Here is a 56,607-nt window from a genome sequence, read left to right as displayed (position 1 = left end):
TATTAGTTAAAGATTTTTATTTTCCGGACTTGTATTTTCATTTTTATAGAAGTAAAAAACATTTGTAAACTTTTTATTTTTTGTAGTTAACATTTATGGTATAATTTTGCTCATATAAGGAGGAATGAGTATGTCAACGAAATATCTTGTTTATACTGCACTCATGACTGCTATAATTGCAGTAATGGGGGCGATCCCATCAATTCCTTTACCATTTATGCCTGTTCCAATTGTTTTACAAAATATTGGAATCTTTTTAGCTGGTATTATATTAGGGCGTAAATACGGTACGATTAGTGTATTGATTTTATTATTATTAGTTGCTACAGGGTTACCGTTATTATCAGGCGGTAGAGGTGGTATAGGCGTATTTGTCGGACCATCTGCAGGTTTTTTATTTATGTATCCTGTCGTCACATTTTTAATAGGATTACTGCGTGATTTGTATTTTGACAAAATAAATTTTGTCGTACTGTTAATAATTACTTTAGTAGTAGGTGTTTTACTATTAGATATTGTGGGAACTATGATTATGGGTCTTATTACTAATATTCCGGTAACGAAATCATTAACTTTAGCATTAGTGTTTATGCCAGGAGATATTATTAAAGCTATTTTAGCTAGTCTATTAGGTAATATTTTATTAAATCATAGTAGATTTAAACAATTATTGAAACAATAGTATATTTGGCGGGGAGAGAACATAGATGAAGCATATTTCAATGAAGGATATTTATCAAGGTGGACTAGTTTATAGTACAGATATGATGAAAACAATTTATTTAACACCGGAAGATAGTATCATTTTCGATGAAAATAAATGGATGTATCATCGCATGCCTTCATTACAACAATGGCTATCTGATATTGATACGCAATTACAAATGCATCATGTTCAAGGTTCTCATCATTTGTCGTTTACCTTTCCGGAAAATATAGATTTAAATGAACAGTTTAAAGCTGAAATAAACAACAGAGGTTTTGAATTAGGTTGTTTAGAAATGTATGCGATTGATTCCAACCAAGTTCAATATGCTGAACACCCTGATATTACCGTGAAATTTGTATCTCATTCAGAAGTGGAAGACTATCTGAAAGTGTATCAAGTTTTTGCAGAACCTTTTGGCGATACATACGTACAACATAGTAGCCAAATGATTCGTAACACTCATGATTTGGACCATGTAGATCGTGTTATTGCTTATTACAATAACAAACCAGTAGGTATTTTAGATTTGATTATCACTTCAAAATGTGTGGAAATTGACGGTTTTGGCGTCATCCCTGAATTTCAACGACGCGGCATTGGCACAATAATGCAAAGTTTTGTCGCAGATGTTGCTCAAAATAAAATAATAATCTTAGTTGCTGACGGTGAAGATACAGCCAAAGATATGTATGTTAAGCAGGGCTACAGCTATATTGGCTTTTGCCAGCAAGTGTTAAAAGAAGATGTATAATAAATATAAAAGCTATTGAATCTAATGTGATTACTTAATTAGATTCAATAGCTTTTATACGTTCTGGATGACTATAAATATTAAAATTACCATCTCTTATAAACCCAACAGCTGTAATATTTAAATCTTTCGCAAGTTGTACAGCTAATGTAGTTGGAGCAGATTTTGATAATATCACCCCTACACCTATTTTAGTTGCTTTAATTAATATTTCTGATGAAATACGGCCACTAAAAATAAGTACTTTATCTCGAATAGATATATGGTTATAAATACAGTAGCCATAAAGTTTATCAAGTGCATTATGACGCCCGATATCTTGTCTATGTTCAAAGAAGTTGTCACCATCGCTAATAGCAGCATTGTGCAAGCCGCCTGTTTGTTTAAATACAGTGCTGGCGTTTTGTAAACCTTTCATCATTTCTAATACTTGGTGTGGAGAGATTGTAATATTGGACATGGAAGTTTTGGCGATGGCTGCATCATTCTTGAAATAAAATTCTCTACTTTTACCACAACATGAAGCAATCATTCGTTTAGTAGAATACTCGACGCGCTCACCTAAGTCTTTGGTAAGTTCAACGTGTGCAAACCCCTTACTATCGTCAATTTGTATTGATTTTAATTCATCTCTTTTTAGAATAACACCTTCAGATGCGAGAAATCCTACCACGAGCTCTGTTAAATTGTTAGGACTGCAAATAACAGTTGCAAACTCTTGACCATTAACCATAATTGTCAGCGGAAATTCAGTAACATAATGATCATGTGATTCTACTAACTCACCATTTTCATAGCGCACTATAGGTTGATTGTTTAACACATCTTTCGACATAGCTTTCACTCCTTATCCACCAATTATTTCTAGTTTAGCGTATCTAAAGTCTACTATCAAAACAATAACCTTAGAAAAAAATAGTAATGAACTATTATTGCAAGACATCGAGTAAATAGGTAAACTTATAGTAAACAAAGCGAGGTGTTTAAATTGGCAAGTATAAGAGATATTGCACGTGAAGCTGGTGTAAGTCCAGGTACAGTATCACGTGTTTTAAATGATGATAAAACTTTATCAGTGTCACCGAAGACACGTAATAGAATTTTAACGATTACTGAGCAATTAAAATATCATAAAGTAGAAAGAAAAAATAAACGGATACAAATAATTACATACGCTTCAAAGGAACGAGAAATGACAGACCCATACTATCGTGAAATCCGTTTGGCTATTGAAAAAGAAATAAAACGATTGAATCTTTCATTGAAACGAACATTACGAATTGATGGGACGAATAAATTAAAGAACATTTCACAAATCGAGAAAGCTGGAGCAATCATTGTTATCGGCAAGTTTTCGAGTGATACATTACAGACCTTGCATGGTTATAATAATAATATGGTAGTTATTAATAATCCAGAAACCCCTAAAAATATAGATGCCGTTTATAGTGATTTAGGGGATGCAATGTATCAATTATTAGAAAAAGTCAAAGCACAAAATGTGACGCAAGTAACTTATGTAGGTGGTGTTAAAACAACCCGTGATTTAACTGGGACACCTACATTTTGTAATAATGATCCAAGATATATGAGTTATCAACAGTGGTGTAGGCACCATGATATAACTGAAGATGCGTATATAGTTGGTTGGGATAAAGAACATGGTCAACAAGTAATAAAAGACTTAGTAAAACAATCCAACTTACCAGAAGTATTAATCGCGGGTAATGATATGTTAGCAATAGGTATGATGCAACAATTATTTGCTGAAAAAATTTCGGTACCTGAGCAAGTTCAACTTATTAGTTTCAACGATTTAGATATTTTGCAATATGTTAGTCCTAGTGTTAGTAGTGTACATATTGCTATTGATGAATTCGGTAGAAGTGCAGTGAAGATGGCTGAAGAACGTATTCATAATATACGTAGTGTAGCGCATCATATTGTAGTAGAAGCGCAATTAATTGAGCGGGAAACGTTTCATGCTTAAAAGTCATTTAATTGACAAAGTGTAGAGTAAACAAGTAAACTTTATTTATGTTTACTAAGTAGCTATATATAAAGGGGTGTGAAAGATGTTACAACAATTAAACTCTGATTTTGAGACACAATTCCAAACGCAGCCAACAGTTAATGCATTTGCGCCAGGGCGAATTAATTTAATTGGCGAACATACTGATTATAATGGTGGTTATGTTTTTCCTGCTGCTATTGAATTAGGAACATATGGGATGGCGTCGTTACGCACAGATCAAACTATACAATTATATTCAAAGAATTTTCCAGAACAAGGTATTGTTAAAGTTAATTTGAATCAGTTAGATTTTGATGCATCACATGATTGGGCGAATTATCCCAAAGGAGTTATTAAATATTTAAAAGAACAATATCCAGAGATTAATCGTGGTTTTAATTTGATTTTTGAAGGCACTATTCCTAATGGTGCGAGCTTATCATCATCTGCATCAATCGAATTAGTGACAGGTTGGATGATTAATGCATTATTTGAACTCGAACTAGATAAATTGGCACTTATTAAGATAGGACAACAAGTTGAAAATAACTACATGGGTGTAAATTCCGGTATCATGGATCAATTTATTATTGGTTTAGGTAAAGAAGAGCATGCTATTTTGTTAGATACGGCAACTTTAGACTATACATACGTACCGGCAAGGTTTGGGGATTATGTAATATCCATTATGAATACGAATAAACGTCGGTCTTTAACGGAATCTAAATATAACGAACGTCGGGCGCAATGTGAGGAAGCACTGTCTGATTTGCAGCAACAGTTAAATATTACCCAACTATGTGATATTGATTTGAAGACCTTTGACCAATATAGTCATTTAATTAACGATGATATTAATATTAAAAGAGCACGCCATGCTATAGCTGAAAATGAGCGAACGAAATTAGCACATGCAGCTTTAACAGAAAATGACTTACATCGTTTTGGACAATTGTTAAACGCATCACATCAATCATTGAAAAGTGATTATGAAGTTACTGGTATAGAATTAGATACTTTAGCCGAAACTGCACAGCAAGTAGATGGTGTACTTGGAGCACGAATGACAGGGGCTGGTTTTGCAGGGTGTGCAATTGCTTTAGTGCATAAAGATAGCATTAAGCAATTAGAGCAAGAAGTATCTACCATATATCAAGAAAAAATTGGCTATGCGCCAGCTTTTTATCATGTTCGAATTAGCGATGGTATGAAATTAATTACACATAACTCATAAGACGAATTAGGAGAAAGGATGTTTATATGTCTGTATTAGTATTAGGTGGCGCAGGTTATATTGGAAGCCATGCAGTCTATCAATTAATTGAACAAGGATATGATGTAGCTGTTGTAGATAATTTACAAACAGGACATCGTCAAGCCGTACATACGGCGGCGCGTTTTTATGAAGGAGATGTACGAGACAAAGAATTTCTCACTGAAGTTTTTACACATGAAGATGTAGAAGGGGTCTTTCATTTCTGTGCATACTCATTAGTAGGGGAATCAGTAGAGAAACCTTTGGCGTATTTCAATAATAATGTACAAGGATTACAAAGTGTATTAGAAGTAATGTATACATTTAATGTTAAACATATTGTGTTTTCTTCGACTGCTGCTGTCTACGGTGAACCTGACACTATTCCAATTAACGAAACAGATACTACTAATCCAACGAGTCCTTATGGTGAAAGTAAATTAGTGATGGAGAAAATGATGTGTTGGTGTCATGAAGCATATGGCGTTAATTTTGCAGCTTTACGTTATTTCAATGTAGCGGGTGCACATCCGGATGGAGTCATTGGTGAAGATCATAGACCTGAAACACATTTAATTCCAATTGTGTTGGAAGTGGCATTAGAACAACGAGAGCAATTAACAGTCTTTGGTGATGATTATAATACAGCTGATGGTTCATGCATTAGAGATTACCTGCACGTAGTCGATTTAATTGATGCACATATTTTAGCTTTTGATTATTTAAAAAATGGAGGCGCCTCTGGTGCATTTAATTTAGGTAGTAGCAATGGTTATTCAGTATTTGAAATCTTAGAAGCGGCTAGAGCAGTAACAGGCCACTCCATAAATGCGAGTGTAGGCAAGAGACGTGCTGGGGATCCTAGTGTATTAATTGCTGCAAGTGACAAAGCAAAGAATCAACTAGGATGGCAACCGCGCTTTGATGATATTAATGAAATCATTCGTCATGCATGGGAATGGCATCAACATCATCCTCATGGCTATGATAAAGAGGAGGTTTAACATGTTATTAAGCCAACAATTAGTTAAACGATTCATTGATGAAGCGGTACAACATGGAGATTATGAATATGAAGATGCTTACTACATTCAAAATCAATTATTGACTTATTTGAATGCAGAAGGTGTTACAACGACTGAAGAAGAAAGTAATTATGGACAGCTCGATGCTAATGAAATTACACAACTATGGATAACACAAGCCATCGACAATGAATTGCTAGAAGATAGTTTATATCGTAAAGAAATAACTGAAGCTAATATTTTAGATTTAATCACTCCGAAACCTTCACAAATAAATAAAATTTTTTGGGAAAAATATCAAAATGACCACAGTGCAGCGACGGATTATTTTTATGACATATCGAAACGTAACCATTATGTAAAAGAAGATGCAATTGCGAAAAATATTAATTATACGGTGCCAACTGAATATGGCGAACTAGAAATAACAATCAATTTATCAAAGCCAGAAAAAGATGCAAAACAAATAGCACGCGAGAAAGCTCAAAAAACTACTAACTATCCAAAATGTGCGTTATGTATGGAAAATGAAGGTTTTGAAGGTAGTGTGACTCAAGCAGCACGTCGCAATCATCGAATAATTAGATTGCAACTTGGTCAACATCGCTGGGGATTTCAATATTCACCGTACGCATACTTTAAAGAGCATAGTATAGTCTTGTCAGAACGTCATGAACCAATGAACATCAATAGAGAAACTTTTGTTAATTTATTAGATTTTATTGATCAATTTCCACATTATTTTATAGGTTCTAATGCGGATATTCCTATCGTTGGAGGATCTATTTTATCGCATAATCATTATCAAGCAGGTCGTTACACTTTTCCGATGGATTTAGCTGCACAACAAGAAGCTTTTGAGTTAACACCTTACTCAGCTGTTACAAGTTATACATTGCAATGGCCAATGAGTGTTATTAGATTAAAATCAAAGGATAAAGCTGAATTAATTGAAGCGGCTACATATGTGATGGAACAATGGAATAGCTATTCAGACATTCAAGCGGATATTAAAGCAGTAAGTGAAGATGGCCAACGTCATCACACAGTTACACCAATCGCACGTTATCGTGCACAGCAATATGAAGTGGACATCGTGTTGCGAGATAACCAGACCTCTGAGCAATATCCTGAAGGTATTTATCACCCACACCGAGATGTACAACATATTAAACAAGAGAATATAGGTTTAATTGAAGTTATGGGTACTGCTATTTTACCTGGTCGTCTAAAAAAAGAACTACAAGATGTAAAGCGTTATTTGCTAGGTGGTTATGCTATAGATATAGGATCACACAAAACATGGGCAGACCAAATGCTTAAGCAATATAATTTCACAAACTCTAACGTGGATAGCATTGTTGAACAAGAAGTTGGTAAAAAATTTACACGTGTATTAGAAGATGCAGGTGTATTTAAACAAACTGTTGAAGGAAAACAAGCCTTTCATAGATTTACATCAAAACTATAATAAACAACTAGAGATTTATGTACAACGCCTATTAACTTCAACGAAAGAGTGGTGTAGGAATCAAATTAAAAATTTGAATCCTACACCACTCTCTTTAATTTGAATATTAATACGGTTATAATTAATTTGTGGAAGGGGTAATATACATGAAAAGACTAATTACATTTTTACTAATTGGCATAATTATTTTAGCAGGTTGTGGCCAATCAACAGAGAAAAAGTCGAACAAAAGTTCAACACAAAAAGACACGCTAAATATTTCAGCAGCAGCTAGTTTAACTGACGTCACAAAAGAATTAGAACAAGCCTTTAACAAACAACATGACAAGGTAGCTATTAATTTTAATTACGGTGGTTCTGGGTCATTAAGACAACAAATTGAAAAGGGAGCACCTAGCGATGTTTTTATGTCAGCTAACATCAAAGATGTTAAAATATTAGCGGATAAAGACAAAGCGCATAATACATATAATTACGCTCAAAACGAACTGGTTTTAATTGGTAATAGTAAAACGGATAAACAAGATTTATCACAACTTAAAAACGATGAGAAAGTAGCCATTGGTGAGCCTAATTCTGTGCCAGCTGGAAAATATGCACAGCAATTTTTAAAAGACCAAAACTTATATGACAATGTGAAACCGCATCTAGTTTATGCTAAAGATGTACGTCAAGTTCTTAATTATGTAACTAAAGGTAACGCACAATTTGGTTATGTTTATCAAACCGATTTAGCACAGCATAAAAAGAATGGCCAAACCGATGTTAAAGAACTTGGAAAAGCAACTTTAAAAACACCAATTACGTATCAAGCTGCGACAGTGTCTAATAAAAAAGAAGCAAAAGCATGGATGAAATTTTTAAAAACCAAAGAAGCGAAAGAGATTTTAGAAAAGTATGACTTTAAAGTTTAACTATAGGAGGTAATTGAAGTGCCAGATATTACACCATTTTGGATTTCGCTAAAGGTTGCTATCACTAGTACTATAATTGTTACTATACTTGGTATTATCATGGCAAAATGGTTATATCAGCAAAAAGGTTGGTTTTCTAGAATAATGGAAAGTTTGATTATTTTACCAATCGTTTTACCTCCTACTGTGTTGGGATTTATTTTATTAATTATTTTTTCACCAAACAATTATATCGGTGGTTTTATAACTAATGTATTACATATACCTGTTATTTTTACGCTGACAGGCGCAGTTATTGCATCTGTTATTGTCAGTTTTCCATTAATGTATCAACATACAGTACAAGGGTTTCGTAGCATAGATAAAAAAATGTTGAATACCGCTAGAACTATGGGTGCTAGCGAAGGGAGAATTTTCTTTCGCCTCATTTTACCGTTAGCGAAAAGACCTATAATTTCCGGTATTATGATGAGCTTTGCTCGTGCAATTGGTGAATTTGGAGCGACGTTAATGGTTGCCGGATATATACCGAATAAAACCAATACGTTACCTTTAGAAATCTACTTTTTAGTAGAACAAGGCAAAGAAAATCAAGCATGGTTATGGGTACTTGTGCTTATTGCATTTGCAGTCTCAGTTATTGGAGCATTGAATTTAATGAATAGGTCACGTTATTTGGAGGGGGATTAATGTTACATATTGTTTTATCACATCAGTTACAATTAAACAAAATTCAAATTCAAATTAATGATGACGAACCTAAAATTTATGCTATACAAGGGCCATCAGGTATTGGTAAAACTACTATTCTTAACATTATTGCAGGACTAACTCAACCAGATTCAGCATTTATTAAAATCGGCAATAAAACTTTGACGGATACTAAAGTTGAACAGCAAGTGAAAATTCAAAAACGTAATATTGGCTATTTGTTTCAAGATTATCAATTATTTCCACATATGACGGTATTGCAAAATCTCACTTTTATGACTCCAATGTCACAACATATTACGCAGTTAATGCAGAAGTTAAATATTTCTGATTTAGTAAAACAATACCCCGCAACTTTATCTGGTGGTGAGGCGCAAAGGGTGGCATTAGCTAGAGCCCTGAGCACTAAACCTGACTTGATTTTATTGGATGAGCCGTTTTCTAGCCTTGATGACTTAACTAAAGAAAATAGTATGTCCATGGTAAGAACAATATTTGAATTATGGCAAATACCTATGATTTTTGTTACCCATTCAAATTTTGAAGCACAACAATTAGCAGATGAGATTATAACAATAGAAGGGGAAAAAGAGTAGCATATAAGGGTGTTACTCTTAGACTGTCGACAAGTATTGACTTTGTCGGCAGTTTTTTTGCACGCTTTCCGTGGACACTGTCTCATCTTGTAATCTTCGACGCGTGCTATTTCCACAGGAATCAGGTCAAAGCAATGCCAATATTATGTTGCATAAATTAATTGTCAATTGAGATAAATATGAAATAAATCTATGATTTGTTTGAAACTATTGTTACAGGTGACTACAAGTTCTATAATGAAGTTAACGATAAAAAAAGGGGTATTAAGGTGACTAATGGACGTTATTCTAGGCAAATATTATTTCAAAACATAGGTCAGCAAGGTCAAACATTGATTGCTAAAGCACATATCTTAATTATAGGTATGGGTGCATTGGGTACACATGTAGCTGAAGGGCTAGTGCGCGCAGGTATAGGTGAAATAACTATTATAGATCGTGATTATATTGAGTATAGTAACTTGCAAAGACAAACATTATTTACTGAACAAGATGCGCTTGAAGCGCTACCTAAAGCAATAGCTGCCGAACAAGCATTAAAACAAATAAGCAGTGATGTCGATATTCACGCATATGTAGAACATGTGACACCTGCAACGTTAGAACAATATGGGCACAATATAACATTAATTATTGATGCTACAGATAATTTTGATACTAGACGTTTAATTAATGGTTTTGCATATAAGCAGCGTATTCCGTGGATATATGGTGGCGTAGTTCAAAGTACTTATGTTGAAGCTGTTTTTAGTCCCGGTAAGACACCGTGTTTTAATTGCTTGTTACCACAATTACCTGCCATTAATATGACGTGTGATACTGTAGGTGTGATTCAACCTGCAGTTACCATGACAACAAGTCTCCAAATTAAAGATGCACTCAAGTTAATCGTAGGTGCTGAAGTTGACACTAAATATACTTATGGGGACGTGTGGTCAGGAGAACATCATGCCTTTGGTTTTAGCAAAATGCATCGAGCAGATTGTGAGACATGTGGCGATCACCCACAATTTACCGAGTTAACACAAGCGAATAAACAATATGCAACGCTATGTGGAAGAGATACTGTACAGTTTGATAATCCAACTATTTCCCAGGAAATGTTGCATCAATTTTTAATAGCTAAAGCAATTCCATTTAAATCTAATAATTATATGATAATGTTTCAATATGAAGGACATCGTATTATAAGTTTTCAAAATGGTAGATTGCTCATTCATGGTATGACCAAGCCAGCACAAGCCGCCACTTTAGTGAATAAATTATTTGGTTAAAAGGGGGGGATAATAGTGCATACGAATGTGAAGTTGAATAGGCCAATTAATTGTGCCGTATTAACAGTTTCAGATACGAGAGATAAAACTACAGATAAGGGTGGGCAATTAATACAAGAATTACTTACTGAGATGTCGGATGAAGTAGTGATTCAGCAGTACGAAATTGTCAAAGATGATTTAGTGTCGATTCAGCAAGTAATTGAAACATGGAAAAGTTTAGCAATAGATGTGATTATTACCACTGGAGGTACGGGAATAGCTCCAAGAGATGTAACGATTGAAGCCGTGAAACCGATGTTGACCAAAGAAATAGAAGGCTTTGGTGAACTATTTAGATATTTAAGTTATACCGAGGATGTTGGTACCCGTGCGTTGTTGTCAAGAGCGTTGGGTGGAACGATGAATCAACAATTAATCTTTTGCCTACCCGGTTCTACAGGTGCAATCCGATTAGCCATAACCAAATTAATCCGTGTCGAATTGACACATTTAGTACATGAGATGACTAAAAAAAATTAAACGCATATCATTTCGTATATGCGTTTAATCGTATTCAATGCTATTCCAAGTCGTTGGTATTACCATTACGTTGATAGTCTCCGGACTTACCTCCAGATTTTGCTTCCAAATACGTGTTACCAATGATCATACCTTTATCTAGTGCTTTCGTCATATCATAAATAGTTAATGCAACTACAGATGCAGCGGTTAAAGCTTCCATTTCTACGCCAGTTTTACCGGTAGTAGAAACTGTTACTTCAATATTAAGTGTATATTCCGAATCAGTTGTATGCCAACGGTAATTAACATCGATACCTGTTAAAGGTAATGGGTGACACATAGGAATTATTATAGCAGTATTTTTAGCAGCCATAATGCCTGCAATTTGAGCTGTATTAAGTACATTACCTTTGTGATTCGTATGCTCGATAATTTGCTGGTAAATATTAGCATTTACGGTAATACTTGAGTGTGCAGTTGCTGAACGTTTTGTAATATCTTTAGTGGAAACATCTACCATTTTAGCGTTACCTTGTTCATTTATATGTGTAAAATCAGACATAATTTACCTCCTCAACATGACATATTATAACATGAATTATATTTTGAAAGGAGCAATACAATGACTGTAGAAAAGAGAACGCCCATACCAGTTAAAGATGCAATTGAGCGTGTTGTAAAAGAAAGCTTTGTTATGCCTACTACTACAGTAGCATTAGATGAAAGTTTAGGTTACATTTTAGCGCAAGATATTATTGCAACTTATGACATCCCAAGATTTAATAAATCGCCATATGATGGATTTGCTATTAGAAGTGTTGACTCACAAAATGCGAGTGGAGAACATAGAAAAACATTTAGGGTGATTGATCATATCGGAGCAGGGTCGGTATCAGACAAAACATTAGCACAAGGTGAAGCTATAAGAATTATGACTGGTGCAGCTATTCCAGAAGGTGCAGATGCAGTCGTGATGTTAGAACAAACAATAGAAGATGACGACTCATTTTCTATTAGAAAACCTTTTGAACATCATGAAAATGTGTCATTACAAGGTGAAGAAACACAAGAAAATGATGTCGTTTTACAGCGAGGACAACATATTAATGCAGGTGCTATCGCAGTATTAGCTACATATGGCTATACTGAAGTTCCAGTTTATCGAAAACCAAGCGTAGCAATTATTGCTACTGGCAGTGAACTGTTAGATGTTGCTGACCCATTGGAACCTGGAAAAATAAGAAACTCTAATGGTCCAATGATTAATGCACTCATTACTAAACACAAGCTCACGAGTAAAGTGTATAAAATACAACATGATGATTTAGAGAGTAGTATTGCAGTGGTTAAACAAGCTACAGAAGAACATGATATTGTAATTACAACAGGTGGTGTTTCAGTTGGCGACTTCGACTACTTGCCTGCTATTTACGAGGCATTACAAGCAAACGTGTTGTTTAACAAAGTAGCGATGCGTCCCGGTAGTGTGACTACAGTTGCAGTAACAAAGGACACTTATTTATTTGGTCTATCCGGTAACCCATCAGCCTGCTTTACTGGTTTTGAATTATTTGTCAAACCAGCTGTATATGCCATGATGGGGGCAAATGCAATCTATCCTCAAATTGTACAAGCTACATTAATGGAAGCCTTTGCAAAGCCTAATCCTTTTAGTCGCTTTATCCGTGCCACAACAACGTTTAACGGCAAAGAAATGACCGTAGTACCTTCAGGCTTCAATAAATCAGGTGCCGTCATTGCTATTGCACATAGTAATGCGATGATTATGTTACCAGGCGGAACACGAGGGTATCAAAAAGGTTATACGGTTGATGTCATATTAACTGATTCTACAGCATTTGAAACGGAATTATTGTTATGATTTTGCAAATTGTAGGATATAAAAATTCAGGTAAGACGACATTAATGGAACATACAGTTGCGTTGTTGAAAGCACACAATTTGCGTGTTGTGACAATAAAAAATCACGGTCACATAGACGATGAAATCACTTTACAACATAGTAACGTGGATCATATGAAACATTTTAATGCCGGAGCTGATCAAGCTATTGTGCAAGGTAATTATGTTCAACAATCCGTTACACGCCAACCAAAGCAGAACCTTTCAACACTGATTGACTCATCTGTTACAATAGACTGTGATATTACATTGGTAGAAGGTTTTAAACATGAAGATTTTGATAAGGTTGTTATTTATCGAGATCAAGAAGCATTGACTGAACTATTAACGTTGACCAATGTTCAATATAGTTTAACATTGAATGATCAGGAAGCTTTAAACGATTATAATTTATGGTTACGGTCATTTATTACAGCTAAAGGGTTGATAACATGAAGCAGTTTGAAGTAATTGAGCAACCAATCGAACCAGAACAATATAGAGAATTTGTAGTCGATGCGCATAAAGGTGCTGTCGTAGTATTTACAGGACATGTCCGAGAGTGGACTAAAGGTGTGAAGACTCAATATCTAGAATACGAAGCATATATACCAATGGCAGAAAAAAAGTTAGCTCAAATAGGTGATGAAATTTCAAAAGAGTGGCCTGGTACGACTATAGCAATTGTACATAGAATTGGGCCATTGAATATTTCAGATATTGCAGTATTAATTAGTGTGGCTGCACCACATCGAAAAGCTGCATATCAAGCGAATGAGTACGCAATTGAGCGTATTAAAGAGATTGTACCTATTTGGAAAAAAGAAATTTGGGAAGACGGTGCACAATGGCAAGGTCATCAACGTGGTTATTATGATGATGCAGTTGAAAGGAGATAACTATGCAAATTCTGTATTTTGCCGAATTAAAAGAAATTTTGAAGAAAAATACTGAAATTATAGAAATAAATGATAGTATATCAGTTAAACAATTAAAAGAGACAATCAATGCTAAATATCCTGAAGTGTCAGAAAAAACGTATCAAATAGCTGTTAATGAAGAGTTCGTCCAAGACAATGATACGGTGAAAAATATGGATATTGTAGCATTGATTCCACCAGTTAGCGGAGGTTAATAGAGAAATGAAAGCAATTATCCTTGCCGGAGGCCAATCAGAACGTTTCGGCGATCAAAAAGCATTTGCACAAATACAAGGGCAATATTTTTATCAACGCATTATTGAAGTACTCAATGCTACTAATATGTTTAATCAAATTATTATTAGCACCAATGAACAATTAGAGAAAAAATTTGAACATTTAGATGTACTTGTCGACAATCCACTACATCGTGATAAAGGCCCTTTGGCAGGAATCTATACAGTTATGGGGCATTATAAAGAAGAAGAACTGTTTTTTGTAATTTCCGTAGACACACCTATGATAACGCAAAAAGCTATTAGTAACCTTTATCAATTTATGGTGGAACATTTAATTGAAGATCAATTAGATATAGCAGGTTTTATAGCAGATGAGCGACCGATACCAACAATTGCATTCTATAGTCCTAATACATTTAAAGTTATCGAGCGTGCTTTAAATTCCGGTGATTATAGTTTGAAAAATGTGTACACACGAGTGGCACATGATTGGTTAGATGTGAAAAAGATAAATGCACCTGACTATTGGTATAAAAATATTAACTACCAACAAGATTTAGCCTCTTTAGAGCAAACATTAAAGCAGTAAGGGGGGCTTTAAGATGAGCGAACAAATAACGGATAAATTAGGAAGACCAATTCGTGATTTGAGATTATCAGTAACTGATAGATGTAATTTTCGCTGTGACTACTGTATGCCAAAGGAAATATTTGGTGATGATTTTGTATTCTTACCGAAAGATGAATTGCTAACTTTTGATGAAATGACGCGAATAGCTAAGCTTTACACTGACTTAGGTGTGAAAAAGATACGTATAACTGGTGGCGAACCCTTATTACGCCGTGATTTATATAAATTTATTGAGCAGTTATCGCAAATTGAAGCGATAGAAGATATAGGCTTAACAACAAATGGATTGCTGTTAAAAAAACATGGTCAAAATTTATATAATGCGGGCTTACGTCGTATCAATGTCAGTTTAGATGCAATAGATGATGAGGTGTTCCAAGCGATTAACAATCGTAATATTAAAGCTTCAACCATCTTATCGCAAATTGACTATGCCATTGCAATTGGTTTTAAAGTTAAAGTTAATGTAGTTATTCAAAAGGGAGTCAATGATGATCAAATATTACCAATGATACAATATTTTAAAGACAAAAAAATCGAAATTCGGTTTATTGAGTTTATGGATGTTGGTAATGATAATGGTTGGGACTTTAGTAAGGTGGTTACAAAAGATGAGATGCTTAGCACAATCGAAGAAGCTTATGATATTACACCTGTTCCACCGAAATACTACGGAGAAGTAGCTAAATATTATCGTCATAATGATAACGGTGCACAGTTTGGATTGATCACAAGTGTATCACAATCTTTTTGTTCGACATGTACGCGTGCACGCTTGTCATCTGATGGCAAGTTTTATGGCTGTTTATTTAGTGCTGTTGATGGCTTTGATTTGAAAAACTTTATGCGAAATGGTGCCACAGATAGTGAGTTGAAAGCTAAGTTTAAAGCATTATGGGGTGTAAGAGACGATCGTTATTCTGATGAACGTACAGAACAAACTGTAGCTAACCGTAAACGCCAAAAAATTAATATGAACTATATAGGTGGTTAATATTACTTAACTTAAATTTGTAATAACTATCTATTATAATAATTAGCTATTCCCTTTAAAGTTTCGACTTTAAAGGGAATTTTTTATGCAAACAGATGAAATGCGTTTATTTTTTTCGCGGCAATTAAAGCTAAAGTTATTTTTATTAACGTACTACATTATTATCTTAGGTAATGTTCAAATAGTTGAATTTAAAAAATTACTATAATAAAAATTGTAACTTTATCAATGCTTAAGAAGTGAAATACATAATATTAATTTAAATAACATTGCAAAACACCTAGTTAAAACTAAAAACTAAAAATTATAGATTTAAAGATGGAACTGTTATATAATATTTTAAAAGCATATTACTATAAATAAAGCCATTTTAAATTTAAAAACAACTAGAAAATTACTGGAGGCTGGTCTTAATATGGAAAATAAAGTTCAACAATTTATCGCATCTGAAAAGGCTTTAAGTCAATTAAAGCACTGGCTTAAAACGACGCAAGGTTTATCAATGGAAGAATTCGTAGTATTATACAAAGTGTTTGAAGCAGAAAAAATTAGCGGCAAGGTATTGCGTGATACATTGCATTTTGAGATGTTATGGGATACAAGTAAAATTGATGTCATTATTCGTAAGATTTATAAAAAAGAACTTATTTCTAAAGTACGTTCAGAGTCAGATGAACGCCAAGTCTTTTATTATTTTGATGATAAACAATTAACATTGTTACAAGATATAACGTCAGCGATTGAAACGACACAATTAGTGAAATAACAATTTTATCTTGTTTAGTTAGAGTGTAATACCTACATAAAAAACAGATTATAAAAGCAGGTCAATGCGCATAGGCATTGACCTGCTTTTATTTTTATATTAGAGCTGACTGCGTTTGACTTTCCGTCCGTGAACAAAGAAATAGAGGAAGGTCGTAAATATGATCATAATAGCCATTATGCCATACAATTGACCATATGAAAGTGTAGATGTAATAAATCCTAATACATATGGTCCAAAACCAAGACCTAAATCTAAACCTATAAAATAAGTAGATGTGGCGATACCATATTTTGCAGGTGGTGATACTTTGATGGCAATTGCCTGCATACTCGATGATATATTACCGTAACCTGCTCCAAGTAATAACCCGGCAACTATAAGCATCCAACCAGTATCAGTTATACTTAAGACAAAGTAAGTTAGTATTAAGAATATAAATGCGGGATATACCACCACATTTTCATTTTTATCATCCATTAAGCGACCAGCTACTGGTCGTGTAATTAATGACGCAATAGCATAGAATATAAAGAAATAGCTTGATAACGTTACTAAATTAATCTCTTCAGCAAAAAATTGTAAGAACGTTAAAATTGAAGAGTAACTCAAGCCTGCAATCATCATAATAATAGCAACCGGTATAGCTTCTTTTGCTATATAATTATTAATGTCAAAGGCTTTTTTGGGAGTTGTTGATGGTGTTTTCGCAGGTTGTGTAATGTCAAATTGAATATTAATGAAGAAAGATATTAACAAACTAACGATGCCACACAATAAGCAAATAGTGAATAAGAAGCTAATAGGGAAAGCACCAATTAATAATAAACCAAAAAATGGCCCAATTGCGGCACCGATTACTAAACTTAATGAAAATAAACTGATACCTTCACTTTTACGTTCAGCTGGTGTTACATAAGCTGCAATAGTTCCTGTTGCTGTAGTTGTTACTCCGGTAGCAATACCATTAAGAATTCTAGTAATCATTAGAATAGTAATAGAACCTTCAATAAAATAAAATAATTGCGTTATAATTAACAAGATTAAACCAATTAATAAAATGCGTTTTGGTCCTATTTTATTAACATACTTCCCTGTAGCAAATCGACCAATTAATGAACCAATAATAAAAAGGCCAGAAACAAGTCCAGCCACGCTATCAGAAACATTGTAAGTTGATTTAGTATAACTAGCAATTATAACTATTAATAGATACATACATAAATAGACTAAAAAATTAGTTAGAAAATTAATATTAAAACTTTTTGTCCATATGGGCGATTTTAGTGTTGATTGAGCCACACATTATTCCTCCTCAAGTGTTGATAATTGTGAATGAATTGCTGTGACAGTTTTGATAGTTGTTGCTAAATCATCTGCTGTTAATCCTGTGTCTGCAACGATTTGTTCTTGCACAGATTCAATCTGGTTATTGATTTCGTCATATAGGGATTGACCTTGAAGTGATAAAGTCAAAATACGTTCTCTTTTGTCTTTACCTTGTGTTACAGATAACAAATTTTTTTCTGATAGTACTTTTAGTATTTTACGCGTTGTTGGTTTTTCAATTGCACGTCTCTTTGAAATTTGAACGAGTGTCGTCGGTGCATTGAGGCCAATATCTTTTAACACTAACCATTGGGCTGGATATAAATCATATCGCTCAAATATTGGTTGGAATAGTTTGACATAAGGTCTATATACAGCGGTTAAACTATTGAATAAATTTTTGGTATCCATAACAAACTCCTTCAAGAAATAGTTAGCTTTGCTAACCTTATTTTGTGACAAACCCCATTGTAAGGTAAATAGCAATATAAATCAATAGCTGTGTAATATATTTTGAGAATAGATAACTATAGTAAGTTATTACTTTTGTTTTTAACGGTAAAGTCAGCGTTGATTTGTTATGATTAAGGTGAATAAAGCAATAGGGGGAATTAAGTTGAATCTAAAATTAGATCACATGATTCATTATATAAATCAGCTTCAAACATTTAAATATCCGGGAGAATTACTGCGTATTTATGATGGGGGAAAACATGAAAAATTGGGAACTTTTAATCGCTTAGTGTACTTGGATAATGCGTATATTGAGTTATTGGATGTTTATAATGCTGAAATATTACGGAAAATTACTAAGTCAGAAGAAGGTAGAGTATCGTTTCCATCTAAAATAATTCAAGATAACTTTGCTCAAGGTTTAAAAACAGTGGCGTTTCAAACAGATGATTTAGATTTAGTAAAACAGCAATTAATTGCCAAAGATGTAGATGTTGTCGGACCTGTCAATATGCATCGTGTAGATGAAAAGGGGAATAAAATACATTGGCGCTTGTTGTACATAGCCGATCCAGATTATCGAGTAAAACCGCCATTTTTCATACAATGGGAGGAACCACTTGCTGTTAGAAATAAAAAGTTGGCCCCATTTCAGCAACAAGAATTCACTGTAAAGCAAATACGTATCGATAGTACTGAACGCGCAGTGACTGTTCAAAAATGGCAAACTTGGTTCGATATGGAAATTATTGATGATACAGAAACCTACACATCATTAAAATTACCCAATGACACTATAGTGTATGAAATATATGATGGTCAGGTTTCTAAGTACCATACTGTAATTTTAAAGGATGAAAAGGCTACTTCATCATACTCGCTTATTATTAGAGGGATCAGATATCGATTTGATGCAGATTAATAAATATATTCATATGCAGTATGTGCGATATAGATAATGTGTATTAGAGAAAAAATTAATGTTATAATTGATAAGTAGGTTGCAACCTTATTGCTTCTTAATAACAAAAAGAATGTTGACAATACTAACGTCAACGCAACAAGTAAAATACGTAAACTTAAATTATCAATTGATAACGTTTGTGATGCGGATTGTATAAATACAAACAAATTGGCAACTAATAATAACAGAATAATTATAATACGCATAACAAATACCTCATTTTAAGTGTTTCTTTAATTATAACAAAATTGAAGCTACAACGTGAAAGAAAGCGGCAAGCATTGTATAATTAAATCATCGTATAGACAAAGGAGAAAAAGAATAATATGGAAAAGATGAATATCACAAATCAAGACCATGATGCTTTTGTTAAAAATCATCCTAATGGTGATTTGCTCCAATTAACAAAATGGGCTGAAACGAAACAACTAACAGGTTGGTATTCTAAACGTATCGCTGTTGGAGAAAATGGCGAAGTTAAAGGAGTTGGCCAGCTGTTATTTAAAAAAGTACCGAAACTACCTTTCACACTATGTTATGTTTCTCGTGGTTTTGTCACAGATTATAATGATAAATTAGCACTTGAAGCGTTGTTAGAATATGCTATTCAAGTTGCCAAACAAGAAAAGGCCTATGCGATTAAAATTGATCCAGATGTTGAAGTGGAGAATGGCACAACAGCATTAAAACATTTAAAAGAACTAGGCTTTAAACATAAAGGCTTTAAAGAAGGCTTATCTAAAGATTATATTCAACCACGTATGACGATGATTACCCCAATAGATAAAGACGATGAAAGTTTAATTCAAAGCTTTGAACGTCGTAATCGTTCTAAGGTGAGATTAGCATTGAAACGAGGCACTACCGTAGAACGTGCAGGGCGTGATGGTTTAGAAACGTTTGCAAACTTAATGAAAATTACAGGTGAACGTGATGGTTTCTTAACACGAGATATTTCATATTTTCAAAATATATATGATGCATTACATGAAGATGGTGATGCAGAGCTCTTTTTAGTTAAATTAGAACCAAAACCTGTATTAACAGATTTGAGAGCAGAAATGATACAACTAGAACAAGAGCGAGCGAAGTTACTTGAGAAAAAACAAGATAAAAAAACTTTAAATAAAATAAATGATGTAGATAATAAGGTAGAAAAAACACAAGCGTTGATACAAGATATGGAGACTTTAGAGCAAAAGCATCCTGATGGTATGTATTTATCAGGCGCGTTACTCATGTTTGCAGGCGACAAATCTTATTATCTATATGGTGCGTCGTCAAATGAATATCGTGACTTTTTACCGAATCATCATATGCAATTTGCTATGATGCAATACGCAAGACAACAAGGCGCAAAAACTTATGATTTTGGTGGTACTGACAATGACCCTGACAAAGATTCAAGTCATTATGGCTTGTGGACTTTCAAAAAAGTGTGGGGCACATATTTAAGTGAAAAAATTGGTGAATTTGACTACGTACTCAATAAACCACTGTATCAAGTGATTGAAAATGTAAAACCTAAATTAACAAAAGCCAAAATAACAGTTTCTAAAAAAATAAAAAGAAAATAGTCAAACTTAACTTTGTGAAATGAATTATGCTTAGTTACCTTATTGAACAGTAAATAGCATCTCATTGAGTAACCATAGCTTTATATATAAATAAAACCACTGATATAGCTGCATTAACATAAGCTATATCAGTGGTTTTATTTTTTTAGTTCAAGCAAATTAATAAAGTACAAGTGTTAAAATGATATAGATAACGAGTAAAATCGCTGTTAAAATGTTTAAAATTTTAACACCTTTAATATCTTGCTTACCATATTTAAATGCAGTTACTTCTACATTACCTACGAGTAATAGTAATACTACAAATACCCACCAATTAGACAATGGGAAAGATAGTGTAGTGACTGCTACAACGAATAATAACAATAATGCCATTATTATTCGTAGAATGCGAGTGAATATTGTATTCATTTTATATATACTTATATAACTCACAATTAAGTAAAGTATAGGTAACAATACCAAGTAAAGTTGCATATCTAACATCCTTTCAAAGTTCGCCTTTAATCTTAGCATGAAACAAAAGTGCTGACTAGAATGTTATTCACTTTCTTTTTGACGCATTTTTGAACGAATATCAGCAATTTCATTTTCAATTTGAGCTAATTGACGGTGTAAAGGATCGGTATCTTGATTTACTGACTCTCTTTTATCTAAGTCATTTTGTAATCTAATATAATCATCTTTAAGTTCTGCTAATTTAGAATTTAAATCCATTATAATATCTCCTTTAATTTAATTATATATTAGATAAAATTATAACATGGAATTGAATGGTTCTAAAACAAGTACAAAAGTGTTATAGTATGAAAATGTATTGAAAACGAAATGTATGTTGGAAAGAAGGATTAAAGTGACGCAACAATTCATTATAATTATTTTACTTATTGCATTAGGGTATGGTCTAAAAAAGTTAAAATACTTTAAAGCTAATGATAGCCAAATATTTGCTACATTAGTACTTAATATTACGCTTCCTTCTTTAGTCATTGTTAATTTAAATAAAGCAGAATTGGACCTTTCATTATCAATTTTACCTATTATGATGATCATTTTTGGTGTTTTAGCAAAGATTATTGTGATTTGGTGTTTTTTAAATCATGATAACCAAGTTCGTGGGACAGTAGGAATGATGACAGCTTCTTTAAATATAGGTTTATTTGCGTATCCGTTAGTTGAGGCGATATGGCCTGAAAAAGGAATGATTTACTTTGGAATGGCAGACATCGGTGGCGCTATCATAATGTTTGGTGTTACTTATTTCGTTGGTAGCTATTTTAGTGAAGGACCGGATAGCTTTGATTTCAAATATTTAGGTAAAAATATTGTGAAATCTGTGCCTTTAATGACTTATATGATTATGTTTATTTTAAATTTGCTCAATATTCATTTTCCTAAGCCTGTTATTGACTTTTTCTCAGTATTGTCACAGGCTAACATGCCATTATCAATGTTATTACTTGGTTTAATGTTGAGTTTTAATATTGAAAAACGTTACTTACCATTGGTGTTAAAATATTTATCATTACATTATGGTTTAGGATTAATTGCAGGAATACTGGTGTATTTTTTCTTACCTGTAGATGATGCAATGATTAAAACAACATTATTGATAACATGGTTGTTACCAGTAGGTGTGTCTATTATTCCGTACTCTATACAATTTAAATATAAAACTTTACCGATTGTTGGCATGGTTACCAACTTGACGATAGTGATTAGTATAGTAATTATTTATGTTTATCAGGCGCTATTTATATAACAAAATGAGATTGGATATAAATTTCCATGCTCAAAATAAGAGGACCAATCCTTAATATGGATTGGTCCTCCTTATATATAAAACATTTGATTTTGATCGTGCATGTTTGCCTGGGGTATGGTTCGAGCCAATAGTCTCTCACGCATACTATTTCCCCGGACGTCAGCACGATTCAAAATCGGGACAATTTATATTTTTCTATTCAAAAAAGGTCAATTCGTACGAGTTGATTAATATTACGAAAATAAATAAACGATGTACTTTATGTATAAAGATTTTCGCAGTACATAATTTAAATTACCAATGAAAACTTTAATTTTATATTTGAAAACATTTGGTTTTGACCGTGCATGCTTGCTTGGTGTATGGTTCGAGCCTGTAGTCTCTCACGCATACTATTTTATTAGAAGTCAGTAGGTACAATTTACATTTTGTTATTTAAAACATAATAACCGTCGAAAACAAAATGTTAAAGAATAATTTTGAGTGATGATATTTCATAAATCTAAAGAAAACGCCAATTTCTATATCTTTTCAATAGAAATTGACGTTTATTTTTTAGTCAAAGACATGATTGTCTCGAACTTGTTTTTGCAATATTAGATTTATCCTTTTCCACCCATAAAGGCAGGGTAGTTCGTCATTCCACCGTCAACATAAATTGTTGTACCGTGAATGTAATTAGAGAAATCAGAAGCTAAAAATAGCGCGACGTTAGCAACTTGTTGTACTTCGCCTATTTCTTTAGCAGGAATCATCTCTAGAGTTTCAGCACGTGTTTCTGGATCAGAGAATTTTTCACGAGTATGTTCAGTAACAATAGCCCCAGGAGATATATTATTAATACGGATACCATATTGTGCATATTCCATAGACATGGTTTCCATCATTAATTTAAGTCCACCTTTACTTGCTGCGTAGTTAACGTAGTTTGGCCAAGGTATAGTGTCATGTACACTAGAGGTATTGATAATAACACCTTTTTTGTTCTCTTGTAGAAAATGATTCACAGCAGCTTTAGCTCCCATAAATGCTCCAGTTAAGTTAATATCAATTACTTTTTGCCATTCTGCAACAGACATTTCATGCGTAGGGATTGGTTTTTCAAATCCAGCATTGTTCATCATAATGTCTAACGTACCAAAATGTTCAATAGCTGTATTTACCAAACGATTAACATCGTCTTCTATTGAAACGTCCGCTTGAACTTTTATAGCTTGTCCACCAGCTTCTTCGATCAAACGAATTGAAGCATCTACATCTGGAATATGATGGTCAGATAAATAATTTAATACAACTTTTGCTTGAGCTTTACCAAATTCTTCGGCGAATGATTTTCCTAAACCACTACCAGCCCCAGTGATAACTACTACTTTGCCTTCTAAATCTTTAAACATAAAAACTCCTCCTTAAAACTGCAAGTTAACCTTTCAAATTACCTAAAATAAATGCGGCAATAATAATTAATATAATTCCTGCCCATATACCAATCATTTGGCGCTTATCTTTACGCTCTCCTAATAGGAAGATACCACCAAGTGTTGATACAATAACTAGTAATTGTGAAAATGAGAAACTTGTTGCTACTCCAACTCTTGGTTGAGAATAGAACATAAATAAATTACCGATACCCCACACGATACCAGGAATTAAATTTAAAGCTGTACTCTTGATTGATGTTTCGTGTTTCATTGATAAAATAAATCCACCAATGGCCATACCAATAGATTGGAAGAATAAAGCACTTGTACCATCTACACCGAAAATTTGAGCTACAACTACATATACAACATAACCAACAGTTGAAATTAATAAGATAACCATTGCTTTACTAAAGTTATTTGTAGTGTCGGCTGCTTCATTTTTTCCTTTAATAGAAGTTAATGCAATACCGATAACTAATAACAACATTGAAACTAAGCCAAGTGTTACTTGTGTCCCTGTACTCCATTCTCCTAAGAATATGGCACTAAACAATGTTGTACCAACTAATTGTAAACCAGTTGATATAGGCATTGTTTTAGATACACCGATTAAGTTAACTGATTTTAATTGGTAGCCTTGACCTAATGCCCAAAAGGCACCGGAGATCAGACCGACGATAATGACAATTGGTTTGTCAAATTCTGTATTACCAGTTAACAATAAGATAATCCCGATAATTAACGCACCTAAAGTAGTACCTCTGATTTGGTTGAAAGGGCCACCACCGACATATACGTTAATTAAAACAACACTACCCCAAAATAGTGCAGGTAATAGTGCAATTAATAAGTCCATGCTATTACTCACTTCTCTCTCTATGAATTTGTACGTTCAGCCATCCACAATTTGAATAGCTACAAATATATATTTTAAAGGAAAATTATAACTTAGTAAAAAGAAATTTATTTTGAAAGCGTTTTAATTTAGAACGTTTATATTTTTCCTTGAATGAATAGTCTGAAGAATAAACATAAAAGGGCAGAAGACGTGAGGATAAATACCTTATTTTAAGGTGAAAGTATATTTGAGGGAATGATGTTTGTTCTTTTCGTGTAACGGATAATGCTACGCCATAAAAAACGAGGGTAGTACAATATTTGGGTGTCGTTGTAACTACTAAAAATTGTATTTAAAACAATGTAAAAGGTAGGCTAAGACATCATAAGTGTCTCGACCTACCTTTATATAGCAGTTATATAATGTTAAGTTACAAACATTAGTGATTTAGAAATAATAAATATTAAGACAGTATTAAACATTGGCAAGTACAAATTTAAATTTTTTAAATTCATTATTTATGTGAAAACCTAATTCATCAAAACGCTCAACTAGTGTTGCATTCTTGCTGCGTATCTTAAATGAAATTTTTGATAAGTTATAGTGTGCAAATGCATAATGCAAAGTATATTTAAGTAAATCGAAGGCGATTCCCATAAAGCGATAATCTGAATGGGAGGTAAAGTATTTAATTTCAGCAGTTTGAGCATTTTCAAATACTTGTAAATATACATAACCTTTTAACACACCTTCTGACATGAATGTAAATAAGTGGTTGGTTTGTTTTAATGAATTAATGATTTCATCAGTTGTCATGGCATCATGATAAAATGTATGTTCATGTAGTTTGCCAAAAGAACGATAATAAGCAGGATGATATTCGGTAATGTTTTGTTCATGAGTTAATTCACCTACATCAGAAGTTGCCTCTAAATGATAATCTGTAAAGTTGTAGTAGGCATTAATTGTTTTCATCGCTTCAGTGAAATCTTGTTCTGTTTCTTCAAAAGTGAAATTAAAGTTTGCTGTCGCTGGATATGCTTGGTACATTGCTGTGAATAGTGTATTAAATTCATTTATTACATCAGTAAGTCCATGTGCTATGAAAGGACCAATCATCTTAAATTTATTTTCACCATAGGCGACAGCTAACAGTAACATCTGAACTTGATTATTGTCGTTAACGCGTGCATAAACACCTGGTGCCTCGATTGATTGTTCAATTAATGAGAGCAATGCATCTTCTTGTTGTGGCAATTTATATAAATATGAAGCCATATGTCGATCTGCGCTATTAATAAATGATTGAATTTGAGTGATATTATTTAGTTTAATTGTGTCCATGATATATACCTCCTTTATAAAAAGACCTAGCCTAAATATATTACTTTAATTATAGGTATATTTGATGAGAATTGAAAGCTAAGATGTGCTATATACATGTTACAATAATATTATTATAAATTTGAAAGGGCGAAATTATGAAATCTCTTATATTAGCTGAGAAGCCTTCAGTAGGAAAAGATATCGCGAAAGCGTTAAATATAAACGAAGGAAAAAATGGTTATTTTGAAAATAATCGTTATATAGTAACTTGGGCATTAGGTCATTTAGTAACAAATGCAACTCCTGAACAATATGACAAAGCGTATCAAGAATGGAAATTAGCAGATTTACCTATTATTCCGTCGACAATGAAAACAGTAGTAATTGCTAAAACTAAAAAACAATTTCAAACAGTTAAAGCATTAATCAATAAACAAAGTGTAAATGAAATAATTATTGCGACTGATGCTGGTAGAGAAGGGGAACTCGTCGCACGATTAATATTAGATAAGGTGCATAATACTAAACCAATTAAACGATTATGGATTAGTTCTGTAACACCTAAAGCTATTAAAGATGGTTTTAATAAACTTAAAGACGGTAGACAATACAATAATCTTTATCAAGCAGCATTAGCAAGAAGTGAAGCAGACTGGATTGTTGGTATAAATGCGACTCGTGCACTTACGACAAAATATGATGCGCAACTTTCCTTAGGACGTGTCCAAACACCAACGATTCAATTAGTGCAAATGCGTCAAAATGAAATTAATCAATTCCAACCAGAAACATACTATACATTAAATATAGAAGTAGAAGGTTTGAAATTTAACTGTACAACTCCGAAACAACATAAAAATAAAGACGTTTTTGCGGATATAAGTGAGAAAGTTAAACATCAAACTGCAAGTATCCAGTCAATTGAGCGTAAAGCTAAAAAAGCATATCCTCAAAAATTATATAATTTAACGGATTTGCAACAAGATGCCTATAAGCGTTTTCGATTTAATCCTAAAGAAACGTTAAATACATTACAAGTATTGTATGAACGCCACAAATTAGTAACTTATCCACGTACAGATTCTAATTATTTAACGGATGATATGGTTTCTACTTTGAAAGATCGATTAAAGGCAATTGTGGGGACAGATTTAAAAGAGCATGCCAAAGCACAACTGTCACGTTCATTTAACACAAGAGACAAATTTATTAATAATCAAAAAGTCTCAGATCACCATGCAATCATTCCAACTGAAGTACGAGCAGATTTAAACACGCTCTCACCTAAAGAACAAAAAGTTTATATGCTGATTGCTCAAAGTTTTTTAGAAAATATAATGCCACCATATCAATATGAAGCGGTTGATATAGTAATTAATATAGGTGAGTATAGTTTCTCCTTTAATGGGCAAGTACCACAACAATTAGGTTTTAAAGCGTTGTATGATAACGAGCAACATAACTTTGCATTGAACAGCAACTGGCAGCAAGGAACAACATTATCAGTGAGTCGGACACATATCGCTGAACATGAAACTACTGCACCATCGTATTTTAATGAAGGTTCATTACTGAAAGCGATGGAAAATCCACAGAAATTTTTTGATTTTAAGGATAGCAAGCATGCACAATCGTTAAAACAAGCTGGAGGTATAGGTACAGTAGCTACCCGTGCAGACATTATTGATAAACTATTTAATATGAATGCTATTGAGTCTCGCGATGGCAAAATTAAAGTGTCACAAAAAGGTAAACAAATATTAGAATTAGCACCTCAAGCATTAACATCACCAATATTGACAGCAGAGTGGGAAGATAAATTAACAAGAATTGAGAAAGGTCAATATAGTGCGAAACAATTTATGGCTGAAATGCGGGACTTTACACAAACTGTAGTTACAGACATTAAAAATAACGAGCAAAAATATAAACATGATAATTTAACTACTACAGAGTGCCCGACATGTGGGAAATTTATGATTAAAGTAAATACAAAGCAAGGTTCCATGCTCGTATGTCAGGATCCAAAATGTAAAACAAAGAAAAATGTCCAACGAAAAACCAATGCACGTTGCCCTAATTGTCATAAGAAAATGACGCTTTTTGGTAGAGGTAAGGATGCCACTTATCGTTGTGTGTGTGGTCATACGGAAACACAAACCCAAATGGATCAACGTCACAAAAATAAAAAGAATGCAAAAGTATCCAAAAAAGATATGAAAAAATATTTGAATAATAATGAAGGAATAGAAAACAACCCGTTCCAGGATGCATTGAAAGGGCTCAAATTTTAGATAATTCGAACTTAAAAACATTTAAAAAACAAAAAGTTCGGATTTACTATTGTGTTTTAGCAATTTGGGTATTAAAATATTAAGGTATTTTAATTAAAGGAGAATTAACCGTGAGAAAATACTTTAAGTTTGATAAGTATGAAACAAACTATAAAAAAGAAGTCCTGGGTGGTTTAACTACGTTTTTATCCATGGCGTATATTTTAGCCGTCAACCCACAAGTATTAAGTTTAGCAGGCGTCGATGGCGTTTCTGACAATATGAAAATGGATCAAGGTGCGATATTTGTTGCAACTGCGCTTGCTGCATTTGTAGGGTCATTATTTATGGGGCTCATAGCACGTTATCCTATCGCTTTAGCTCCAGGAATGGGACTAAATGCATTTTTTGCCTTTACAGTCGTCTTAACAATGGGGATTCCATGGCAAATAGGATTAACCGGAGTACTATTTTCCGGCATATTCTTCGCCATATTAACACTGACCGGATTACGAGAAACCATAATTAACGCAATACCGCATCAGATGAAAATGGCAGTATCAGCAGGAATTGGACTCTTTATTACATTTGTAGGTTTACAAAGTTCAGGTATTATTACGAATAACGATTCAACATTAGTTACTTTAGGTCAAATTACAGATGGACCAGTATTATTAACAATTTTTGGAATTATTGTTACGGTCATTATGTATGCAAGAAAAGTACCGGGAGCTATTTTTATTGGTATGATTTTAACTTCTATTGCCGGTATGATTACAGGATTAATTGATCCACCAAGTAGTGTGGTAGGTAAAGTTCCAAGTATTGAGCCAACTTTCGGAGCGGCTTTTGAAGCTTTCAAAGATCCAAGCCAGTTATTTACGGTTCAATTTTTAATAGTAATTTTAACATTTTTATTTATCGACTTTTTCGATACAGCCGGTACGTTAGTAGCTGTAGCAACTCAGGCTGGTATAATGAAAAATAACAAATTACCACGTGCTGGTAGAGCTCTATTTTCAGATTCATTAGCGACAATTGTTGGTGCTATCTTTGGTACGACAACAACGACTTCATATATAGAGTCAACTTCTGGAGTTGCTGTAGGAGCTCGTACGGGATTTGCCAGTGTAGTAACCGGCCTTTGTTTCTTATTGGCTATCTTCTTCAGTCCATTAATGGAAGTAGTTACTAGTGCGGTTACAACACCAGCATTAATTGTAGTAGGTGTTTTAATGGCTGCTAACTTCGCTGAAATAGAGTGGCGTAAATTTGAAGTAGCAGTACCATCATTTATTACTATAATAATGATGCCACTGTCATATTCTATAGCGACAGGTATCGCATGTGGATTCATTTTTTATCCGATAACAATGCTTATTTCCAAACGACATAAAGAAGTACATCCTATGATGTATGGATTAATGGTCTTATTCATTCTATATTTTGTATTTGTTCATGGTTAATAATAAAGAGCATTCGGCATCAAACCGAATGCTCTTTTTATATAATGTATAGTTCCAACATAAATAAACTAATATCTATTGCCATAACGATCTTGCGTATAAACTACTTTAGCATGTTTGTTTGGTACGTATATTGGTGAGGACAGTACAACAAGTATGAAAAATAGCATTAAAAAGAATAGTATCCAATGCACAATCATTCCTATAAATGGTATGAAGGCGATAAACGTACCAATAATACCAAGTAACGGGATGATAAGCATAGGCTTGATTGAATTTTGGCGATCAACAAACAAAATTAGTACGATTATAAAATAAAGAAAAATATTTATAAGTAGCGGCTGCCAGCCAAAACTCAAAATTAAACTACCACCTAAAAAAGGAATGCCATAAATAAGCTCACTTAAAATTAGAACAGTACTAAGGATAAGCAAAGTTATTCTTATTCCGTTCTTCATTATCATTCACCACCTATCAATAACTATTATATAGTAAGAACAGAAAAATTTATAACAATATGGAATGGTTTAAACCTAAAATAATTATATAAATTTCATAAATTTTAGGTAAATGGTTGAAGTGAGCTACAAATTCAAGTACAATATCAAAGTATGTGTTAGACAAAAGTTATAAAAGTTTTGGAGAAAAGCTTGATAAATCAATGCTTTTCGTGTAACATATCTAATGTTGGACTTTAAGGAAACGCGAGGAAGCGAAAGGTTACTGACACACCCGGCCGCTTTGCCATGGCGTTGTGTGAGATAGTTTTCGTGGAGAAGTCTATCAACTTAAATGTAGACGAATAAGGAGGGAAAATTATGGCAAAACAAAAAATCAGAATCAGATTAAAAGCTTATGATCACCGAGTTATTGATCAATCAGCTGAAAAAATTGTTGAAACAGCGAAACGTTCTGGAGCAGATGTTTCTGGACCGATTCCATTACCAACTGAAAGATCAGTTTATACAATTATCCGTGCCGTGCATAAGTACAAAGATTCACGTGAGCAGTTCGAACAACGTACTCATAAACGTTTAATCGACATTGTTAACCCTACACCTAAAACAGTAGACGCTCTAATGGGCTTAAACTTACCATCTGGTGTAGACATCGAAATCAAATTATAATAGAAAAAATTAGGAGGTGGACTTTCGATGACCAAAGGAATCTTAGGAAGAAAAATCGGGATGACACAAGTTTTCGGAGAAAACGGTGAATTAATCCCAGTAACAGTAGTAGAAGCAAACCAAAACGTTGTATTACAAAAGAAAACTGAAGAAGTTGACGGATACAACGCAATCCAAGTAGGCTTTGAAGATAAAAAAGCTTATAAAAAAGATAGCAAAACAAACAAATATGCTAGTAAACCAGCTGAAGGTCATGCTAAAAAAGCTGACACAGCACCTAAGCGCTTCATTCGTGAATTCAGAAACGTTAATGTTGATGAATACGAAGTAGGTCAAGAAGTCTCAGTTGATACATTTGAAGCTGGCGACGTTATTGATGTAACAGGCGTATCTAAAGGTAAAGGTTTCCAAGGCGCAATCAAACGTCATAACCAAGCACGTGGACCAATGGGTCACGGTTCTCATTTCCACAGATCACCAGGTTCAGTTGGTATGGCTTCAGATGCTTCAAAAGTTTTCAAAGGACAAAAAATGCCTGGACGTATGGGCGGTAACACTGTAACAGTACAAAACTTAGAAGTAGTTCAAGTAGATACTGAAAACAATGTTATTTTAGTTAAAGGTAATGTACCTGGTTCTAAGAAAAGCTTATTAGAAATTACAACTTCAATTAAAAAAGGTAATAAATAATAAAGACGAAAGGAGGAAAAAGCATAATGGCTAATTATGATGTAGTAAAAGTAGACGGAACTAAATCAGGTTCAGTAGAATTAAATGATGCAGTATTTGCAATCGAACCAAACAAAGACGTTCTATTTGAAGCAATCACTTTACAACGTGCTTCATTACGCCAAGGTACTCATGCTGTTAAAAATCGTTCAGCAGTACGTGGTGGTGGACGTAAACCATGGAGACAAAAAGGTACAGGACGTGCGCGTCAAGGTACAATTCGTGCGCCACAATGGCGTGGTGGTGGTATCGTATTCGGACCAACTCCAAGAAGTTATGCTTATAAAATGCCTAAGAAAATGCGTCGTTTAGCTTTACGTTCAGCATTATCTTACAAAGTACAAGAAAATGCGTTAACAGTAGTTGATGCAATTAACTTTGAAGCTCCTAAAACTAAAGAGTTCAAAACAGTACTAGCAAACTTAGAACAACCTAAAAAAGTATTAGTAGTTACAGAATCAGAAGATGTGAATGTTGCATTGTCAGCACGTAACATCCCTGGAGTACAAGTTTCTACAGCACAAGGTTTAAACGTATTAGACCTAACAAGCGCTGATAGTGTTGTAATCACAGAAGCAGCTGCTAAAAAAGTTGAGGAGGTGCTCGGATAATGGAAGCAAGAGACGTTCTTAAGCGCCCCGTAATCACTGAAAAATCTTCTGAAGCTATGGCTGAAGATAAGTACACATTCGCCGTTGATACTCGTGCGAACAAAACGCAAGTTAAAATCGCAGTTGAAGAAATCTTTGATGTAAAAGTTGATAATGTAAATATCATTAACTACAAACCAAAGAAAAAACGTATGGGCCGTTACCAAGGCTATACAAATAAAAGACGCGTAGCAATCGTGAAATTAAAAGAAGGATCAATCGATCTATTCAACTAAAAAATTACCAATAAGGAGGTAAACGACAATGGCTCTAAAAAAATATAAGCCAATTACTAATGGTCGTCGTAATATGACTACGTTAGATTTCGCTGAAATCACGAAAACTACACCTGAAAAGTCATTATTACAACCGCTACCGAAAAGAGCGGGACGTAACAACCAAGGTAAATTGACAGTTCGCCATCATGGTGGAGGACACAAACGTCAATACCGTGTTATTGATTTTAAACGTAACAAAGATGGAATTGCTGCAAAAGTAGATTCTATCCAATATGACCCAAACCGTTCAGCTAACATTGCATTACTAGTTTATGCTGATGGTGAAAAACGCTACATCATTGCTCCTAAAAACTTACAAGTAGGTCAAGTTGTTGAGAATGGTGAATCAGCTGATATTAAAGTAGGTAATGCGTTACCACTTCAATTTATTCCAGTAGGTACTGTTATTCACAATATCGAATTAAAACCTGGTAAAGGTGGACAACTTGCACGTTCTGCAGGTACAAGTGCTCAAGTACTTGGTAAAGAAGGTAAATATGTATTAGTAAGATTAAGATCTGGCGAAGTACGTATGATTCTTTCAACTTGTCGTGCGACAATTGGTCAAGTTGGTAATATCCAACACGAACTTGTTAACGTTGGTAAAGCTGGACGTTCAAGATGGAAAGGTATTCGCCCAACTGTTCGTGGTTCTGTAATGAACCCTAACGATCACCCACACGGTGGTGGTGAAGGTCGTGCACCTATCGGTATGCCATCTCCAATGTCACCTTGGGGCAAACCTACACTTGGTAAGAAAACACGTCGTGGTAAGAAATCATCAGATAAACTTATCGTTCGTGGTCGTAAGAAAAAATAATAATAACTTATTTGGGTGTGCGGCTTAAAGGCTGCACGCACATAATAAGAAGGGAGGCGCCAATATGGCTCGTAGTATTAAAAAAGGACCTTTCGTCGATGATCATTTAATGAAAAAAGTCGAAGCTCAAGGCGAAAGCGAGAAAAAACAAGTAATTAAAACTTGGTCACGTCGTTCAACTGTATTCCCTAATTTCATCGGTCACACATTCGCTGTATACGATGGACGTAAACATGTACCTGTATTTGTAACTGAAGATATGGTTGGTCACAAATTAGGAGAATTCGCTCCAACTCGTACATTTAAAGGACACGCTGCAGACGACAAAAAAACTAGAAGATAATTTCTATCAAGTAGAGGAGGAAATCCGAATGGAAGCAAAAGCGGTTGCTAGAACTATAAGAATCGCACCTCGTAAAGTTAGATTAGTATTAGATCTAATTAGAGGTAAAAGCGCTGGAGAAGCTATTGCAATTTTAAAATTAACTAACAAAGCTTCATCACCAGTTGTTGAAAAATTATTAATGTCCGCTTTAGCAAATGCAGAGCATAACTATGACATGAATACAGATGAGTTAGTTGTGAAAGAAGCATATGCTAACGAAGGACCAACATTAAAACGTTTCCGTCCACGTGCACAAGGCCGTGCAAGTGCGATTAACAAACGTACAAGCCACATTACAATCGTCGTAAGTGACGGTAAAGAAGAAGCTAAAGAAGCTTAATAAAAAATTTAAGGAGGGAACACTGTGGGTCAAAAAATTAATCCAATCGGACTTCGTGTCGGTGTAATTCGTGATTGGGAAGCTAAATGGTATGCAGAAAAAGACTTCGCTTCACTATTACATGAAGATTTAAAAATCCGTAAATTCATTGATAACGCATTAAAAGAAGCATCAGTTTCTCATGTAGACATCGAACGTGCTGCTAACCGTATCAACATCGCTATTCATACTGGTAAACCAGGTATGGTAATCGGTAAAGGCGGTTCAGAAATTGAAAAACTTCGTAATAAATTAAATTCATTAACTGATAAAAAAGTACACATCAACGTAATCGAAATTAAAAAGGTTGACTTAGATGCTCGTTTAGTTGCAGAAAACATCGCGCGTCAATTAGAAAACCGTGCTTCATTCCGTCGTGTACAAAAACAAGCTATTACAAGAGCTATGAAACTTGGTGCTAAAGGTATTAAAACACAAGTATCAGGTCGTTTAGCTGGAGCAGACATCGCTCGTGCTGAACAATATTCAGAAGGAACTGTTCCACTTCATACATTACGTGCTGACATTGGTTACGCACACGCAGAAGCTGACACTACTTACGGTAAATTAGGTGTCAAAGTATGGATCTATCGTGGAGAAGTTCTTCCTACTAAGAACACTAGTGAAGGAGGAAAATAATAATGTTACTACCAAAACGTGTAAAATATCGTCGTCAACATCGTCCTAAAACAACTGGTCGTTCTAAAGGCGGTAACTATGTAACATTTGGTGAGTATGGTTTACAAGCAACTACAACTTCTTGGATCACATCTCGTCAAATCGAATCAGCTCGTATTGCAATGACACGTTACATGAAACGTGGCGGGAAAGTTTGGATTAAAATCTTCCCTCATACACCATATACGAAAAAACCTTTAGAAGTACGTATGGGTGCTGGTAAAGGTGCTGTAGAAGGCTGGGTTGCAGTAGCAAAACCTGGTAGAATTTTATTTGAAATTGCAGGCGTTAACGAAGACGTTGCGCGTGAAGCATTACGTTTAGCAAGTCACAAACTTCCAGTTAAAACTAAGTTTGTAAAACGTGAAGAATTGGGTGGTGAAACAAATGAAAGCTAAGGAAATTAGAGACTTAACCACTTCAGAGATTGAAGCACAAATCAAATCTTCGAAAGAAGAGCTTTTTAACCTACGCTTTCAGTTAGCTACAGGTCAATTAGAGGAAACTGCACGTATTCGCACAGTCAGAAAAACGATTGCCCGTCTAAAAACTGTTGCTCGTGAAAGAGAAATTGAACAAGGTAAAGCTAATCAATAATTAATTGAAAGAGGAGGTTACAAAAGTGAGCGAAAGAAATGATCGTAAAGTTTATGTAGGTAGAGTCGTTTCAGATAAAATGGACAAAACTGTAACTGTACTTGTAGAAACATACAAAACACACAAATTATACGGTAAACGAGTAAAATACTCTAAAAAATATAAAACTCATGATGAAAACAACTCAGCTAAGTTAGGGGACATCGTTAAGATTCAAGAAACTCGTCCTTTATCAGCTTCTAAACGTTTCCGTTTAGTCGAAATTGTTGAAGAATCAGTAATCATATAATAAACACTATAGATAAAGGAGGTTTAACTCATGATCCAACAAGAAAGTCGCTTAAAAGTAGCAGATAACTCTGGTGCTCGTGAAGTTCTTACAATCAAAGTATTAGGTGGATCTGGTCGTAAAACAGCTAATATTGGTGACATAATCGTTGCTTCTGTTAAAAATGCTACACCAGGTGGCGTTGTTAAAAAAGGCGAAGTAGTTAAAGCTGTTATCGTACGTACAAAATCTGGCGTACGTCGTAACGATGGTTCATATATCAAATTTGATGAAAATGCATGTGTCATCATCCGTGACGACAAAGGCCCACGTGGTACTCGTATTTTCGGTCCTGTTGCTCGTGAATTACGTGAAGGTAGCTTCATGAAAATCGTATCATTAGCTCCAGAAGTACTATAATAATCTTTTATAATATATAAGCTTAAGGAGGTGCCACACATGCATATCAAAAAAGGTGACAACGTAAAAGTTATCGCAGGTAAAGACAAAGGTAAAGAAGGTAAAGTATTATCAACTGAACCTAAAAAAGACCGTGTCGTTGTGGAAGGTGTCAACTTTATCAAAAAACACCAAAAACCAACTCAATTTAACCCTGAAGGTGGAATCTTAGAAACAGAGGCAGCTATCCATGTTTCTAACGTACAATTATTAGATCCAAAAACGAATGAACCTACTCGTGTTGGATATAAATTCGAAGATGGTAAAAAAGTTCGTATCGCTAAAAAATCAGGCGAAGAAATCAAATCTAATAATTAATAACTAGTTGAAAGGAGGATCCACTGTGAACCGTTTAAAAGAAAAATTCAATACAGAAGTTGCTGAAAGCTTGGTTAAGAAATTTAATTATAGTTCAGTAATGGAAGTACCAAAAATCGAAAAAATCGTTGTAAATATGGGTGTCGGTGACGCTGTTCAAAACTCTAAAGTGTTAGATAACGCTGTAGAAGAATTAGAACAAATCACTGGTCAAAAACCATTAGTTACAAAAGCTAAAAAATCAGTTGCAACATTCCGTTTACGTGAAGGTATGCCAATCGGTGCTAAAGTTACTTTACGTGGCGAAAGAATGTATGACTTTTTAGATAAATTAATTGCTGTATCATTACCACGTGTTCGTGACTTCCGCGGTGTTTCTAAAACTGCATTCGATGGTCGCGGTAACTACACATTAGGTGTTAAAGAACAATTAATTTTCCCTGAAATTGACTATGACAAAGTATCAAAAGTACGTGGAATGGATATCGTTATCGTAACTACTGCTAACACTGACGAGGAAGCTCGTGAATTGTTAACACAATTCGGTATGCCATTTCAAAAATAATCTCTAAAAGGAGGCTAATTAAGTGGCTAAAACTTCAATGGTTGCTAAGCAACAAAAAAAACAAAAGTTCCAAGTACGTGAATATACTCGTTGTGAACGCTGTGGTCGTCCACATTCTGTATATCGTAAATTCAAATTATGCCGTATTTGTTTCCGTGAATTAGCTTATAAAGGCCAAATCCCTGGCGTTCGTAAAGCTAGCTGGTAATTAAAAGAGTCTGAAAGGAGGCAACAATCAATGACAATCACAGATCCAATTGCAGATATGCTAACTCGTGTAAGAAACGCAAACATGGTTCGTCACGAAAAGTTAGAATTCCCTGCTTCTAATATCAAAAAAGAAATTGCCGAAATCTTAAAAAGTGAAGGTTTCGTAAAAAACGTTGAATTTGTAGAAGACGATAAACAAGGTGTAATTCGTTTATTCCTAAAATATGGTCAAAACAATGAACGTGTTATCACAGGATTAAAACGTATTTCTAAACCAGGTTTACGTGTATATGCTAAAGCTAACGAAGTACCTAAAGTACTTAACGGTTTAGGTATTGCTCTAGTATCAACTTCTGAAGGTGTTATCACTGACAAAGAAGCAAGAAAGCGTAATATCGGTGGAGAAATCTTAGCATACATTTGGTAATAATAAATAAGGAGGTGCGATAACATGAGTCGTGTTGGTAAAAAAATTATTGACATCCCTAGCGACGTAACAGTTAGCATAGAAGGTAACAATGTAACTGTTAAAGGTCCAAAAGGCGAATTATCTAAAACTTTAAACGAAAGAATGACATACAAACAAGATGAAACTACTTTAGAAGTTGTTAGACCTACTGATTCTAAAGATGACAGAACAGTACATGGTACAACTCGTGCTTTAATTAACAATATGATCCAAGGTGTTTCTCAAGGTTTCACAAAAACACTTGAACTTGTTGGTGTTGGTTACCGTGCACAAATGCAAGGTAATGACTTAATTTTAAACGTTGGTTACTCTCACCCAGTAGAAATTAAAGCTGAAGATGGCATTACTTTCACTGTTGAGAAAAACACAACTGTAACTGTAACTGGTATTTCTAAAGAACGCGTTGGTGCTTATGCTTCTAACATCCGTTCAACTAGACCACCAGAACCATACAAAGGTAAAGGTATCCGTTACCAAGGTGAATACGTTCGCCGTAAAGAAGGTAAAACTGGTAAATAATAAATAACTTTCTACAGAAAGGAGTATTGAAATGATCAGTAAAATTGATAAAAACAAAGTACGTTTGAAAAGACATGCACGTGTTCGTACTAAATTATCTGGTACAGCTGAAAAACCTCGTTTAAACGTTTACCGTTCAAACAAACACATCTATGCACAAATCATCGATGATGTTAAAGGTGTAACTTTAGCTCAAGCTTCAACTCAAGATAAAGAAATTGCTAATGCAGAATCTTCAAAAGTTGAATTATCAGCAAAAGTAGGCGAAACAATTGCTAAAAAAGCAAGCGACAAAGGCGTATCAACAATAGTATTCGATCGTGGAGGATATTTATTCCACGGACGTATTAAAGCATTGGCAGATGCAGCTCGCGAAAACGGTTTAGAATTTTAATTTAAAGGAGGGACAATTACATGGCTCGTAGAGAAGAAGAAACTAAAGAATTTGAAGAACGCGTTGTAACGATCAATCGTGTTGCAAAAGTTGTAAAAGGTGGACGTCGTTTCCGTTTCACTGCTTTAGTAGTAGTGGGAGATAAGAATGGCCGCGTTGGCTTTGGAACAGGTAAAGCACAAGAGGTTCCAGAAGCAATCAAAAAAGCTGTTGAAGCAGCTAAAAAAGATTTAGTTGTAGTTCCACGTGTTGAAGGTACTACACCTCATACAATTACAGGAACTTTCAGTTCAGGTAGTGTATTCATGAAACCAGCTGCACCTGGTACAGGTGTTATCGCAGGTGGCCCAGTTCGTGCCGTATTAGAGTTAGCTGGTATTACTGACATCTTAAGTAAATCATTAGGATCTAATACTCCAATTAATATGGTTCGCGCCACTCTTAATGGATTACAAAATCTTAAAAATGCTGAAGAAGTTGCGAAATTACGTGGCAAATCAGTAGAAGAATTATACAATTAAGGAGGGAATAGAGTTATGGCTAAATTACAAATTACCCTCACTCGTAGTGTTATTGGTCGTCCGGAAACACAACGTAAAACTGTTGAAGCTTTAGGTTTGAAAAAAACTAATTCTTCAGTAGTTGTTGAAGATAACCCTGCTATCCGTGGGCAAATCAACAAAGTAAGTCACTTAGTGACTGTAGAAGAAAAATAATTAAGGAGGTGCCGAAATGAAATTACATGAGTTAAAACCAGCTGAAGGTTCTCGTAAAGTACGTAACCGTGTCGGTCGTGGAGCGGCTACAGGCAACGGTAAAACAAGTGGACGTGGACAAAAAGGTCAAAAAGCGCGTTCAGGTGGTAGTGTAAGACCAGGTTTCGAAGGTGGACAATTACCTTTATTCCGTCGTTTACCAAAACGAGGTTTCACTAACATTAATCGTAAAGAATATGCTATTGTTAACTTAGACCAACTTAATAAATTTGAGGAAGGTACTGAAGTAACTCCAGCTTTATTAGTAGAATCTGGCGTAGTTAAAAGTGAAAAATCTGGTATTAAAGTACTAGGTAACGGTTCACTAGAGAAGAAATTGACAGTAAAAGCTCATAAATTCTCTGCTTCTGCAGCAGATGCTATTGATGCTAAAGGTGGAGCACACGAGGTGATCTAATGATTCAAACGCTTGTGAGCTTCTTTAAAACCAAAGAAGTTCGTAACAAGATCTTTTTTACACTCGCAATGTTAGTTATATTCAAAATAGGTACTTATATTCCAGCACCTGGTGTTAATCCAGCTGCCTTTGATAGTCAACAAGGTTCTCAAGGTGTCACTGACTTGTTAAACACGTTTGGTGGCGGTGCCTTGAAGAACTTTTCAATCTTTGCAATGGGTATCATGCCATATATCACTGCATCAATTGTAATGCAGTTGTTACAAATGGATATTGTACCTAAATTCACTGAATGGGCAAAACAAGGTGAAGCTGGAAGGAAAAAATTGAATAATTTTACACGGTATTTTGCAATAATACTTGCGTTCGTCCAATCTATAGGGATGGCGTTCCAATTTAATAACTACTTAAAAGGTCAATTGATCATGGATCAATCGATTACAAGTTATTTATTAATTGCTGTAGTATTAACAGCTGGAACAGCATTTTTAATATGGTTAGGTGAGCAAATTACGCAATTTGGTGTTGGTAATGGTATTTCAATTATTATCTTTGCAGGAATATTATCAACGCTTCCATCATCATTAATTCAATTTTATCAACAAGCATTCGTCGGACAAGATGACGTAACTATGGCTTGGTTAAAAGTAATTGGATTACTAGTTGGAATGGTTTTATTAACGGTTGGTGCAATTTTCGTACTACAAGCTGTACGTAAAATACCAATTCAATATGCGAAGAAACAAACAGCGCAACGATTAGGTTCACAAGCAACATATCTACCTTTAAAAGTCAATTCAGCAGGGGTAATTCCAGTTATCTTTGCAATGGCATTCTTTTTACTACCTAGAACATTAACACTGTTCTTCCCTGATGCTGATTGGGCACAAAAAGTATCAGATGTAGCAAATCCATCTAACAATATTGGAATGATCGTATATGTAGTACTAATTATTGCGTTTACGTATTTCTATGCGTTTGTACAGGTTAATCCTGAAAAGATGGCAGAAAACCTTAAGAAACAAGGAAGTTACGTTCCGGGTATTAGACCTGGAGAACAAACTAAAAAATATATTACTAGAGTACTCTATCGATTAACATTCGTTGGATCAATCTTCTTAGCTGTCATTGCAATTCTACCGATAATTGCAACTAAAGTGATGAGTTTACCGCAATCTATTCAGGTTGGCGGAACGAGTCTTTTAATTGTAATTGGTGTAGCAATTGAAACAATGAAAAGTCTTGAAGCTCAAGTGGGCCAAAAAGAATATAGAGGCTTTGGTGGTAGATAAATTGTAGGAGGGCACTTATGAATATCATTTTAATGGGTTTACCTGGAGCAGGTAAAGGAACTCAAGCGAGTGAAATTGTAAAGAAATTCCCGATTCCACAAATATCTACTGGTGACATGTTCAGAAAAGCGATTAAAGATGAGACAGATTTAGGGAAAGAAGCTAAATCTTACATGGATCGTGGAGAATTAGTTCCTGATGAAGTTACTGTGGGTATCGTTAAAGAAAGAATTTCTGAAGACGATGCAAAAAAAGGATTCTTATTAGATGGCTTTCCTCGTACTATTGAACAAGCTGAAGCTTTAAATGACATTATGCAAGAGCTAGGCAGAAGCATTGATGCAGTTATCAATATAGAGGTACCTGAAGAAGAATTAATGAACCGCCTTACAGGTCGTAGAATTTGTGAGACATGCGGTACAACTTATCATCTTGTATTCAATCCTCCAAAAGTAGATGGCGTTTGTGATCTTGATGGTGGTAAATTATACCAACGTGAAGATGATAACCCTGAAACAGTTGCAAATCGTTTAAGCGTTAATGTAAAACAATCTAAACCAATTTTATCTTACTATCAAGATAAAGGTGTACTTGAAAACATTGACGGTTCTAAAGATATTAAAGAAGTTACTTCTGACGTTATTAATATCTTAGACGACTTAAAGTAGAATCAACTTAGTACGGTCTATGTATTGCAGTCATCATAGTTTGAGTAAGTATTAACGTATTGAAAAAATAAATGTGAGTGAGCTATAGCGAAAGTAATTCTTTTATTTTTGTTGAACTTATTAACACGCACTGATAGACACGTATGGTTATAGTTGATTGTTCACGATAACCAACTATAGTAAAAAGGGGGAAGTTAATAAATGGCTAAACAAGATGTAATCGAATTAGAAGGTACAGTATTAGATACTTTACCAAACGCTATGTTTAAAGTAGAATTAGAAAATGGTCACGAGATTTTGGCACACGTAAGTGGTAAAATTAGAATGAATTATATTCGTATTCTACCTGGCGACAAAGTAACAGTAGAAATGTCTCCGTATGATTTAACACGCGGCAGAATTACTTATCGTTATAAATAATCGTCACTCCATAATATAGGGAGGTATAAAAATGAAAGTAAGACCATCAGTAAAACCAATTTGCGAAAAATGTAAAGTCATTAAACGTAAAGGTAAAGTCATGGTAATTTGTGAAAACCCAAAACACAAACAAAAACAAGGTTAATAAAAGAGAGGTGTAAATAAATATGGCACGTATAGCAGGAATTGATATCCCACGTGAAAAGCGTATTGTTATTTCTTTAACTTACGTATATGGTATCGGTACTACAACAGCACAAAAAATTGTAGAAGAAGCTAATGTTTCAGCAGATACTCGCGTAAAAGACTTAACAGACGATGAATTAGGTCGTATCCGTGAAGTTGTAGATAGTTATAAAGTAGAAGGTGACTTACGTCGTGAGCAAAACTTAAACATCAAACGTTTAATGGAAATCTCATCTTATCGTGGAATCCGTCACCGTCGTGGATTACCAGTGCGCGGACAAAAAACTAAAAACAACGCACGTACTCGTAAAGGCCCAGTTAAAACTGTAGCTAACAAGAAAAAATAATAGGTAAAGGAGGCAAATTTTAAATGGCACGTAAACAAGTATCTCGTAAACGTAGAGTGAAAAAGAATATTGAAAATGGTGTGGCACACATCCGTTCAACATTCAACAATACAATCGTAACAATCACTGATGAATTTGGTAATGCTTTATCATGGTCATCAGCAGGTGCACTTGGATTCAAAGGATCTAAAAAATCAACTCCATTTGCAGCACAAATGGCAGCTGAAACTGCATCAAAATCAGCAATGGAACATGGTTTAAAATCTGTAGAAGTTACAGTAAAAGGACCTGGACCAGGCCGTGAATCAGCTATCCGTGCATTACAATCAGCTGGTTTAGAAGTAACTGCAATCCGTGACGTTACTCCAGTACCACATAATGGTTGTCGTCCACCAAAACGTCGTCGCGTATAATTTATTGTTATTGTCGCAGGTCACTGAGAAATACAGTATTAATCTAGTCGACGTACTTAAGGAGGATATTTGTAAATGATAGAAATCGAAAAACCTAGAATTGAAACAATTGAAATTAGTGAAGATGCTAAATTCGGTAAGTTCGTTGTTGAACCACTAGAGCGTGGCTATGGTACTACACTAGGAAACTCCTTACGTCGTATCCTACTATCTTCATTACCAGGTGCAGCCGTAAAATATATCGAAATTGAAGGTGTACTTCACGAGTTTTCTGCAATAGATAATGTGGTTGAAGATGTTTCTACAATCATAATGAACGTTAAAAAATTAGCGTTAAAAATCTATTCTGAAGAAGATAAAACACTAGAAATCGATGTTAAAGATGAAGGCGAAGTAACTGCAAGTGACATTACTCATGATAGTGATGTTGAGATTTTAAATCCTGAACTTAAATTGGCAACTGTATCTAAAGGTGGTCATTTAAAAATCCGTCTTGTTGCAAATAAGGGTAGAGGTTACGCATTAGCTGAACAAAATAACACTAGTGATTTACCAATTGGAGTAATTCCTGTTGATTCACTTTATTCACCTGTTGAGCGTGTAAACTATACAGTAGAAAATACACGTGTAGGACAAAGTAGTGATTTTGATAAACTAACATTAGATGTGTGGACAAATGGATCTATTACACCACAAGAATCAGTTTCATTAGCTGCTAAGATAATGACTGAACACTTAAACATCTTTGTTGGATTAACTGATGAAGCACAAAATGCTGAAATCATGATTGAAAAAGAAGAAGATCAAAAAGAAAAAGTACTAGAAATGTCTATTGAAGAATTAGACTTATCCGTGCGTTCATACAATTGTTTAAAACGTGCAGGTATTAATTCTGTTCAAGAATTAGCTGATAAATCTGAAGCTGATATGATGAAAGTACGTAATTTAGGTCGTAAATCTTTAGAAGAAGTGAAATACAAACTTGAAGATTTAGGTTTAGGCTTAAGAAAAGAAGATTAATTAAAAAGGAGGTCAACTCATGGGTTACAGAAAATTAGGTCGTACTTCTGATCAACGTAAAGCAATGTTACGTGATTTAGCTACTTCACTTATCGTTAGTGAGCGTATCGAAACTACAGAAGCACGTGCAAAAGAACTACGTAGTATTGTAGAGAAATTGATCACTTTAGGTAAAAAAGGCGATTTAGCTTCTCGTCGTAATGCTATTAAAACTTTGCGCAATGTTGAAATTCTAAACGAAGATGAAACTACGCAAACTGCAGTACAAAAATTATTCGGTGAAATTGCTGAACGTTATGCTGAGCGCCAAGGTGGCTACACTCGCATTCTTAAAGCAGGTCCACGTCGCGGTGACGGTGCTGAATCAGTAATTATCGAATTAGTATAATTTTAATATAAAATATACGTGCTACTACGTATAAAGCAAATGAGTGCAACGATAATGTTTGCCACATACAAATATTGTCTAGCTCAGAGTACCCCATCTAACCAAATAATGTTTAAAGCGTGAACTCAATATTTGATGGGGTGCGCGCTTTTTTATTTAAGCTATAGTGTGAGCTATGGCTTTTTTTATTTATATAAGTAAATCATCTTATCTATTCAGAAGATATACATTGACTATAAAATCATGTAAAATAGAACAGGTATATAAAGCTTTTAGGAGGAGTCTAAATGGGAGACATATCAACACCTATAGTACAATTTAACGATGTTTCATTTAACTATAAAAGTGATGAACCTTTAGCATTGAGTGATGTCTCCTTCTCTATTCCTAAAGGAAAGTGGACATCTATTGTAGGACACAATGGTTCCGGCAAATCTACTATTGCAAAATTAATGGTAGGTATTGAGAAGGCCACTAGTGGAGAGGTATTATATGATGGCCAAGTAGTAAATGAAAATTTATTAACGGAAGTACGTCAAAATGTAGGAATCGTCTTTCAAAATCCAGAAAATCAATTTGTTGGTGCTACAGTTGAGTTTGATGTTGCCTTTGGGTTAGAAAATCAAGGAATCTCACATGCTGAAATGCATCAAGTGGTTCCGCAGGCATTGGCAGAAGTAGATATGACTGATTATGCTCAAAATGAGCCGCAATCGTTATCTGGTGGGCAAAAACAACGTGTAGCAATTGCAGGGGTTTTAGCGTTAAATGCGCAAGTTATCGTATTGGATGAGGCTACTTCAATGTTAGATCCTGAGGGAAGACAATATTTGAATCAATTAATTAGACAAGTAAACGCAGAAAAAGAAGTAACGATTATTTCAATCACACATGATTTGTCTGAAGCTATGGAGGCGGATCACTTAATAGTGTTAGATAAAGGGACGGTATTCCATAGTGGTTCCCCAGAGGAGATATTTAATCAAGGTTCAGCTCTTAAAGATATCGGCCTCGATTTACCATTTTCTATGCGCATACATGAACTATTAGGATATCCTTTAGAATACGTTACTTATCAAGGATTGGTGGATAAACTATGACTGTTAATTTTAATCACGTTAATTTCATTTATCAACAGGGAACGCCGTATGAGTATCAAGCACTTAATAATATAGTGACTGAATTCCAAGATGGTAAATATTATGCGATTATTGGACAAACAGGTTCCGGAAAATCTACTTTAATTCAACATTTTAATGGTTTGTTAAAACCGACATCTGGCAAAATGCAATTTAATGAAGTAACAATTCAGCGTAAAACCAAAGATAAGCACTTACGTACGATTCGTAAAAATGTAGGTATGGTTTTTCAATTTCCTGAATCTCAATTATTTGAAGATACAATTGAGAGAGAGATAACATTTGGACCGAAAAATTTTGGCATGGATGTTGAAAAAGTTAAGCACAAAGCCTTTCAATTATTGTTAGACTTTGGTTTTACAAGAGAAGTGATGTCACAATCGCCCTTTCAAATGTCAGGTGGTCAAATGCGCAAAATAGCATTGACTGCTATTTTAGCAATGGACCCTGATATTATTATTCTTGATGAACCGACTGCTGGATTAGATCCACAAAGCCGCAAGCAAATTATGGAAAAAATTAAGCATTTACAGCAACAAGAACAAAAAACTATTATTTTAGTTTCACACGAAATGAATGACGTTGCACGTTATGTCGAAGAAGTAAAGATAATGAGGCAAGGACATATTGTACACACATGTACGCCAGAAGAGTTATTTGCTGATAAAGCATATGTTGAACAATTACATTTAGCAGTACCAGATATTGTCCAATTACAAAGAGATATTGAGCAGAAACATAATATACATTTTGATAAATTGGCATTAACAGAACAGTCGTTTGTAAAAATGTATAAGGAGTGGCAAAACAATGAAAGATAAGTTTATTATTGGAAGATATTTGCCGCTTAATACTTTTATTCATCATATAGATCCTAGAGCAAAATTAATATTTGTCTTTCTCTTCATTATTTTAATTTTTCTGGCACATTCATTTGCTACATATGCATGGTTATTTGTATTAATTATTTCCATTTTAAAAGCTGCGAGGATACAGTTATGGTATCTTATTAAAGGTTTAACACCAATTTGGATTTTTCTCATATTCACATTTATCATGCATTTATTTTTAACTAAAGGTGGCACACGGTTAGTTGAAATAGGCTTTATATCTATTGATACAGAGGGTATTTTAGAGGGTATATTTATTGTTTTGAGACTGATGTTTATTATGATGATTTCAACAATTATGACACTCACAACAAGCCCTATAGATCTGACAGATGCCTTTGAAAAATTATTAGCCCCCTTAAAACTAATTAAGATACCTGTACATCAATTAAGTATGATGATGTCGATTGCATTGAGATTTATACCTACGTTAATGGTTGAACTAGATAAAATTATCTTATCACAAAAATCACGGGGGTCTGAAATTAGCGCAGGCAGTATAGTGAATCGAGTACGGGCATTTATTCCTTTACTAATTCCATTATTTATATCTGCATTTCAACGTGCCGAAGATTTGGCTATTGCTATGGAAGTGAGAGGCTATGATACTAACGCTATTAGGTCTAGTTATCGCAAGCTAGAATGGAAGCAAACTGACACATTAGTTATATTAACAATTATACCCATTATAATTGTTTTAATTTTGTTGAAATATTTAGGAGTGTAAATCATGCGTATATTAGTTAAAATTTCATATTTAGGAACACAGTTTATGGGTTTTCAAATTCAGCAATCAGGTAGAACTGTGCAGCAACAATTTGAAAAAATCTTAAAACGCATGCATAAGCGACATGTTCGTATTCACCCGACAAGTAGGACTGATAGAGGTGTCCATGCGTTAGAACAATATTTTCATTTTGATACGGAGTTAAATATTGCACCAGAAAAGTGGAAATATGCTATGAATAGTGCCTTACCAGATGATATACTTGTGCATGATGTAACTGTTGTGGATGATGAATTTCATTGTAGATATGACTGTTTAGGAAAGTCGTATCGTTATAAAGTGTATCAAACTTCACAGCGTGATCCATTCCAAAGTGGCTTAAAAACGCACGTAAATGTCCAGTTAGATTTAACTAAAATGAATCAAGCTGCACAAGCTTTTGTTGGCACACATGATTTCACAGGATTTTGTTCCCAAAAAACAGAAGTAGAAAGTAAAGTTAGAACTTTATATCAAAGTGAAATTATAGCTAACTCAGATGGTTTTGACTATGTCGTTACCGGATCAGGTTTTTTATATAATATGGTTAGAGTATTGGTGGCATTTTTAATTGAAGTAGGTAAAGGCAAACGGCAGCCTGAAGATGTTCCCCGCTTGCTCGAATCTAAAGATAGAAATGAAGTGCCATTTACTGCACCTGCAGAAGGACTTTATTTAGAGCATGTTTATTTGTCAGAAGCAACACTATTAGAAGATTTTGGAAATGACATAACAATTCACAGAAAAAAATCATTACAAAATGACTAAATTAGATTGACAAATAGACATAAAAATTATAAGATTACTAACGGTATTGTTTTATATCACCCCACGATAAGCCCCGGAAACTTATTGTGTTACTAGATATATAAGCAGGTAGAACAACAGTTAACAAATAAATGAAATCTCAGCTTTACATCGTAACAAATTATGTACTAACAAAAGACGAAACATTTATTTCTTAGGAGGACAATTATTATGCGTCAAACATTTATGGCTAATGAAGCAAACATTGAGCGCAAATGGTATGTTATTGATGCTGAAGGACAAACATTAGGTCGTTTATCTTCAGAAGTAGCAACTATCTTACGCGGTAAAAATAAAGCAACTTACACACCACACGTTGATACAGGTGATTATGTAATCATCATCAATGCTGGTAAAATCCAATTCACTGGAAACAAAGCACAAGACAAAGTTTACTATCGTCACTCAAATCACCCAGGCGGTATCAAATCAGTTACTGCTGGTGAATTAAGAGAAAAAAATCCAGAACGTTTACTTGAAACTTCAATTAAAGGTATGTTACCAAGCACTCGTTTAGGCGAAAAACAAGGCAAAAAATTATTTGTATATGGTGGCGCTGAACATCCACACGCTGCACAACAACCAGAAAACTACGAGTTACGTGGTTAATTAGAAGGAGGAAATTACATTGGCACAAGTTGAATATAAAGGCACAGGCCGTCGTAAAAACTCAGTAGCACGTGTACGTTTAGTACCAGGTGAAGGTAACATGACAGTTAATGGTCGTGACGTACGTGACTACTTACCATTTGAATCATTAATTTTAGACATTAACCAAGCATTCGACGTTACAGAAACAAAAGGTAACTACGATGTATTAGTAAATGTTCACGGTGGAGGATTCACTGGACAAGCACAAGCTATCCGTCACGGAATCTCTCGTGCATTATTAGAAGCAGATCCTGAATACAGATCTTCATTAAAACGTGCTGGATTACTTACACGTGACCCACGTATGAAAGAACGTAAAAAACCAGGTCTTAAAAAAGCACGTCGTTCACCACAATTCTCAAAACGTTAATTATTGGTGTCATTTCAAAGCACTTCCCAATTGGGAAGTGCTTTTTTTATGTTTTAATTTCACTCTGAATAAAATAAAAGAACTAACCCCAAATTTCTGGCTAGTTCTTTTAAATATATTACTTAGTTGTCATCATTTAATTGTCCTAAAAGTTCAACTAAACGAATACGATTATTTGTTCCATATACATGGGGAAGTATCATAATTTCATCAGCGTTATATTCTGTAGCTAATGATGACAATCGCTGTCTAACATTATTAGGGGTATCAGCTATGACTCGACGTTTATTTTGTTCGAATTTTTGATATTCACGTGCAGAAAAACCACGATTGACAGTAAAGTCAATAGAAGGATAAACAGTAGGTTGATCTAAATAATTTATCCGTAATAACCATAAATGAAAAGGCTGCTCTAAAGCGGAGACTTGTTCTTGAGTATCAGCTGTAATGACAAAAGTAGCAACGATGACATAAGGTGGTTGTTCGTGACGATATTGCAAGTATTCTTGCTTGTAAGTTTGAATCATTTGTTTAATTTTCGTTGTCGGTTGTCCCATCAATGCTACTACTAGAGGTAAGCCTTGTTTAGCAGCTAATTTTGCACTATCTATACTAGTAGAAAGTAAATACATTGAAGGTTGTGTACTAATCATAGGTGTAGCATACAATGCGTGAAAACGATTGTGTGTGTTTATGTCATCATTAAAATATGTCGATAAATCGATGAGTTGTTGCTCGTAATTTACAGTTGCTGTTTTGTTTTCGTTTAATGCAGCGTTAACGTTTGGAAAACTCGGTGAACGTCCTATACCTAAGTCAACACGACCGGGGTGTCTAGCTTCCATTGTTTTAAATTGTTCTGCTACTTTATATGCACTATAATGTGGCAACATAACACCGCCACTACCTATATTAATTGATGTTGTATTTTCTAACAGTGACATCATAATCATTTCAGGAGCACTCGAAGCAACCGAAAATACTTGGTGATGCTCTGCAATCCAATAGCGATGATAATGATACTGTTCAGCAACTTTAGCTAAGGCAATAGTATGATTTAATGCAGATGTGGCATTTTCGCCCTCAAAAATTGGCACATAATCTAAAATACTTAATTTCATCCCACACGTTCCTCCATATTGACCATAATAATATGATTATCATAACATTCACTAATTAATTAATCACTTTGATTGATTCCAGTAAGAAGTAAATATAGAATTAACTTGAAATATTATTTTTATACGGAGGCGATAAATTATGAAAGCTGAACAAATTCTATTAGCCAAAAGACCTCAAGGTGTACCTACGGACGATGTGTTTAAATATGAAACCGTGGATTTAGCAGACCCTAGTGACGGAGAAATACAAGTTGAAGCAATTTATATTTCTGTAGATCCTTATATGAGAGGGCGAATGAATGAAGGTAAGTCTTATGTACAGCCATTTGAAGTAAATAAACCTTTAAATGGTCATATTGTCGCTCGAGTAATAAAGAGTAAAGCACAAGGGTTTAGTAATGGTGACATTGTAGTCGGCCGTTTACCGTGGCAAACAGCTGTTAATATTCAACCTGATGATGTAACTAAAGTAACTCAAACTGACATACCTCTACATTTATATTTAAGTGTTTTAGGTATGACAGGTCAAACGGCGTATCATGGTTTATTAAAAATTGGGCAACCTAAAGCAGGTGAAACTGTAGTTGTTTCTGCGGCGTCTGGTGCAGTCGGCTCTGTAGTAGGTCAAATTGCCAAATTAAAAGGTGCACGTGTTGTTGGTATAGCGGGTGGTAAGGAAAAAACTGATTATCTCGTTACAGAATTAGGATTTGACGCAGCCGTTGATTATAAAGATTCACAATATGCCTCATTATTAGCAGATGCTGTGCCAGATGGTGTAGACGTATACTTCGAAAATGTTGGTGGGCATGTCGCTGATGAAGTATTGAAGCATTTAAATCAATTTGCACGTATTCCTGTCTGTGGAGCGATTTCAGGATATAATGACGTAGAAATAGATCATGGTCCTAGAATTCAGCCGATATTAATTAAATCACAAGCACTAATGCAAGGTTTCATTGTTGCAAATTATGCAGATGATTTTGCAAATGCTAGTAAAGAACTTGCACAATGGGTAACAGAAGATAAAATTAAAAGTAAAACATCAATTATGGATGGCTTTGAGCATTTACCACAAGCATTTAGAAATTTATTTACTGGTGATAATTTTGGTAAACAAGTTGTACGTGTAAAAGATCTCGAATAGAAAGGAAATGACATAACATGAAAGCAATAGTTGCAGATCGTGCTTTTTCATTAGAAGAAGGTAATCATTTTTACGAATTAGATATTGATACACCTCAACCACAAGATAAAGAATTACTGGTTCGTGTCGAAGCGATTAGTGTGAATCCTGTTGATACTAAAATTAGACAATCACCGGTACAAAACGGACCAAGGATTCTAGGCTATGATTGTGTTGGTACAATAGAGGCCATAGGTGATAATGTAACACTGTTTGATATTGGTGACACCGTGTATTATTCAGGCTCACCAGACTGTCAAGGTTCGAATCAAGAATATCAACTTGTTAATGAGCAGCTTGTTGCTTTGAAACCTCAAAATTTATCCAATATAGAAGCTGTAGGCATTCCATTAACTGCGTTAACAGCGTCAGAAACTTTATTTGATGTATTCGGTATTTCTCATATTGCTGAAGATAATGTAGGTAAGTCTATACTTATTATCAATGGAGCTGGTGGAGTAGGAAGTATTGCTACCCAAATTGCTAAACAGTATGGACTCTACGTTATTACAACTGCTTCTCGTGATGCGACAGTAGAATGGTCGCAACAAATGGGTGCTGACGTAGTACTTAACCATAAAGAAGATTTGAGAGCAGCGTTTAAATCACATGAGTTAGCAGAAGTAGATTTTGTATTTTGTACATTTAGTACTGACATGTATTACGAAGTTATGATTGATTTAGTCAAACCACGTGGAAAAATTGCTACTATTGTAGCATTTAATGACAAACAAGATTTAAACTTATTAAAAAATAAAAGTGTGACCTTTACACATGAATATATGTATTCAAGACCTTTGCATAAAACTGATGATATGATTATGCATCATCGTTATTTAAATGATGTAACAGCTAACTTGGAAGCGGGAATCTACCAACCTACCACAAATAAAGTCATTGAAGGTTTAACGGCAGAATCACTTTATACTGCACATGAACTATTAGAGTCTAATCAGATGATTGGAAAATTAGTTATTAACTTAATAAATGATTGAACTAACAACTAATAGTAAACTCGAGAGTTAATGTATCAAGTGAATACAATTATATAGAGTTACACAATTTATTAGCTTTGTTAAAATATGAAGGCGAATATAACAATCTATTCCAATTATAGATTGTTATGTTCGCCATTTTTATTAGTTAAACATGCATTAAATGTATAATTTGCATGTCGTAGGGTATAAGTTATATATCAAATTAACCGGAGTGAATGGATTATGCGAATGAAATCAATTACGGGAGTATTTTGGGTTGCATTACTTATCTGTACTGGATTTGTAATATACGGTGCAATATGGCCAAAAACACTGGAAACTATAACTCAAAATATTACTTCCTTTATAGCAGTTAATTTTGGCTGGTACTATTTACTATTAGTATTATTTATTTTAATAGTTTGTATTTATTTATTATTTTCTAGATATGCCAGTATTACTTTAGGAAAAGAAGGGGAAGATCCTGAATTCTCACTAAAATCATGGTTTGCGATGTTATTTAGTGCTGGTATGGGTATTGGTTTAGTCTTTTGGACTACTGCAGAACCTATAAGTCATGCTTTCACTATGACACCAATACATAAAGCAGGAACACAAACAGCTATCAATGAAGCAATGCAATTTTCATTTTTTCATTGGGGTATTCATGCTTGGGCTGTGTACGGGATTGTGGCTTTAATATTTGCTTATTTTAGTTTTCACAAAGGTTATCCCGGTCTTGTTAGTGCAACTTTAATGCCATTGTTTGGCGAAAAAACTATGCGTGGTCCTCTAGGACAAGCGATAGATGTACTGGCCATTATTGCGACAGTTACTGGAGTGGCAGCTACATTAGGTTTTGGAGCTTTACAAATTAACGAAGGTTTAAACTTTTTATTCAATATACCATCTAATTTTGGTGTTCAAGTTGTTATTATAATTATTGCTACTATCTTATTTACTTGGTCAGCGTGGTCAGGTATAAATAAAGGAATTAAAAGCCTTAGTAATATTAATATGGCATTAGCTTTTGTCGTATTAGTTGCCTTATTCTGTGTAGGACCAACATTGAGTATTTTAAATACTTTCACTAATGGCTTGGGAGATTACATTGCCAACTTTTTCAAAATGAGTTTACGTATTCCACAATCTGGTGGAGAGAAATTCCAATGGCTACAAAATTGGACTATTTTCTACTGGGCATGGTGGATTTCATGGGCACCATTTGTTGGTATCTTTATTGCACGTGTTTCACGCGGTAGAACTATCAAAGAATTTATCTTAGGTGTGTTATTCGTACCGGCACTTGTTTGTTTCATATTCTTTGCAGTATTTGGCACATCAGCTATTTATTTGCAGCAGCATGGTATAGCAGATATAGCTAAGTATGCAACTGAAACGGCTACTTTTGCTACATTAGAACATTATCCGTTAGGATTTATATTAAGTTTAATAACATTAGTAGTTATCATGATTTTCTTTGTTACTTCAGCTGATTCAGCTACCTATGTGTTAGGAATGCTCAGCTCGAAAGGACATATTAATCCTACAGGTTTTGTCAAAGTAAGTTGGGGCGTAATTTTAGCGCTATTTGCAATGATCATGATTTATACAGGTGGTACTCAATCCATACAAAATTTACTGATTATTGCTGCACTACCATTTTCAATAGTAATTATATTAATGATATGGTCGTTATTTAAATCTTTAGCGATTGAAAAGCCAAGAAATCAACAGTTTAAGTTATCTCAGTCAAAACATCAGGAATTAAAAATGAATGAAGACTAAATGAGACAGGTACAATTTGATAGCTAAGTTATTTTATATGACGAAATTTTATCTACTAGTACATGTTTAAAAAGAAAATTGTAATAAAAAAAATAAAATAACGTTTTTAAGATTAACAAACGGGGTAATACTTCTGTATGGCTCGTTGTACTTGTACATAATAAAAATGCATAGGAGGTGTCATACGGGTGAAAAGACTAAAAAACTTTATTTTAGGGCTCTTAATTGTCGTCATTGTTGGTTTCTTATTGTTTATGTACCTTGACGATTCTAGAATAACAAAATATCAAGATTACTTATTACAATATAGTTGGTTCAAACCTACATTGATTGGGTTAGCAGCCTTTCTAATTTTAATAGGTTTGATTTTAGTATTTAGCTTATTTAAACCGACACACAGAAAGCCAGGATTATATAAAAATTACGCAGATGGACATATTTATGTCTCCCGTAAAGCAGTTGAAAAATCGGCTTATGACACAGTAGTGAAATATGACGAAATTAGACAACCGAATGTAGTCGCAAAGCTTTATAATAAAAAGAAAAATCCGCATATAACAATCAAAGCAGATTTCTTTGTACCAGGTGACGTACAAGTTGGTAGTTTAACTGAACAAGTGAGAGAAGACATTAAACAAAATGTTGAACACTTTACAGAAATTCCAGTTAAAAAATTAGAAGTTAACGTTAGAGATCAAAAATCTTCAGGTCAACGCGTGTTGTAAGGGAGGGTAATCATGACTAACAATAACAATCAAAATGAACAAGATTCAACACAAGTAGTAGTGGATTTTTTCAAAACATTTAAATGGCGTATTATCGGTTTTCTAGCCTTCTTAATTATCGCAATATTATTTTTAACACTCGGCTTTTGGAAAACTATATTAATTATTATATTGTGTTTAATCGGTATTGGTATCGGGTATACTAAAGACCGTAAGCAAGATTTCTTAAACTTCCTTAACCGGTGGAGTTAAAGCTATAGTCTTCATCGGAAGCAATAATAATAAATGATTAATTTCATAAAAAAAGGAGAAATAAATATGGCAGTAGATAACAATAAAGCTAAACAAGCTTATGACAACCAAACAGGTGTAAATGAAAAAGAACAAGAATTACAACAACAACAGCAACAAGAAAAACAAGAACCAGAATTCTCAAACAAATTAACTTTCTCAGATGAAGTAATTGAAAAAATTGCTGGTATTGCAGCTCGTGAAGTTAATGGTATTTTAGAAATGAAAGGCGGATTCGTCGACAGTATTTCTAATTCATTTGGAAATAATAGTGGTAACGTAACACGTGGTGTAAGCGTTGAAGTCGGTGAAAAACAAGCTGCAGTTGATTTAAAAGTTATCGTAGAATATGGTGAATCAGCACCAAAAATCTTCCGCAAAGTGACTGAATTAGTGAAAGAACAAGTTAAATACATTACAGGTTTAGACGTTGTGGAAGTTAATATGCATGTTGAAGATGTAATGACTAAAAAAGAATGGTCACAAAAAAATGAAAAAAGCCAAAGTTCAAGCAATAGCCAAGACAAAGGCTTACAATAATTAATAGTAAATAAGAGGTTGGAACAATATTGATTTGTTCCAATCTCTTTTCATATTGGTAGTAGCTGAATGTTTGGTATATTGGCAGTTTTTATGCACGCTTTCCGTGGGCACTGCCTCAGCCTGTAGTCTTCGGCTAGTGCTTTACCCACAGGAGTCGGCATAAATCACTGTCAACAGGATATAGGTTATATATGTATCAGATGATTCGATAGGTCGACAATATCTCCTACTAACGTAAATATACGAAAAAGCACTACTATTTTGACAAAACTATATAAATAGAAAATAAACAAACCTTTCGCAAATTAATGCAAAGAATTTTTCTACGGTATGGAGGCTTGGACGACATTGATTCGTCCTAGCCTCTTTTCATATGGGCAGTAGCTGACTGCATTGAAAATACGCTTCAAACCGAGCTTATTTCAACGCTAGTCATCCTTGCCGGGGTGGGACGACGAAATCATTTTTTCAAAATCAGATTTCTATCCCACTTCATGTTTTAGTCGAAACCCT

At 34.3% G+C, this 56,607-nt stretch carries 76 protein-coding genes; 64 read left to right on the top strand and 12 right to left on the bottom strand.

What is annotated here, in order from left to right; translation table 11 throughout:
• Positions 1–130 precede the first annotated feature (130 nt).
• Positions 131–682: a biotin transporter BioY gene (locus CD036_RS09400; RefSeq protein WP_002509310.1), complete on the top strand. Its 552-nt coding sequence runs from the start codon at positions 131–133 to the stop codon at positions 680–682.
• A 25-nt stretch (positions 683–707) separates the two neighbouring features.
• Positions 708–1,460 carry a GNAT family N-acetyltransferase gene (locus tag CD036_RS09395; protein ID WP_103388509.1) on the top strand — a complete coding sequence of 251 codons (753 nt, stop codon included), beginning with the start codon at positions 708–710 and terminating at the stop codon, positions 1,458–1,460.
• Between the two features lie 34 nt (positions 1,461–1,494).
• Here CD036_RS09395 and fdhD read toward each other — a convergent pair whose 3' ends face one another.
• Positions 1,495–2,295: a formate dehydrogenase accessory sulfurtransferase FdhD gene (gene fdhD / locus CD036_RS09390; protein ID WP_103388508.1), complete on the bottom strand. Its 801-nt coding sequence runs from the start codon at positions 2,293–2,295 to the stop codon at positions 1,495–1,497.
• Positions 2,296–2,448: 153 nt separating this feature from the next.
• On the opposite strand from fdhD, the gene CD036_RS09385 reads away from it, so the two are divergent.
• The 9 genes from CD036_RS09385 (at position 2,449) to CD036_RS09345 (ending at position 11,242) form a co-directional block, all read left to right on the top strand.
• Positions 2,449–3,450, top strand: coding sequence for a LacI family DNA-binding transcriptional regulator (locus CD036_RS09385; protein WP_103388507.1), 1,002 nt, complete (start codon positions 2,449–2,451; stop codon positions 3,448–3,450).
• 85 nt (positions 3,451–3,535) lie between these two features.
• Entirely contained in the window at positions 3,536–4,708 is a 1,173-nt protein-coding gene (locus CD036_RS09380; protein WP_103388506.1) for a galactokinase, read from the top strand.
• 26 nt (positions 4,709–4,734) lie between these two features.
• Entirely contained in the window at positions 4,735–5,733 is a 999-nt protein-coding gene (gene galE / locus CD036_RS09375) for a UDP-glucose 4-epimerase GalE (RefSeq protein WP_103388505.1), read from the top strand.
• A 1-nt stretch (position 5,734) separates the two neighbouring features.
• Positions 5,735–7,225 carry a UDP-glucose--hexose-1-phosphate uridylyltransferase gene (galT, locus tag CD036_RS09370; protein WP_103388504.1) on the top strand — a complete coding sequence of 497 codons (1,491 nt, stop codon included), beginning with the start codon at positions 5,735–5,737 and terminating at the stop codon, positions 7,223–7,225.
• 140 nt (positions 7,226–7,365) lie between these two features.
• Positions 7,366–8,139 (top strand): molybdate ABC transporter substrate-binding protein, encoded by a 774-nt coding sequence (gene modA, locus CD036_RS09365; RefSeq protein WP_371861093.1) that lies wholly within the window; start codon positions 7,366–7,368, stop codon positions 8,137–8,139.
• An 18-nt stretch (positions 8,140–8,157) separates the two neighbouring features.
• Positions 8,158–8,829, top strand: a complete 672-nt coding sequence (gene modB, locus CD036_RS09360) for a molybdate ABC transporter permease subunit (RefSeq protein ID WP_103388502.1) — start codon at positions 8,158–8,160, stop codon at positions 8,827–8,829.
• A complete protein-coding gene (locus CD036_RS09355) occupies positions 8,829–9,446 on the top strand; it encodes an ATP-binding cassette domain-containing protein (protein WP_103388501.1) in 618 nt (205 codons plus the stop codon). Before modB ends, CD036_RS09355 begins: the two co-directional genes overlap by 1 nt.
• A gap of 269 nt (positions 9,447–9,715) precedes the next feature.
• The gene (locus tag CD036_RS09350) at positions 9,716–10,720 is read left to right on the top strand and encodes a ThiF family adenylyltransferase (protein WP_103388500.1); all 1,005 of its coding nucleotides are present in this window, start codon (positions 9,716–9,718) and stop codon (positions 10,718–10,720) included.
• 15 nt (positions 10,721–10,735) lie between these two features.
• A complete protein-coding gene (locus tag CD036_RS09345) occupies positions 10,736–11,242 on the top strand; it encodes a MogA/MoaB family molybdenum cofactor biosynthesis protein (protein ID WP_021458961.1) in 507 nt (168 codons plus the stop codon).
• A 40-nt stretch (positions 11,243–11,282) separates the two neighbouring features.
• On the opposite strand, the gene moaC is transcribed toward CD036_RS09345, so the two are convergent.
• Positions 11,283–11,786: a cyclic pyranopterin monophosphate synthase MoaC gene (gene moaC / locus CD036_RS09340; RefSeq protein ID WP_103388499.1), complete on the bottom strand. Its 504-nt coding sequence runs from the start codon at positions 11,784–11,786 to the stop codon at positions 11,283–11,285.
• A gap of 60 nt (positions 11,787–11,846) precedes the next feature.
• On the opposite strand from moaC, the gene CD036_RS09335 reads away from it, so the two are divergent.
• From CD036_RS09335 to CD036_RS09305, 7 genes are all read left to right on the top strand, one after another.
• Positions 11,847–13,106: a molybdopterin molybdotransferase MoeA gene (locus CD036_RS09335; RefSeq protein ID WP_103388498.1), complete on the top strand. Its 1,260-nt coding sequence runs from the start codon at positions 11,847–11,849 to the stop codon at positions 13,104–13,106.
• Entirely contained in the window at positions 13,103–13,582 is a 480-nt protein-coding gene (mobB, locus tag CD036_RS09330) for a molybdopterin-guanine dinucleotide biosynthesis protein B (RefSeq protein ID WP_002509297.1), read from the top strand. The genes CD036_RS09335 and mobB overlap by 4 nt, the downstream gene beginning before the upstream one ends.
• On the top strand, positions 13,579–14,025 hold the full coding sequence (locus CD036_RS09325; RefSeq protein ID WP_002509296.1) for a molybdenum cofactor biosynthesis protein MoaE: 447 nt from the start codon (positions 13,579–13,581) through the stop codon (positions 14,023–14,025). The genes mobB and CD036_RS09325 overlap by 4 nt, the downstream gene beginning before the upstream one ends.
• Positions 14,026–14,027: 2 nt before the next feature.
• Entirely contained in the window at positions 14,028–14,261 is a 234-nt protein-coding gene (moaD, locus tag CD036_RS09320) for a molybdopterin converting factor subunit 1 (RefSeq protein WP_002509295.1), read from the top strand.
• Positions 14,262–14,268: 7 nt separating this feature from the next.
• On the top strand, positions 14,269–14,874 hold the full coding sequence (gene mobA, locus CD036_RS09315) for a molybdenum cofactor guanylyltransferase MobA (protein WP_103388497.1): 606 nt from the start codon (positions 14,269–14,271) through the stop codon (positions 14,872–14,874).
• Between the two features lie 13 nt (positions 14,875–14,887).
• On the top strand, positions 14,888–15,910 hold the full coding sequence (moaA, locus tag CD036_RS09310; protein WP_103388496.1) for a GTP 3',8-cyclase MoaA: 1,023 nt from the start codon (positions 14,888–14,890) through the stop codon (positions 15,908–15,910).
• A gap of 415 nt (positions 15,911–16,325) precedes the next feature.
• Positions 16,326–16,676: a SarA family transcriptional regulator gene (locus CD036_RS09305; RefSeq protein WP_002509292.1), complete on the top strand. Its 351-nt coding sequence runs from the start codon at positions 16,326–16,328 to the stop codon at positions 16,674–16,676.
• 99 nt (positions 16,677–16,775) lie between these two features.
• Here the strand turns inward: CD036_RS09305 and CD036_RS09300 are convergent, their stop codons facing one another.
• Positions 16,776–17,978: an MFS transporter gene (locus tag CD036_RS09300; RefSeq protein WP_002509291.1), complete on the bottom strand. Its 1,203-nt coding sequence runs from the start codon at positions 17,976–17,978 to the stop codon at positions 16,776–16,778.
• A 3-nt stretch (positions 17,979–17,981) separates the two neighbouring features.
• Positions 17,982–18,416, bottom strand: a complete 435-nt coding sequence (locus CD036_RS09295; RefSeq protein ID WP_021458965.1) for a MarR family winged helix-turn-helix transcriptional regulator — start codon at positions 18,414–18,416, stop codon at positions 17,982–17,984.
• A 205-nt stretch (positions 18,417–18,621) separates the two neighbouring features.
• On the opposite strand from CD036_RS09295, the gene CD036_RS09290 reads away from it, so the two are divergent.
• Entirely contained in the window at positions 18,622–19,380 is a 759-nt protein-coding gene (locus tag CD036_RS09290; protein WP_167867851.1) for a VOC family protein, read from the top strand.
• On the opposite strand, the gene CD036_RS09285 is transcribed toward CD036_RS09290, so the two are convergent.
• Positions 19,377–19,628 carry a hypothetical protein gene (locus tag CD036_RS09285; protein WP_002509288.1) on the bottom strand — a complete coding sequence of 84 codons (252 nt, stop codon included), beginning with the start codon at positions 19,626–19,628 and terminating at the stop codon, positions 19,377–19,379. The two genes, CD036_RS09290 and CD036_RS09285, sit on opposite strands and share 4 nt — an antisense overlap.
• 120 nt (positions 19,629–19,748) lie before the next feature.
• On the opposite strand from CD036_RS09285, the gene CD036_RS09280 reads away from it, so the two are divergent.
• A complete protein-coding gene (locus CD036_RS09280) occupies positions 19,749–20,999 on the top strand; it encodes a lipid II:glycine glycyltransferase FemX (protein ID WP_002509287.1) in 1,251 nt (416 codons plus the stop codon).
• A gap of 159 nt (positions 21,000–21,158) precedes the next feature.
• On the opposite strand, the gene mspA is transcribed toward CD036_RS09280, so the two are convergent.
• Positions 21,159–21,476: a membrane stabilizing protein MspA gene (gene mspA / locus CD036_RS09275; RefSeq protein ID WP_002509286.1), complete on the bottom strand. Its 318-nt coding sequence runs from the start codon at positions 21,474–21,476 to the stop codon at positions 21,159–21,161.
• A 63-nt stretch (positions 21,477–21,539) separates the two neighbouring features.
• Positions 21,540–21,716, bottom strand: coding sequence for an SE1832 family protein (locus CD036_RS13175; protein ID WP_002509285.1), 177 nt, complete (start codon positions 21,714–21,716; stop codon positions 21,540–21,542).
• A gap of 136 nt (positions 21,717–21,852) precedes the next feature.
• Between CD036_RS13175 and CD036_RS09270 the strand changes: the two genes are divergently transcribed.
• Complete coding sequence (locus CD036_RS09270; protein ID WP_103388494.1) at positions 21,853–22,761, top strand: AEC family transporter; 909 nt, start codon at positions 21,853–21,855, stop codon at positions 22,759–22,761.
• Positions 22,762–23,366: 605 nt separating this feature from the next.
• Here CD036_RS09270 and CD036_RS09265 read toward each other — a convergent pair.
• The 3 genes from CD036_RS09265 to CD036_RS09255 all read right to left on the bottom strand — a co-directional run bounded on the left by CD036_RS09265 (position 23,367) and on the right by CD036_RS09255 (position 26,367).
• Complete coding sequence (locus CD036_RS09265; protein WP_002509283.1) at positions 23,367–24,158, bottom strand: glucose 1-dehydrogenase; 792 nt, start codon at positions 24,156–24,158, stop codon at positions 23,367–23,369.
• A 25-nt stretch (positions 24,159–24,183) separates the two neighbouring features.
• On the bottom strand, positions 24,184–25,041 hold the full coding sequence (locus tag CD036_RS09260; protein WP_021458966.1) for a RhaT/GlcU family sugar-proton symporter: 858 nt from the start codon (positions 25,039–25,041) through the stop codon (positions 24,184–24,186).
• Positions 25,042–25,497: 456 nt separating this feature from the next.
• The gene (locus tag CD036_RS09255; protein ID WP_002509281.1) at positions 25,498–26,367 is read right to left on the bottom strand and encodes a GNAT family N-acetyltransferase; all 870 of its coding nucleotides are present in this window, start codon (positions 26,365–26,367) and stop codon (positions 25,498–25,500) included.
• 137 nt (positions 26,368–26,504) lie between these two features.
• On the opposite strand from CD036_RS09255, the gene CD036_RS09250 reads away from it, so the two are divergent.
• Together CD036_RS09250 and CD036_RS09245 are read left to right on the top strand one after the other, a co-directional pair.
• Positions 26,505–28,643: a DNA topoisomerase III gene (locus tag CD036_RS09250; RefSeq protein ID WP_103388493.1), complete on the top strand. Its 2,139-nt coding sequence runs from the start codon at positions 26,505–26,507 to the stop codon at positions 28,641–28,643.
• A gap of 110 nt (positions 28,644–28,753) precedes the next feature.
• Complete coding sequence (locus CD036_RS09245) at positions 28,754–30,088, top strand: NCS2 family permease (protein ID WP_002509279.1); 1,335 nt, start codon at positions 28,754–28,756, stop codon at positions 30,086–30,088.
• A gap of 68 nt (positions 30,089–30,156) precedes the next feature.
• On the opposite strand, the gene CD036_RS09240 is transcribed toward CD036_RS09245, so the two are convergent.
• Positions 30,157–30,546, bottom strand: a complete 390-nt coding sequence (locus CD036_RS09240) for a hypothetical protein (protein WP_002509278.1) — start codon at positions 30,544–30,546, stop codon at positions 30,157–30,159.
• Positions 30,547–30,906: 360 nt separating this feature from the next.
• Here CD036_RS09240 and rpsJ point away from each other — a divergent pair, with 360 nt between their 5' ends.
• From rpsJ to rpsI, 35 genes are all read left to right on the top strand, one after another.
• The gene (gene rpsJ / locus CD036_RS09235; RefSeq protein WP_002471362.1) at positions 30,907–31,215 is read left to right on the top strand and encodes a 30S ribosomal protein S10; all 309 of its coding nucleotides are present in this window, start codon (positions 30,907–30,909) and stop codon (positions 31,213–31,215) included.
• 27 nt (positions 31,216–31,242) lie between these two features.
• The gene (gene rplC / locus CD036_RS09230) at positions 31,243–31,905 is read left to right on the top strand and encodes a 50S ribosomal protein L3 (protein WP_002509277.1); all 663 of its coding nucleotides are present in this window, start codon (positions 31,243–31,245) and stop codon (positions 31,903–31,905) included.
• 26 nt (positions 31,906–31,931) lie between these two features.
• Entirely contained in the window at positions 31,932–32,555 is a 624-nt protein-coding gene (rplD, locus tag CD036_RS09225; protein ID WP_002509276.1) for a 50S ribosomal protein L4, read from the top strand.
• Positions 32,555–32,830 (top strand): 50S ribosomal protein L23, encoded by a 276-nt coding sequence (gene rplW / locus CD036_RS09220; RefSeq protein ID WP_103388492.1) that lies wholly within the window; start codon positions 32,555–32,557, stop codon positions 32,828–32,830. Before rplD ends, rplW begins: the two co-directional genes overlap by 1 nt.
• Positions 32,831–32,858: 28 nt before the next feature.
• Complete coding sequence (gene rplB, locus CD036_RS09215; protein WP_002509274.1) at positions 32,859–33,692, top strand: 50S ribosomal protein L2; 834 nt, start codon at positions 32,859–32,861, stop codon at positions 33,690–33,692.
• 64 nt (positions 33,693–33,756) lie between these two features.
• Entirely contained in the window at positions 33,757–34,035 is a 279-nt protein-coding gene (gene rpsS, locus CD036_RS09210; RefSeq protein WP_002509273.1) for a 30S ribosomal protein S19, read from the top strand.
• A gap of 28 nt (positions 34,036–34,063) precedes the next feature.
• Positions 34,064–34,417: a 50S ribosomal protein L22 gene (rplV, locus tag CD036_RS09205; RefSeq protein ID WP_002509272.1), complete on the top strand. Its 354-nt coding sequence runs from the start codon at positions 34,064–34,066 to the stop codon at positions 34,415–34,417.
• 24 nt (positions 34,418–34,441) lie between these two features.
• Entirely contained in the window at positions 34,442–35,095 is a 654-nt protein-coding gene (gene rpsC / locus CD036_RS09200; RefSeq protein WP_002509271.1) for a 30S ribosomal protein S3, read from the top strand.
• Between the two features lie 2 nt (positions 35,096–35,097).
• Positions 35,098–35,532, top strand: a complete 435-nt coding sequence (gene rplP / locus CD036_RS09195; protein ID WP_002509270.1) for a 50S ribosomal protein L16 — start codon at positions 35,098–35,100, stop codon at positions 35,530–35,532.
• Entirely contained in the window at positions 35,522–35,731 is a 210-nt protein-coding gene (gene rpmC, locus CD036_RS09190; protein WP_002509269.1) for a 50S ribosomal protein L29, read from the top strand. The genes rplP and rpmC overlap by 11 nt, the downstream gene beginning before the upstream one ends.
• Before the next feature lie 25 nt (positions 35,732–35,756).
• Positions 35,757–36,020 carry a 30S ribosomal protein S17 gene (gene rpsQ, locus CD036_RS09185; protein ID WP_002509268.1) on the top strand — a complete coding sequence of 88 codons (264 nt, stop codon included), beginning with the start codon at positions 35,757–35,759 and terminating at the stop codon, positions 36,018–36,020.
• Positions 36,021–36,050: 30 nt separating this feature from the next.
• A complete protein-coding gene (gene rplN, locus CD036_RS09180; RefSeq protein WP_002509267.1) occupies positions 36,051–36,419 on the top strand; it encodes a 50S ribosomal protein L14 in 369 nt (122 codons plus the stop codon).
• 39 nt (positions 36,420–36,458) lie between these two features.
• Positions 36,459–36,776: a 50S ribosomal protein L24 gene (gene rplX, locus CD036_RS09175; protein WP_002509266.1), complete on the top strand. Its 318-nt coding sequence runs from the start codon at positions 36,459–36,461 to the stop codon at positions 36,774–36,776.
• Positions 36,777–36,801: 25 nt separating this feature from the next.
• A complete protein-coding gene (rplE, locus tag CD036_RS09170; RefSeq protein WP_002509265.1) occupies positions 36,802–37,341 on the top strand; it encodes a 50S ribosomal protein L5 in 540 nt (179 codons plus the stop codon).
• 22 nt (positions 37,342–37,363) lie between these two features.
• Positions 37,364–37,549, top strand: a complete 186-nt coding sequence (locus CD036_RS09165) for a type Z 30S ribosomal protein S14 (protein ID WP_002482625.1) — start codon at positions 37,364–37,366, stop codon at positions 37,547–37,549.
• 30 nt (positions 37,550–37,579) lie between these two features.
• A complete protein-coding gene (rpsH, locus tag CD036_RS09160) occupies positions 37,580–37,978 on the top strand; it encodes a 30S ribosomal protein S8 (protein WP_002509264.1) in 399 nt (132 codons plus the stop codon).
• Positions 37,979–38,002: 24 nt separating this feature from the next.
• Positions 38,003–38,539 carry a 50S ribosomal protein L6 gene (rplF, locus tag CD036_RS09155; protein ID WP_002509263.1) on the top strand — a complete coding sequence of 179 codons (537 nt, stop codon included), beginning with the start codon at positions 38,003–38,005 and terminating at the stop codon, positions 38,537–38,539.
• A gap of 31 nt (positions 38,540–38,570) precedes the next feature.
• Positions 38,571–38,933 carry a 50S ribosomal protein L18 gene (gene rplR, locus CD036_RS09150; RefSeq protein ID WP_002509262.1) on the top strand — a complete coding sequence of 121 codons (363 nt, stop codon included), beginning with the start codon at positions 38,571–38,573 and terminating at the stop codon, positions 38,931–38,933.
• Between the two features lie 20 nt (positions 38,934–38,953).
• On the top strand, positions 38,954–39,454 hold the full coding sequence (gene rpsE, locus CD036_RS09145; RefSeq protein WP_002509261.1) for a 30S ribosomal protein S5: 501 nt from the start codon (positions 38,954–38,956) through the stop codon (positions 39,452–39,454).
• 15 nt (positions 39,455–39,469) lie between these two features.
• Positions 39,470–39,649 carry a 50S ribosomal protein L30 gene (gene rpmD, locus CD036_RS09140; RefSeq protein ID WP_002482630.1) on the top strand — a complete coding sequence of 60 codons (180 nt, stop codon included), beginning with the start codon at positions 39,470–39,472 and terminating at the stop codon, positions 39,647–39,649.
• Positions 39,650–39,665: 16 nt separating this feature from the next.
• A complete protein-coding gene (gene rplO / locus CD036_RS09135) occupies positions 39,666–40,106 on the top strand; it encodes a 50S ribosomal protein L15 (RefSeq protein WP_002509260.1) in 441 nt (146 codons plus the stop codon).
• On the top strand, positions 40,106–41,398 hold the full coding sequence (gene secY, locus CD036_RS09130; RefSeq protein ID WP_002509259.1) for a preprotein translocase subunit SecY: 1,293 nt from the start codon (positions 40,106–40,108) through the stop codon (positions 41,396–41,398). The genes rplO and secY overlap by 1 nt, the downstream gene beginning before the upstream one ends.
• 17 nt (positions 41,399–41,415) lie before the next feature.
• The gene (locus CD036_RS09125) at positions 41,416–42,066 is read left to right on the top strand and encodes an adenylate kinase (protein WP_103388491.1); all 651 of its coding nucleotides are present in this window, start codon (positions 41,416–41,418) and stop codon (positions 42,064–42,066) included.
• A gap of 201 nt (positions 42,067–42,267) precedes the next feature.
• Positions 42,268–42,486 (top strand): translation initiation factor IF-1, encoded by a 219-nt coding sequence (gene infA / locus CD036_RS09120; protein ID WP_001118443.1) that lies wholly within the window; start codon positions 42,268–42,270, stop codon positions 42,484–42,486.
• Between the two features lie 31 nt (positions 42,487–42,517).
• Positions 42,518–42,631 carry a 50S ribosomal protein L36 gene (gene rpmJ, locus CD036_RS09115; protein WP_002509257.1) on the top strand — a complete coding sequence of 38 codons (114 nt, stop codon included), beginning with the start codon at positions 42,518–42,520 and terminating at the stop codon, positions 42,629–42,631.
• A gap of 22 nt (positions 42,632–42,653) precedes the next feature.
• The gene (gene rpsM / locus CD036_RS09110) at positions 42,654–43,019 is read left to right on the top strand and encodes a 30S ribosomal protein S13 (protein ID WP_002509256.1); all 366 of its coding nucleotides are present in this window, start codon (positions 42,654–42,656) and stop codon (positions 43,017–43,019) included.
• Between the two features lie 23 nt (positions 43,020–43,042).
• A complete protein-coding gene (gene rpsK / locus CD036_RS09105; RefSeq protein WP_002509255.1) occupies positions 43,043–43,432 on the top strand; it encodes a 30S ribosomal protein S11 in 390 nt (129 codons plus the stop codon).
• A 75-nt stretch (positions 43,433–43,507) separates the two neighbouring features.
• Positions 43,508–44,452 carry a DNA-directed RNA polymerase subunit alpha gene (locus CD036_RS09100; RefSeq protein ID WP_002509254.1) on the top strand — a complete coding sequence of 315 codons (945 nt, stop codon included), beginning with the start codon at positions 43,508–43,510 and terminating at the stop codon, positions 44,450–44,452.
• Positions 44,453–44,471: 19 nt separating this feature from the next.
• Positions 44,472–44,840 carry a 50S ribosomal protein L17 gene (gene rplQ, locus CD036_RS09095; protein ID WP_021458972.1) on the top strand — a complete coding sequence of 123 codons (369 nt, stop codon included), beginning with the start codon at positions 44,472–44,474 and terminating at the stop codon, positions 44,838–44,840.
• A gap of 287 nt (positions 44,841–45,127) precedes the next feature.
• Positions 45,128–45,940, top strand: coding sequence for an energy-coupling factor transporter ATPase (locus CD036_RS09090; RefSeq protein ID WP_103388490.1), 813 nt, complete (start codon positions 45,128–45,130; stop codon positions 45,938–45,940).
• Positions 45,937–46,800 (top strand): energy-coupling factor transporter ATPase, encoded by an 864-nt coding sequence (locus CD036_RS09085; RefSeq protein ID WP_002509251.1) that lies wholly within the window; start codon positions 45,937–45,939, stop codon positions 46,798–46,800. The genes CD036_RS09090 and CD036_RS09085 overlap by 4 nt, the downstream gene beginning before the upstream one ends.
• On the top strand, positions 46,790–47,596 hold the full coding sequence (locus tag CD036_RS09080; protein ID WP_002509250.1) for an energy-coupling factor transporter transmembrane component T family protein: 807 nt from the start codon (positions 46,790–46,792) through the stop codon (positions 47,594–47,596). Before CD036_RS09085 ends, CD036_RS09080 begins: the two co-directional genes overlap by 11 nt.
• A gap of 3 nt (positions 47,597–47,599) precedes the next feature.
• A complete protein-coding gene (gene truA / locus CD036_RS09075; protein ID WP_002509249.1) occupies positions 47,600–48,403 on the top strand; it encodes a tRNA pseudouridine(38-40) synthase TruA in 804 nt (267 codons plus the stop codon).
• A gap of 210 nt (positions 48,404–48,613) precedes the next feature.
• Entirely contained in the window at positions 48,614–49,051 is a 438-nt protein-coding gene (gene rplM / locus CD036_RS09070; protein ID WP_021458974.1) for a 50S ribosomal protein L13, read from the top strand.
• Between the two features lie 19 nt (positions 49,052–49,070).
• Positions 49,071–49,463: a 30S ribosomal protein S9 gene (gene rpsI / locus CD036_RS09065; protein ID WP_021458975.1), complete on the top strand. Its 393-nt coding sequence runs from the start codon at positions 49,071–49,073 to the stop codon at positions 49,461–49,463.
• Between the two features lie 122 nt (positions 49,464–49,585).
• Here rpsI and CD036_RS09060 read toward each other — a convergent pair whose 3' ends face one another.
• Complete coding sequence (locus tag CD036_RS09060; RefSeq protein WP_103388488.1) at positions 49,586–50,584, bottom strand: LLM class flavin-dependent oxidoreductase; 999 nt, start codon at positions 50,582–50,584, stop codon at positions 49,586–49,588.
• A gap of 139 nt (positions 50,585–50,723) precedes the next feature.
• On the opposite strand from CD036_RS09060, the gene CD036_RS09055 reads away from it, so the two are divergent.
• The 6 genes from CD036_RS09055 (at position 50,724) to CD036_RS09030 (ending at position 56,091) form a co-directional block, all read left to right on the top strand.
• Positions 50,724–51,731 (top strand): NADP-dependent oxidoreductase, encoded by a 1,008-nt coding sequence (locus CD036_RS09055; RefSeq protein WP_002509245.1) that lies wholly within the window; start codon positions 50,724–50,726, stop codon positions 51,729–51,731.
• A 17-nt stretch (positions 51,732–51,748) separates the two neighbouring features.
• Positions 51,749–52,765 carry a zinc-binding alcohol dehydrogenase family protein gene (locus CD036_RS09050; protein ID WP_103388487.1) on the top strand — a complete coding sequence of 339 codons (1,017 nt, stop codon included), beginning with the start codon at positions 51,749–51,751 and terminating at the stop codon, positions 52,763–52,765.
• Between the two features lie 225 nt (positions 52,766–52,990).
• On the top strand, positions 52,991–54,535 hold the full coding sequence (locus CD036_RS09045) for a BCCT family transporter (protein WP_103388486.1): 1,545 nt from the start codon (positions 52,991–52,993) through the stop codon (positions 54,533–54,535).
• 188 nt (positions 54,536–54,723) lie between these two features.
• A complete protein-coding gene (gene amaP, locus CD036_RS09040; RefSeq protein WP_002509242.1) occupies positions 54,724–55,260 on the top strand; it encodes an alkaline shock response membrane anchor protein AmaP in 537 nt (178 codons plus the stop codon).
• A 12-nt stretch (positions 55,261–55,272) separates the two neighbouring features.
• Positions 55,273–55,512 carry a DUF2273 domain-containing protein gene (locus CD036_RS09035; RefSeq protein WP_002509241.1) on the top strand — a complete coding sequence of 80 codons (240 nt, stop codon included), beginning with the start codon at positions 55,273–55,275 and terminating at the stop codon, positions 55,510–55,512.
• 66 nt (positions 55,513–55,578) lie between these two features.
• Positions 55,579–56,091: an Asp23/Gls24 family envelope stress response protein gene (locus CD036_RS09030; RefSeq protein WP_103388485.1), complete on the top strand. Its 513-nt coding sequence runs from the start codon at positions 55,579–55,581 to the stop codon at positions 56,089–56,091.
• Positions 56,092–56,607: the final 516 nt, after the last annotated feature.

The organism is Staphylococcus arlettae (assembly GCF_002902345.1).
GTDB classification, from domain to species: domain Bacteria; phylum Bacillota; class Bacilli; order Staphylococcales; family Staphylococcaceae; genus Staphylococcus; species Staphylococcus arlettae.
This window is presented reverse-complemented; position numbering and strand designations above follow the sequence as displayed.

Coding starts and splice junctions, on each gene's coding strand:
- galT (WP_103388504.1), top strand. CDS start 5,735: ATGTTATTAAGCCAACAATTAGTTAAACGATTCATTGATGAAGCGGTA.
- CD036_RS09400 (WP_002509310.1), top strand. CDS start 131: ATGTCAACGAAATATCTTGTTTATACTGCACTCATGACTGCTATAATT.
- rpmD (WP_002482630.1), top strand. CDS start 39,470: ATGGCTAAATTACAAATTACCCTCACTCGTAGTGTTATTGGTCGTCCG.
- CD036_RS09325 (WP_002509296.1), top strand. CDS start 13,579: ATGAAGCAGTTTGAAGTAATTGAGCAACCAATCGAACCAGAACAATAT.
- CD036_RS09295 (WP_021458965.1), bottom strand. CDS start 18,416: ATGGATACCAAAAATTTATTCAATAGTTTAACCGCTGTATATAGACCT.
- rpsK (WP_002509255.1), top strand. CDS start 43,043: ATGGCACGTAAACAAGTATCTCGTAAACGTAGAGTGAAAAAGAATATT.
- rpmJ (WP_002509257.1), top strand. CDS start 42,518: ATGAAAGTAAGACCATCAGTAAAACCAATTTGCGAAAAATGTAAAGTC.
- secY (WP_002509259.1), top strand. CDS start 40,106: ATGATTCAAACGCTTGTGAGCTTCTTTAAAACCAAAGAAGTTCGTAAC.
- CD036_RS09055 (WP_002509245.1), top strand. CDS start 50,724: ATGAAAGCTGAACAAATTCTATTAGCCAAAAGACCTCAAGGTGTACCT.
- rplN (WP_002509267.1), top strand. CDS start 36,051: ATGATCCAACAAGAAAGTCGCTTAAAAGTAGCAGATAACTCTGGTGCT.
- rpsM (WP_002509256.1), top strand. CDS start 42,654: ATGGCACGTATAGCAGGAATTGATATCCCACGTGAAAAGCGTATTGTT.
- rplC (WP_002509277.1), top strand. CDS start 31,243: ATGACCAAAGGAATCTTAGGAAGAAAAATCGGGATGACACAAGTTTTC.
- rpsE (WP_002509261.1), top strand. CDS start 38,954: ATGGCTCGTAGAGAAGAAGAAACTAAAGAATTTGAAGAACGCGTTGTA.
- rplR (WP_002509262.1), top strand. CDS start 38,571: ATGATCAGTAAAATTGATAAAAACAAAGTACGTTTGAAAAGACATGCA.
- CD036_RS09285 (WP_002509288.1), bottom strand. CDS start 19,628: ATGCGTATTATAATTATTCTGTTATTATTAGTTGCCAATTTGTTTGTA.
- CD036_RS09080 (WP_002509250.1), top strand. CDS start 46,790: ATGAAAGATAAGTTTATTATTGGAAGATATTTGCCGCTTAATACTTTT.
- rplB (WP_002509274.1), top strand. CDS start 32,859: ATGGCTCTAAAAAAATATAAGCCAATTACTAATGGTCGTCGTAATATG.
- galE (WP_103388505.1), top strand. CDS start 4,735: ATGTCTGTATTAGTATTAGGTGGCGCAGGTTATATTGGAAGCCATGCA.
- rpmC (WP_002509269.1), top strand. CDS start 35,522: ATGAAAGCTAAGGAAATTAGAGACTTAACCACTTCAGAGATTGAAGCA.
- CD036_RS09335 (WP_103388498.1), top strand. CDS start 11,847: ATGACTGTAGAAAAGAGAACGCCCATACCAGTTAAAGATGCAATTGAG.
- rpsJ (WP_002471362.1), top strand. CDS start 30,907: ATGGCAAAACAAAAAATCAGAATCAGATTAAAAGCTTATGATCACCGA.
- rplO (WP_002509260.1), top strand. CDS start 39,666: ATGAAATTACATGAGTTAAAACCAGCTGAAGGTTCTCGTAAAGTACGT.
- CD036_RS13175 (WP_002509285.1), bottom strand. CDS start 21,716: ATGGATTTAAATTCTAAATTAGCAGAACTTAAAGATGATTATATTAGA.
- CD036_RS09060 (WP_103388488.1), bottom strand. CDS start 50,584: ATGAAATTAAGTATTTTAGATTATGTGCCAATTTTTGAGGGCGAAAAT.
- moaD (WP_002509295.1), top strand. CDS start 14,028: ATGCAAATTCTGTATTTTGCCGAATTAAAAGAAATTTTGAAGAAAAAT.
- CD036_RS09125 (WP_103388491.1), top strand. CDS start 41,416: ATGAATATCATTTTAATGGGTTTACCTGGAGCAGGTAAAGGAACTCAA.
- CD036_RS09085 (WP_002509251.1), top strand. CDS start 45,937: ATGACTGTTAATTTTAATCACGTTAATTTCATTTATCAACAGGGAACG.
- rplV (WP_002509272.1), top strand. CDS start 34,064: ATGGAAGCAAAAGCGGTTGCTAGAACTATAAGAATCGCACCTCGTAAA.
- CD036_RS09255 (WP_002509281.1), bottom strand. CDS start 26,367: ATGGACACAATTAAACTAAATAATATCACTCAAATTCAATCATTTATT.
- CD036_RS09395 (WP_103388509.1), top strand. CDS start 708: ATGAAGCATATTTCAATGAAGGATATTTATCAAGGTGGACTAGTTTAT.
- CD036_RS09090 (WP_103388490.1), top strand. CDS start 45,128: ATGGGAGACATATCAACACCTATAGTACAATTTAACGATGTTTCATTT.
- moaA (WP_103388496.1), top strand. CDS start 14,888: ATGAGCGAACAAATAACGGATAAATTAGGAAGACCAATTCGTGATTTG.
- CD036_RS09265 (WP_002509283.1), bottom strand. CDS start 24,158: ATGTTTAAAGATTTAGAAGGCAAAGTAGTAGTTATCACTGGGGCTGGT.
- fdhD (WP_103388508.1), bottom strand. CDS start 2,295: ATGTCGAAAGATGTGTTAAACAATCAACCTATAGTGCGCTATGAAAAT.
- rplD (WP_002509276.1), top strand. CDS start 31,932: ATGGCTAATTATGATGTAGTAAAAGTAGACGGAACTAAATCAGGTTCA.
- CD036_RS09355 (WP_103388501.1), top strand. CDS start 8,829: ATGTTACATATTGTTTTATCACATCAGTTACAATTAAACAAAATTCAA.
- rplM (WP_021458974.1), top strand. CDS start 48,614: ATGCGTCAAACATTTATGGCTAATGAAGCAAACATTGAGCGCAAATGG.
- CD036_RS09050 (WP_103388487.1), top strand. CDS start 51,749: ATGAAAGCAATAGTTGCAGATCGTGCTTTTTCATTAGAAGAAGGTAAT.
- mobA (WP_103388497.1), top strand. CDS start 14,269: ATGAAAGCAATTATCCTTGCCGGAGGCCAATCAGAACGTTTCGGCGAT.
- rpsS (WP_002509273.1), top strand. CDS start 33,757: ATGGCTCGTAGTATTAAAAAAGGACCTTTCGTCGATGATCATTTAATG.
- CD036_RS09240 (WP_002509278.1), bottom strand. CDS start 30,546: ATGAAGAACGGAATAAGAATAACTTTGCTTATCCTTAGTACTGTTCTA.
- rplP (WP_002509270.1), top strand. CDS start 35,098: ATGTTACTACCAAAACGTGTAAAATATCGTCGTCAACATCGTCCTAAA.
- CD036_RS09035 (WP_002509241.1), top strand. CDS start 55,273: ATGACTAACAATAACAATCAAAATGAACAAGATTCAACACAAGTAGTA.
- rplW (WP_103388492.1), top strand. CDS start 32,555: ATGGAAGCAAGAGACGTTCTTAAGCGCCCCGTAATCACTGAAAAATCT.
- CD036_RS09045 (WP_103388486.1), top strand. CDS start 52,991: ATGCGAATGAAATCAATTACGGGAGTATTTTGGGTTGCATTACTTATC.
- CD036_RS09250 (WP_103388493.1), top strand. CDS start 26,505: ATGAAATCTCTTATATTAGCTGAGAAGCCTTCAGTAGGAAAAGATATC.
- infA (WP_001118443.1), top strand. CDS start 42,268: ATGGCTAAACAAGATGTAATCGAATTAGAAGGTACAGTATTAGATACT.
- CD036_RS09100 (WP_002509254.1), top strand. CDS start 43,508: ATGATAGAAATCGAAAAACCTAGAATTGAAACAATTGAAATTAGTGAA.
- mspA (WP_002509286.1), bottom strand. CDS start 21,476: ATGCAACTTTACTTGGTATTGTTACCTATACTTTACTTAATTGTGAGT.
- CD036_RS09280 (WP_002509287.1), top strand. CDS start 19,749: ATGGAAAAGATGAATATCACAAATCAAGACCATGATGCTTTTGTTAAA.
- rpsH (WP_002509264.1), top strand. CDS start 37,580: ATGACAATCACAGATCCAATTGCAGATATGCTAACTCGTGTAAGAAAC.
- CD036_RS09380 (WP_103388506.1), top strand. CDS start 3,536: ATGTTACAACAATTAAACTCTGATTTTGAGACACAATTCCAAACGCAG.
- CD036_RS09305 (WP_002509292.1), top strand. CDS start 16,326: ATGGAAAATAAAGTTCAACAATTTATCGCATCTGAAAAGGCTTTAAGT.
- mobB (WP_002509297.1), top strand. CDS start 13,103: ATGATTTTGCAAATTGTAGGATATAAAAATTCAGGTAAGACGACATTA.
- moaC (WP_103388499.1), bottom strand. CDS start 11,786: ATGTCTGATTTTACACATATAAATGAACAAGGTAACGCTAAAATGGTA.
- rplF (WP_002509263.1), top strand. CDS start 38,003: ATGAGTCGTGTTGGTAAAAAAATTATTGACATCCCTAGCGACGTAACA.
- CD036_RS09260 (WP_021458966.1), bottom strand. CDS start 25,041: ATGGACTTATTAATTGCACTATTACCTGCACTATTTTGGGGTAGTGTT.
- rplQ (WP_021458972.1), top strand. CDS start 44,472: ATGGGTTACAGAAAATTAGGTCGTACTTCTGATCAACGTAAAGCAATG.
- CD036_RS09030 (WP_103388485.1), top strand. CDS start 55,579: ATGGCAGTAGATAACAATAAAGCTAAACAAGCTTATGACAACCAAACA.
- rplX (WP_002509266.1), top strand. CDS start 36,459: ATGCATATCAAAAAAGGTGACAACGTAAAAGTTATCGCAGGTAAAGAC.
- truA (WP_002509249.1), top strand. CDS start 47,600: ATGCGTATATTAGTTAAAATTTCATATTTAGGAACACAGTTTATGGGT.